The 53,100-nt window shown below is 71.3% G+C and carries 63 protein-coding genes; 32 read left to right on the top strand and 31 right to left on the bottom strand.

Features of this window, described 5'->3' with window-relative positions; genetic code table 11:
- The first annotated feature begins 127 nt into the window (after positions 1-127).
- The 5 genes from AB0L89_RS22610 to AB0L89_RS22590 all read left to right on the top strand — a co-directional run bounded on the left by AB0L89_RS22610 (position 128) and on the right by AB0L89_RS22590 (position 2,552).
- On the top strand, positions 128-388 hold the full coding sequence (locus AB0L89_RS22610; protein ID WP_365143559.1) for a hypothetical protein: 261 nt from the start codon (positions 128-130) through the stop codon (positions 386-388).
- 326 nt (positions 389-714) lie between these two features.
- Entirely contained in the window at positions 715-966 is a 252-nt protein-coding gene (locus tag AB0L89_RS22605; protein ID WP_365143556.1) for a hypothetical protein, read from the top strand.
- A 220-nt stretch (positions 967-1,186) separates the two neighbouring features.
- Positions 1,187-1,837, top strand: a complete 651-nt coding sequence (locus tag AB0L89_RS22600; protein WP_365143553.1) for a hypothetical protein — start codon at positions 1,187-1,189, stop codon at positions 1,835-1,837.
- A gap of 71 nt (positions 1,838-1,908) precedes the next feature.
- Positions 1,909-2,187: a hypothetical protein gene (locus AB0L89_RS22595; RefSeq protein ID WP_365143550.1), complete on the top strand. Its 279-nt coding sequence runs from the start codon at positions 1,909-1,911 to the stop codon at positions 2,185-2,187.
- A 101-nt stretch (positions 2,188-2,288) separates the two neighbouring features.
- Positions 2,289-2,552 carry a chaplin gene (locus AB0L89_RS22590; protein WP_365143547.1) on the top strand — a complete coding sequence of 88 codons (264 nt, stop codon included), beginning with the start codon at positions 2,289-2,291 and terminating at the stop codon, positions 2,550-2,552.
- Positions 2,553-2,654: 102 nt separating this feature from the next.
- Here AB0L89_RS22590 and AB0L89_RS22585 read toward each other — a convergent pair whose 3' ends face one another.
- The 9 genes from AB0L89_RS22585 to AB0L89_RS22545 all read right to left on the bottom strand — a co-directional run bounded on the left by AB0L89_RS22585 (position 2,655) and on the right by AB0L89_RS22545 (position 8,384).
- Complete coding sequence (locus AB0L89_RS22585) at positions 2,655-3,527, bottom strand: tyrosinase family protein (protein ID WP_365143544.1); 873 nt, start codon at positions 3,525-3,527, stop codon at positions 2,655-2,657.
- A 35-nt stretch (positions 3,528-3,562) separates the two neighbouring features.
- On the bottom strand, positions 3,563-4,027 hold the full coding sequence (locus AB0L89_RS22580; protein ID WP_365143541.1) for a tyrosinase family oxidase copper chaperone: 465 nt from the start codon (positions 4,025-4,027) through the stop codon (positions 3,563-3,565).
- A gap of 11 nt (positions 4,028-4,038) precedes the next feature.
- Positions 4,039-4,545, bottom strand: coding sequence for a hypothetical protein (locus tag AB0L89_RS22575; protein ID WP_365143538.1), 507 nt, complete (start codon positions 4,543-4,545; stop codon positions 4,039-4,041).
- 148 nt (positions 4,546-4,693) lie between these two features.
- Positions 4,694-5,365, bottom strand: coding sequence for a vitamin K epoxide reductase family protein (locus tag AB0L89_RS22570; RefSeq protein ID WP_365143535.1), 672 nt, complete (start codon positions 5,363-5,365; stop codon positions 4,694-4,696).
- On the bottom strand, positions 5,365-5,868 hold the full coding sequence (locus AB0L89_RS22565; protein ID WP_365143532.1) for a DUF5949 family protein: 504 nt from the start codon (positions 5,866-5,868) through the stop codon (positions 5,365-5,367). Before AB0L89_RS22565 ends, AB0L89_RS22570 begins: the two co-directional genes overlap by 1 nt.
- Before the next feature lie 240 nt (positions 5,869-6,108).
- The gene (locus AB0L89_RS22560) at positions 6,109-6,360 is read right to left on the bottom strand and encodes a chaplin (RefSeq protein WP_365143529.1); all 252 of its coding nucleotides are present in this window, start codon (positions 6,358-6,360) and stop codon (positions 6,109-6,111) included.
- 132 nt (positions 6,361-6,492) lie between these two features.
- On the bottom strand, positions 6,493-6,771 hold the full coding sequence (locus AB0L89_RS22555; protein WP_365144260.1) for a hypothetical protein: 279 nt from the start codon (positions 6,769-6,771) through the stop codon (positions 6,493-6,495).
- 285 nt (positions 6,772-7,056) lie between these two features.
- A complete protein-coding gene (locus tag AB0L89_RS22550) occupies positions 7,057-7,869 on the bottom strand; it encodes a hypothetical protein (protein WP_365143526.1) in 813 nt (270 codons plus the stop codon).
- A gap of 275 nt (positions 7,870-8,144) precedes the next feature.
- Positions 8,145-8,384, bottom strand: a complete 240-nt coding sequence (locus AB0L89_RS22545) for a chaplin (protein ID WP_365143523.1) — start codon at positions 8,382-8,384, stop codon at positions 8,145-8,147.
- A 577-nt stretch (positions 8,385-8,961) separates the two neighbouring features.
- On the opposite strand from AB0L89_RS22545, the gene AB0L89_RS22540 reads away from it, so the two are divergent.
- From AB0L89_RS22540 to AB0L89_RS22505, 8 genes are all read left to right on the top strand, one after another.
- Complete coding sequence (locus AB0L89_RS22540) at positions 8,962-10,092, top strand: glycosyltransferase (protein ID WP_365144257.1); 1,131 nt, start codon at positions 8,962-8,964, stop codon at positions 10,090-10,092.
- Positions 10,089-11,576 (top strand): sugar transferase, encoded by a 1,488-nt coding sequence (locus AB0L89_RS22535; protein WP_365143520.1) that lies wholly within the window; start codon positions 10,089-10,091, stop codon positions 11,574-11,576. The genes AB0L89_RS22540 and AB0L89_RS22535 overlap by 4 nt, the downstream gene beginning before the upstream one ends.
- Positions 11,577-11,647: 71 nt before the next feature.
- A complete protein-coding gene (locus AB0L89_RS22530; RefSeq protein ID WP_365144254.1) occupies positions 11,648-12,955 on the top strand; it encodes an O-antigen ligase family protein in 1,308 nt (435 codons plus the stop codon).
- Positions 12,952-14,697 carry a lipid II flippase MurJ gene (locus AB0L89_RS22525; RefSeq protein WP_365143517.1) on the top strand — a complete coding sequence of 582 codons (1,746 nt, stop codon included), beginning with the start codon at positions 12,952-12,954 and terminating at the stop codon, positions 14,695-14,697. Before AB0L89_RS22530 ends, AB0L89_RS22525 begins: the two co-directional genes overlap by 4 nt.
- Before the next feature lie 76 nt (positions 14,698-14,773).
- Positions 14,774-15,475: a polysaccharide deacetylase family protein gene (locus AB0L89_RS22520; RefSeq protein WP_365144251.1), complete on the top strand. Its 702-nt coding sequence runs from the start codon at positions 14,774-14,776 to the stop codon at positions 15,473-15,475.
- On the top strand, positions 15,472-16,638 hold the full coding sequence (locus AB0L89_RS22515; RefSeq protein ID WP_365143514.1) for a glycosyltransferase: 1,167 nt from the start codon (positions 15,472-15,474) through the stop codon (positions 16,636-16,638). The genes AB0L89_RS22520 and AB0L89_RS22515 overlap by 4 nt, the downstream gene beginning before the upstream one ends.
- On the top strand, positions 16,635-17,288 hold the full coding sequence (locus tag AB0L89_RS22510; RefSeq protein ID WP_365143511.1) for a lipopolysaccharide biosynthesis protein: 654 nt from the start codon (positions 16,635-16,637) through the stop codon (positions 17,286-17,288). The genes AB0L89_RS22515 and AB0L89_RS22510 overlap by 4 nt, the downstream gene beginning before the upstream one ends.
- The gene (locus tag AB0L89_RS22505) at positions 17,285-18,403 is read left to right on the top strand and encodes a GNAT family N-acetyltransferase (RefSeq protein ID WP_365143508.1); all 1,119 of its coding nucleotides are present in this window, start codon (positions 17,285-17,287) and stop codon (positions 18,401-18,403) included. The genes AB0L89_RS22510 and AB0L89_RS22505 overlap by 4 nt, the downstream gene beginning before the upstream one ends.
- A gap of 30 nt (positions 18,404-18,433) precedes the next feature.
- Here the strand turns inward: AB0L89_RS22505 and AB0L89_RS22500 are convergent, their stop codons facing one another.
- Positions 18,434-19,762 carry a glycosyl hydrolase gene (locus AB0L89_RS22500; RefSeq protein ID WP_365143505.1) on the bottom strand — a complete coding sequence of 443 codons (1,329 nt, stop codon included), beginning with the start codon at positions 19,760-19,762 and terminating at the stop codon, positions 18,434-18,436.
- Between the two features lie 129 nt (positions 19,763-19,891).
- On the opposite strand from AB0L89_RS22500, the gene AB0L89_RS22495 reads away from it, so the two are divergent.
- Positions 19,892-21,214 carry an ATP-grasp domain-containing protein gene (locus AB0L89_RS22495; protein ID WP_365143502.1) on the top strand — a complete coding sequence of 441 codons (1,323 nt, stop codon included), beginning with the start codon at positions 19,892-19,894 and terminating at the stop codon, positions 21,212-21,214.
- Positions 21,215-21,622: 408 nt separating this feature from the next.
- Here the strand turns inward: AB0L89_RS22495 and AB0L89_RS22490 are convergent, their stop codons facing one another.
- From AB0L89_RS22490 to AB0L89_RS22480, 3 genes are all read right to left on the bottom strand, one after another.
- Complete coding sequence (locus AB0L89_RS22490; protein ID WP_365143499.1) at positions 21,623-22,426, bottom strand: chaplin; 804 nt, start codon at positions 22,424-22,426, stop codon at positions 21,623-21,625.
- 86 nt (positions 22,427-22,512) lie between these two features.
- Positions 22,513-22,770, bottom strand: coding sequence for a chaplin (locus tag AB0L89_RS22485; protein WP_365143496.1), 258 nt, complete (start codon positions 22,768-22,770; stop codon positions 22,513-22,515).
- A 242-nt stretch (positions 22,771-23,012) separates the two neighbouring features.
- Complete coding sequence (locus AB0L89_RS22480; protein ID WP_365143493.1) at positions 23,013-23,420, bottom strand: rodlin; 408 nt, start codon at positions 23,418-23,420, stop codon at positions 23,013-23,015.
- A gap of 206 nt (positions 23,421-23,626) precedes the next feature.
- Here AB0L89_RS22480 and AB0L89_RS22475 point away from each other — a divergent pair, with 206 nt between their 5' ends.
- The 6 genes from AB0L89_RS22475 to AB0L89_RS22450 all read left to right on the top strand — a co-directional run bounded on the left by AB0L89_RS22475 (position 23,627) and on the right by AB0L89_RS22450 (position 27,631).
- Positions 23,627-24,052 carry a hypothetical protein gene (locus AB0L89_RS22475; protein WP_365143490.1) on the top strand — a complete coding sequence of 142 codons (426 nt, stop codon included), beginning with the start codon at positions 23,627-23,629 and terminating at the stop codon, positions 24,050-24,052.
- A 77-nt stretch (positions 24,053-24,129) separates the two neighbouring features.
- A complete protein-coding gene (locus AB0L89_RS22470; RefSeq protein ID WP_365143487.1) occupies positions 24,130-24,540 on the top strand; it encodes a rodlin in 411 nt (136 codons plus the stop codon).
- Between the two features lie 478 nt (positions 24,541-25,018).
- Positions 25,019-26,113 (top strand): LCP family protein, encoded by a 1,095-nt coding sequence (locus AB0L89_RS22465; RefSeq protein WP_365143484.1) that lies wholly within the window; start codon positions 25,019-25,021, stop codon positions 26,111-26,113.
- Between the two features lie 120 nt (positions 26,114-26,233).
- Positions 26,234-26,641, top strand: coding sequence for a rodlin (locus tag AB0L89_RS22460; protein WP_365143481.1), 408 nt, complete (start codon positions 26,234-26,236; stop codon positions 26,639-26,641).
- 198 nt (positions 26,642-26,839) lie between these two features.
- Positions 26,840-27,073, top strand: a complete 234-nt coding sequence (locus AB0L89_RS22455; RefSeq protein ID WP_365143478.1) for a hypothetical protein — start codon at positions 26,840-26,842, stop codon at positions 27,071-27,073.
- Between the two features lie 147 nt (positions 27,074-27,220).
- Entirely contained in the window at positions 27,221-27,631 is a 411-nt protein-coding gene (locus AB0L89_RS22450) for an ATP-binding protein (RefSeq protein ID WP_365143475.1), read from the top strand.
- Positions 27,632-27,656: 25 nt separating this feature from the next.
- Here the strand turns inward: AB0L89_RS22450 and mqnE are convergent, their stop codons facing one another.
- Both mqnE and AB0L89_RS22440 read right to left on the bottom strand, forming a co-directional pair.
- Complete coding sequence (mqnE, locus tag AB0L89_RS22445) at positions 27,657-28,820, bottom strand: aminofutalosine synthase MqnE (RefSeq protein WP_365143472.1); 1,164 nt, start codon at positions 28,818-28,820, stop codon at positions 27,657-27,659.
- A gap of 74 nt (positions 28,821-28,894) precedes the next feature.
- Positions 28,895-29,350 (bottom strand): Lrp/AsnC family transcriptional regulator, encoded by a 456-nt coding sequence (locus AB0L89_RS22440; RefSeq protein ID WP_055549590.1) that lies wholly within the window; start codon positions 29,348-29,350, stop codon positions 28,895-28,897.
- Between the two features lie 133 nt (positions 29,351-29,483).
- Here AB0L89_RS22440 and AB0L89_RS22435 point away from each other — a divergent pair, with 133 nt between their 5' ends.
- Complete coding sequence (locus AB0L89_RS22435; RefSeq protein WP_365143469.1) at positions 29,484-29,615, top strand: hypothetical protein; 132 nt, start codon at positions 29,484-29,486, stop codon at positions 29,613-29,615.
- On the opposite strand, the gene AB0L89_RS22430 is transcribed toward AB0L89_RS22435, so the two are convergent.
- Genes AB0L89_RS22430 through AB0L89_RS22420 form a run of 3 tightly spaced genes read right to left on the bottom strand, consistent with a single transcriptional unit; the run spans position 29,612 to position 32,694 of the window.
- Complete coding sequence (locus AB0L89_RS22430; protein ID WP_365143467.1) at positions 29,612-30,313, bottom strand: UbiX family flavin prenyltransferase; 702 nt, start codon at positions 30,311-30,313, stop codon at positions 29,612-29,614. The genes AB0L89_RS22435 and AB0L89_RS22430 overlap by 4 nt on opposite strands.
- Before the next feature lie 24 nt (positions 30,314-30,337).
- A complete protein-coding gene (gene mqnP, locus AB0L89_RS22425; protein WP_365143464.1) occupies positions 30,338-31,240 on the bottom strand; it encodes a menaquinone biosynthesis prenyltransferase MqnP in 903 nt (300 codons plus the stop codon).
- Positions 31,237-32,694, bottom strand: a complete 1,458-nt coding sequence (locus AB0L89_RS22420; protein WP_365143461.1) for a menaquinone biosynthesis decarboxylase — start codon at positions 32,692-32,694, stop codon at positions 31,237-31,239. Before AB0L89_RS22420 ends, mqnP begins: the two co-directional genes overlap by 4 nt.
- Positions 32,695-32,783: 89 nt before the next feature.
- Between AB0L89_RS22420 and AB0L89_RS22415 the strand changes: the two genes are divergently transcribed.
- A complete protein-coding gene (locus tag AB0L89_RS22415; RefSeq protein ID WP_365143458.1) occupies positions 32,784-33,107 on the top strand; it encodes a PLD nuclease N-terminal domain-containing protein in 324 nt (107 codons plus the stop codon).
- Positions 33,108-33,124: 17 nt separating this feature from the next.
- Positions 33,125-34,027 (top strand): LysR family transcriptional regulator, encoded by a 903-nt coding sequence (locus AB0L89_RS22410; RefSeq protein WP_365143455.1) that lies wholly within the window; start codon positions 33,125-33,127, stop codon positions 34,025-34,027.
- Here AB0L89_RS22410 and AB0L89_RS22405 read toward each other — a convergent pair.
- Positions 33,918-34,865: a DMT family transporter gene (locus AB0L89_RS22405; protein ID WP_365143452.1), complete on the bottom strand. Its 948-nt coding sequence runs from the start codon at positions 34,863-34,865 to the stop codon at positions 33,918-33,920. The genes AB0L89_RS22410 and AB0L89_RS22405 overlap by 110 nt on opposite strands.
- A gap of 122 nt (positions 34,866-34,987) precedes the next feature.
- On the opposite strand from AB0L89_RS22405, the gene AB0L89_RS22400 reads away from it, so the two are divergent.
- Positions 34,988-35,932 (top strand): 2-oxoglutarate and iron-dependent oxygenase domain-containing protein, encoded by a 945-nt coding sequence (locus AB0L89_RS22400; RefSeq protein WP_365143444.1) that lies wholly within the window; start codon positions 34,988-34,990, stop codon positions 35,930-35,932.
- Entirely contained in the window at positions 35,925-36,377 is a 453-nt protein-coding gene (locus AB0L89_RS22395; protein ID WP_365143442.1) for a nucleoside deaminase, read from the top strand. The genes AB0L89_RS22400 and AB0L89_RS22395 overlap by 8 nt, the downstream gene beginning before the upstream one ends.
- Before the next feature lie 21 nt (positions 36,378-36,398).
- Here the strand turns inward: AB0L89_RS22395 and AB0L89_RS22390 are convergent, their stop codons facing one another.
- The gene (locus AB0L89_RS22390) at positions 36,399-36,716 is read right to left on the bottom strand and encodes a transcriptional regulator (RefSeq protein ID WP_365143440.1); all 318 of its coding nucleotides are present in this window, start codon (positions 36,714-36,716) and stop codon (positions 36,399-36,401) included.
- Positions 36,717-36,878: 162 nt separating this feature from the next.
- Here AB0L89_RS22390 and AB0L89_RS22385 point away from each other — a divergent pair, with 162 nt between their 5' ends.
- Entirely contained in the window at positions 36,879-37,868 is a 990-nt protein-coding gene (locus tag AB0L89_RS22385) for a zinc-binding dehydrogenase (RefSeq protein ID WP_365143438.1), read from the top strand.
- On the opposite strand, the gene AB0L89_RS22380 is transcribed toward AB0L89_RS22385, so the two are convergent.
- From AB0L89_RS22380 to hemL, 8 genes are all read right to left on the bottom strand, one after another.
- On the bottom strand, positions 37,858-38,361 hold the full coding sequence (locus AB0L89_RS22380) for an SRPBCC domain-containing protein (RefSeq protein ID WP_365143436.1): 504 nt from the start codon (positions 38,359-38,361) through the stop codon (positions 37,858-37,860). The two genes, AB0L89_RS22385 and AB0L89_RS22380, sit on opposite strands and share 11 nt — an antisense overlap.
- 118 nt (positions 38,362-38,479) lie before the next feature.
- Positions 38,480-39,577 (bottom strand): c-type cytochrome biogenesis protein CcsB, encoded by a 1,098-nt coding sequence (gene ccsB / locus AB0L89_RS22375; protein ID WP_365143434.1) that lies wholly within the window; start codon positions 39,575-39,577, stop codon positions 38,480-38,482.
- Entirely contained in the window at positions 39,574-41,328 is a 1,755-nt protein-coding gene (locus AB0L89_RS22370; protein ID WP_365143432.1) for a cytochrome c biogenesis protein ResB, read from the bottom strand. Before AB0L89_RS22370 ends, ccsB begins: the two co-directional genes overlap by 4 nt.
- 3 nt (positions 41,329-41,331) lie before the next feature.
- Positions 41,332-42,096: a cytochrome c biogenesis protein CcdA gene (locus AB0L89_RS22365; RefSeq protein ID WP_055697747.1), complete on the bottom strand. Its 765-nt coding sequence runs from the start codon at positions 42,094-42,096 to the stop codon at positions 41,332-41,334.
- The gene (locus AB0L89_RS22360) at positions 42,096-42,746 is read right to left on the bottom strand and encodes a TlpA disulfide reductase family protein (protein WP_365143430.1); all 651 of its coding nucleotides are present in this window, start codon (positions 42,744-42,746) and stop codon (positions 42,096-42,098) included. Before AB0L89_RS22360 ends, AB0L89_RS22365 begins: the two co-directional genes overlap by 1 nt.
- 66 nt (positions 42,747-42,812) lie before the next feature.
- Positions 42,813-44,042 (bottom strand): hypothetical protein, encoded by a 1,230-nt coding sequence (locus AB0L89_RS22355; RefSeq protein WP_365143428.1) that lies wholly within the window; start codon positions 44,040-44,042, stop codon positions 42,813-42,815.
- Positions 44,043-44,237: 195 nt separating this feature from the next.
- A complete protein-coding gene (locus AB0L89_RS22350) occupies positions 44,238-44,930 on the bottom strand; it encodes a histidine phosphatase family protein (protein WP_365143426.1) in 693 nt (230 codons plus the stop codon).
- A complete protein-coding gene (gene hemL, locus AB0L89_RS22345) occupies positions 44,927-46,252 on the bottom strand; it encodes a glutamate-1-semialdehyde 2,1-aminomutase (RefSeq protein ID WP_365143424.1) in 1,326 nt (441 codons plus the stop codon). Before hemL ends, AB0L89_RS22350 begins: the two co-directional genes overlap by 4 nt.
- A 335-nt stretch (positions 46,253-46,587) precedes the next feature.
- Here hemL and AB0L89_RS22340 point away from each other — a divergent pair, with 335 nt between their 5' ends.
- Positions 46,588-47,025, top strand: coding sequence for a hypothetical protein (locus AB0L89_RS22340; protein ID WP_016640275.1), 438 nt, complete (start codon positions 46,588-46,590; stop codon positions 47,023-47,025).
- 86 nt (positions 47,026-47,111) lie between these two features.
- On the opposite strand, the gene AB0L89_RS22335 is transcribed toward AB0L89_RS22340, so the two are convergent.
- Positions 47,112-47,726, bottom strand: a complete 615-nt coding sequence (locus AB0L89_RS22335) for an FMN reductase (RefSeq protein WP_365143422.1) — start codon at positions 47,724-47,726, stop codon at positions 47,112-47,114.
- Positions 47,723-48,847 carry an LLM class flavin-dependent oxidoreductase gene (locus tag AB0L89_RS22330; protein ID WP_365143420.1) on the bottom strand — a complete coding sequence of 375 codons (1,125 nt, stop codon included), beginning with the start codon at positions 48,845-48,847 and terminating at the stop codon, positions 47,723-47,725. The genes AB0L89_RS22335 and AB0L89_RS22330 overlap by 4 nt, the downstream gene beginning before the upstream one ends.
- Before the next feature lie 151 nt (positions 48,848-48,998).
- Here AB0L89_RS22330 and AB0L89_RS22325 point away from each other — a divergent pair, with 151 nt between their 5' ends.
- On the top strand, positions 48,999-49,538 hold the full coding sequence (locus AB0L89_RS22325; RefSeq protein WP_365143419.1) for a GNAT family N-acetyltransferase: 540 nt from the start codon (positions 48,999-49,001) through the stop codon (positions 49,536-49,538).
- 475 nt (positions 49,539-50,013) lie between these two features.
- On the opposite strand, the gene AB0L89_RS22320 is transcribed toward AB0L89_RS22325, so the two are convergent.
- Positions 50,014-50,511 carry a hypothetical protein gene (locus AB0L89_RS22320; RefSeq protein WP_365143417.1) on the bottom strand — a complete coding sequence of 166 codons (498 nt, stop codon included), beginning with the start codon at positions 50,509-50,511 and terminating at the stop codon, positions 50,014-50,016.
- Between the two features lie 111 nt (positions 50,512-50,622).
- Here AB0L89_RS22320 and AB0L89_RS22315 point away from each other — a divergent pair, with 111 nt between their 5' ends.
- The 4 genes from AB0L89_RS22315 to AB0L89_RS22300 all read left to right on the top strand — a co-directional run bounded on the left by AB0L89_RS22315 (position 50,623) and on the right by AB0L89_RS22300 (position 53,014).
- Positions 50,623-50,958, top strand: a complete 336-nt coding sequence (locus AB0L89_RS22315; protein ID WP_365144248.1) for a YnfA family protein — start codon at positions 50,623-50,625, stop codon at positions 50,956-50,958.
- Positions 50,959-51,012: 54 nt separating this feature from the next.
- Positions 51,013-51,777, top strand: coding sequence for an SDR family NAD(P)-dependent oxidoreductase (locus tag AB0L89_RS22310; protein WP_365143415.1), 765 nt, complete (start codon positions 51,013-51,015; stop codon positions 51,775-51,777).
- Between the two features lie 2 nt (positions 51,778-51,779).
- On the top strand, positions 51,780-51,989 hold the full coding sequence (locus AB0L89_RS22305) for a hypothetical protein (RefSeq protein ID WP_365144245.1): 210 nt from the start codon (positions 51,780-51,782) through the stop codon (positions 51,987-51,989).
- A 179-nt stretch (positions 51,990-52,168) separates the two neighbouring features.
- Positions 52,169-53,014 (top strand): hypothetical protein, encoded by an 846-nt coding sequence (locus tag AB0L89_RS22300; RefSeq protein ID WP_365143414.1) that lies wholly within the window; start codon positions 52,169-52,171, stop codon positions 53,012-53,014.
- The last annotated feature ends 86 nt before the right edge of the window (positions 53,015-53,100 follow it).

Genomic DNA, 53,100 nt, shown 5'->3' with positions numbered 1-53,100 from the left:
GTCGTTCACACGTGCGGTCGCGGGATGGACTTGCCGCCCGCGCGCGGATGTCGCCGTCGCCGTCCAGTTTGAGCATGCGCGCGGCACACCCCGTGCCGCCGCGCTCTGCCTCCGGAAGGAATCAGCAATGCGTGGCTTCGTCAGAACCGCAGCACTCGGCGCCCTCGTCGCTCCCCTCGTCCTGGGCGGCGCGGGTCTCGCCTCCGCGTCCTCGGGCGGCGACGGACCCGCGTACGAGAAGGCCCAGAAGGCCGCGAACGCAAACGGCGGCTCCTGCACCATGACGGTCAGCGGCTTCACCCCGGACGGCAAGGCCTACTTCCGTACGGTCACGCGCCAGGCCGGACCGACGGGCGCGTCGGAAAGCTCGACGGGTTCGCATTCCTGACCCCGGGCCGGCCTTCCTGACCCCGGATCAGACCCCGTCTGTCAGTGCCATGTCACCCTATTAGTGCATGCGCCAAGAATTCCGCGCAACGGTGTGCTGACGGAACGTCACCGCAGGTCAACGGCGCGCGGTGCGGGGAACCCGGCCACCCCGCCGTACCCCTCCGGCCGTTCTCGACAGGCGCTTCCGTGCGGATCTGCTCACGGTGTTCACGGCAGGGCCGAGCGAGCGGGCCCTGGCCGCGGCCGTCGGGATCCCTCCCGAACCGCCCTCCTCGGGCACGGCCGCTCTGATGCTCGTACCGCACATCGAAAGGAATGCGTCTCATGCGCAAGTTTGCCAAGGCGATCGCCGTCGGAGCCGTTGTCGTCCCGGTCGTCCTCGGGGGTGCCACCGTCGCCTCCGCCCACGACGGCCCGGGCTACGCGAAGTCCGACAACTCGGCGACCGTCGACGGTGGCATGTCGTCCAAGACCGAGAGCGGCTTCTCCGAGGACGGGACTGCGTACTTCATGAAGTCCTCCAAGACGGCGAACTCCACCGGCGCCACCGGTAACTCGACCGGTTCGCATTCCTGACCCAAGGGATTGGCTCCCTTGGAGCCACCGGGCACAAAGGCCCCGAGGGAACACCCCCTCGGGGCCTGTCGCTTTCCGGGCCGCCCACCGCCCGGCTCCGCAGGAATACCCGTACAAGCCGCATGGCATATCTAACGATGTCTCACGACAAGAACGGCATGCAATTCCCGTCGCGGCGCCCCCGCGGCAGACATCCTCAATTCCCCGAGAAGGAGCTCCGATGCGTGACTCGATCAGAACACTGGGCACCACGATCCTGGCCGGCACATTCCTCGCCGTCGCGGCCGTCCCCACCGCCACCGCCCTCGCCGAACGGGACACCCCGGCCGCCGCCTCCCCCGCCTCCCCCGCTTCCTCTTCCGACACCACCCTCACCGCATCCGCCATCACCGAACTGACGGCCGAGAAAGTGAGCACGGGTTCGTCGGCGCGTGTACGCGTCAGCGGCCGCCTGGTGGAGGGCTCCACCCTCACCTTTCCGCTGGCCCGCCTTCCGCTCACCGTCCAGGTGGCCGACTCGGCCTCCGTCACCCCCGCGCGCTGCCACGCGCGGACGACCGACCGGGGCGCCTTCAGCTGTTCGGTCGAGGTGTCGCCCGGGGCCTCGAACACGATGCGGGCCGACTTCGCGGGCAACGAGTTGTTCGCCCCGTGCAGCGCCACCACCAGCATCGGAACCGCGGGCACCACGCCCCTGCTCACCGAACCGGCGCGTCCTGACACCACCGCCACCACACCGTCCACGACGGCGACCCCCACCCCCGCCGCCTCGACGCCGGCCCTCTCGACCCCGGCCACCGTCCCCACCTCCCCGGCGCTGCCGACCGCCCCGGAACTCCCGACCGCCCCGGCGGCCACACCGTTGAGCTGATCGGGTCGGATGACTGCGTTCCGCGTTCCTCCGCGGCCCGGATGTCGCCTCGGCTTGCAGAATGAGGCCCCATGAAGGCACGTCATATTCTTTTGTCCGCGGCGGCATCCACGCTGCTCACCGTGGCGGGCGCGTCGGTCGCCCAGGCCGCGCCGCCGCCCACCGACTGGAACTCCGAGGCCCCCGCGCCCGAATGGTCGAAGGATTCGCTCTCACTGGGCGCGGACACGATCAAACACCGCAGCACCGCTTCAGGTTTCCTCCCCGATGGAACCGCCTACTTCTCCACGGAGGAGCTCGGGCTCTCACCGGACGGAATCGGCTTCACCGAGACCTCTTCGCATTCCTGAACATGAGAGCACAAGATGCGTGACCTCACCGTGACGGCAGGCGTTAGAAAATATGCGGTTGCACGTAGGCGGCCGCTCTTTCCAAGTCAAAGGAGAACGTGATGTCCCGCATCGCGAAGGTGGCCGCTGTCACCCTCGGCACCGGCGCCGTCGTCCTCGGTGGTGCCGGCATGGCCCTGGCGGACGCCGGCGCGCACGGCGAAGCCGTCGGCTCCCCCGGTGTGCTCTCGGGCAACCTGCTCCAGGTCCCGATCCACGTCCCGGTGAACGTCTGCGGCAACACCGTCAACGGCATCGGCGCCCTGAACCCCGCCTTCGGCAACCAGTGCGCCAACGTCGACGGTGGCTCCGGCTACGGCGGCTGAAGAAACTGAAGACCTGCCCCGAGCAGGTGGTGAAGCCCCCGGTGAGCGTTCCGCCCGGGGGCTTCTCCCTGTGTGCGGCCCGACTCCCGTGGGCCGCGCGGGCTAACTCCCATACGTATAGAGCCTCTTGTGCTCTGCCATCTCGTCCGGCGTGACCCGCCACGGCGGCATCGGCTCGTTCCGCGCGACGATGCGCTGGTACTGGGAGTCGCCGAGGCCCGGCGGCTTCTCCGGCAGATAGGGCGCCGAGCGCGGGTGGCGGCGCTGCCAGCGGCTCCACAGCAGGTCCACGAAGGCGTGGTTCAGCCAGAAGACCGGGTCGTTGACCGAGGCGCCGCCCAGCATGTGCCCGCCGACCCAGCGGTGCACCCGGTTGTGGTTGCGCCACCGGTCCTTGCCCCGCGCCGACGTCCAGCCCTCCAGCTTGTTGCGGAAGCCCTCGGCCGCCGTGGAGTTCCACGGCGGCACGTCGTAGCGGGGATCGTCCATGGCCCAGGCCACGTCCTGCGGCGTGGGCAGCTCGATGGGGTCCTGCGGGCGCCCGAAGTCACGGGTGAGGAACTCCCCGTCGGTGACGCCCTCCTTGATCGGCCAGTGCCCGCTCCCGTAGGCGAACGGCCCGGTCATGACCTGCCGGTCGCCGCGCCGCCCGTTGCCGCCCATCAGGTCGTCGCCCCACAGCGACGCGACCGGGCTGCGGTCCTTGGTCCAGTCCCAGTAGGGGACGGCGACCGCCGGGTCGATCCGCTGCAACGCCCGCTCGAAGTCGAGCAGGAAGCGGCGGTGCCAGGGAAAGAAGGAAGGGGCCATGTGCGCGACCCGGAGTCCGCGGTCGCCGTCCGCCACATAGAACTCGACGTGCATCCGGACGTAGTCGTCGTACTCCCCGCTGCGCTTGAGCTTCAGCAGCGCGTCGACGAAGCGCCGCCGCTCCGCACGGGTGAGGCTGCTCTGGTTCTTGCGCACATGGGCCATGTCCATTCCCTCCGCGATCAGGGCTCGTGTCCGGCTCAGTGATGACGGCCGCTCAGCACCTCGTGGGGGCCGAGCTCGTCGACGGCGCCTCGCGCCGCGGCGAGCGGCGTCGCGTACGACTGGTAATGGTCCACCATGCTCAGGTACGTGCCGTCGGCCCGTCGCATGAGCCCGAGGAGCCGTCCGTCGATGGTGACCCGCCACTCGCCGGAAACGCCCCTGTCAACGCCCCGGGACGCCATCGGCTCACCCTGGATGCGCCGGCCTTGGTACATCTGGTCGAAGGGTGGATCGTCCGGCGGGACCTCCGTGACCGGTTCGGGTGGTTCCGGTACGGCGCGGAAGAGGCCGGCGGCGGCCAGGACCACCGAGGCCGCCGCGCCCAGGAGATGACGGCGCGTCACACGGTCGATGAGCCGCCGGCTTCCGGGGGCCGTCGCCGGTACGGCGTGCGGTGCGGTGTGGGCCCGGCTCGGGACCGGGCCCACACGGTTCAGCACGGGTGCCACGGTCAGACGAGCCCGAGGTCGGTGGCGGGCTGCGCGCTCAGCGACGGCGCCTCGACCCCGGCGCCGGGCAGCTTCGGCGCGGGGAGCCCCCAGAGGTCCGCCTGCGGGGCGGTCAGCGGAAGGTCCAGGTCGGCGCCGGGCGTGACGGCGCTGACGTCCGAGGCGTGCGCCTCGGCGGTGACCGAGTCGATGGTGTCCTCGCCGAGCACGTCGGACAGGGGCGCCTTCACCCGGGCCGACGGAAGGCTGTTGTCGACGGGGATGCCCGGGACGGCCCGCTCGGGCAGCAGCCGGCCCTCGGCGTAGCGGGGGCCGTCCGTGCCGCCGCTGGGCAGCGGCACCGGCACACCGGCGCTGACCTCGGGGGCCTGCATGTCCAGGGCGTACTCCACCCCGTTCAGCGGGACGGTGACCTCCGGCTGCTCTGCCGCCACGGCCGACGAGGCGCCGCCGACGGCCGCTGCACAGGCCATCAGGGCGGCGAAGGCACCCTTGGTTGACTTCTTCATCTTGCTGGACTCGTCCTTTCGCTGTGCGACCACAAGGCCCCGTTACCGGATCAACGATGCCGAGTCGGCATCAGCACAAACTTCGCCCGACTGCACCAATTCCCCCGCCGGACCACGCCTTTGTACGGGTGTACGGCGACGCGTCGGTTCAGCTGGTCCAGAAGCTCCACCAGCGCGTCAGAATCAGCATTCCGACAACTCCCATGTGGAGAACGGGAAGGACCCAGGTGAAATCTTCCATGAAGATACGCAGGCCCCTGGGCGCGGGCAGAAAGCCACTCCGCACGTTGTGCGAGGTCACGTACCAGAACATGAGAATGGTGGCGGCCCAGGCCAGACAGCACCAGAGGCAGAGGGAATTGATGCGGTAGAGGGACTGGAACTGAAGCCAGGAGCAGAAGGCGACACCGAAGAGCGTGCCCGCGTTGAGGGTCAGCCAGTACCAGCGGGGAAAGCGCGCCGCCGCGATCAGACTCGCGCCGACACAGACCACCATGGCGTAGGCGACGAGACCGAGCATCGGATTGGGGAATCCGAAGGCCGACGCCTGGTCGCTCTTCATGATGTTTCCGCACGCGACCACCGGGTTGATGCTGCAACCGGGCGTGAAATCCGGGTCCTTCAGGAGCTTGAACTTGTCGAGGGTGATGACCCAGGCCGCCAGCAGCCCCGCCGCCCCGGTGACCACCAGGAGCAGGCCGAGCGGCCGGCCGGCCCGCTGCTCGCGCGCGGTGGCCGCGGCGAGCACGGGGGTGGCCGCCGCACCGGCTCCGCCGACGGCCTGGAGCGGTACCCGGTGCGGCAGTTCGGTGGAGCGCATCAGCCGCGCAGGCTACGCGCGGGCAGCAGACAGTGGGCGGCGTTGAGCATCGTCTCCTCGGCGCCGGCGAACTCGCTGAGGATCTCCTCCGTGACGGGCTCGCCCGGCTTGCCGTCCGGCCACGCGCGCGTGGTGGCCATGAAGTAGGCGTGTCCGCGCTGCTGGACGGCGGCCAGCCACTCCGGCGGCGTCGCGCACTGCGCGTTGAGGTGGGGCATGGTCACGACGGCCTGGTCGGCCTCGACGAGGAGGCTCACCGGGAGGGACGGGTTGCGCGCGCCGTCGACGACGGGACCGCCGATGGGCAGGCCCGCGTTCTGGAGCAGGGTGCGCATCGCCTCCGCGGTGGCCTCGGGGCCGCCTTCGGTGTCGCCGAGGGAGTAGGCCAGCAGGAAGGGCATGTCCTTCTGGTCCTCGGGGTGTTCGCCACTCCAGGCGAGAACGGCCAGTGTTCCCAGATCAGTTGCTTGGAAGGGGCGCTGTTCGCTGGATGTTGAGGTCATGGGGGAACGGTATAGACGCCGGAGGGCCGGTCCGGCTCCGTTGTCACTCATGTGGCCGATCGGGGGGCCGCCATCACACGATGGGGTCACCCGGCCGTGGTGGCGATGACGGTCAACGGGTCGAACTGGTCTTCCCCACGGGGCAGTTCCGGTCACGGACAGGACGAAGGGCCGGTCCGTGGAAGAGGTGACCGGCCCTGGTGTGCCTCCGCGGGAGGCGTGTGTCGTCCCGAGGGAGCGTCAGTCGTTGACGGCCTCGTTGCCGAAGGCCGGGTTGAGGCCACCGATGAGCGTGCCGGTGTTGCCCGAGGCGTTGACCGGAACGTGGACGGGGAGCTGGCCGACGTTGCCGGAGGCGACACCGGGGGACTTGACGGCCGCACCCTGGGCGCTGGCACCGTCGCCGTCACCGGCGAAGGCGCTGCCGGAGGCGGCACCGGCGGCGATACCGGCGGCGGCGAGAACGAGGGCAGCCTTCTTGGCAGTCTTCATAATCAAACCTTCCCTAGGGGGTTCACTTCAGACTATGGAGCCGATTGCGAGAAACTCGGCAATAACACGCCCGCGTTTCCCCTGTACCCTTCCGGGTCAAGGCGTCCAACACGGAACGGGAATTGAGGGCTCTTACTTGGCGAGCGGGAGGCCGCCGAGGAGCTCCTGGGGACCGCCGGAGGAGTTGAGGCCGTCCGCGGTGTTCTTGACCGTGTTGACGACGGAGTCCTTGTTCTCGGTGTCGAGCATGTTCGTGCTCACCGGCTGCGTGTCGAGCAGGGGCTGGCTCGTAATGGTCTCGAGGCCACCGTTCAGGCTGGTGGGCGTCAGGTCGGCGGCGAACGCGGGCGCGGCGGAGCCGGCGATGGCGATCGAACCGGCAAGGACAGCGGCAGCCTTCAGGGACTTCATCATGTTCCTTTCTTTGGCAACTCGCGTCGCCTTTGGGAGTACCGTTCAGGCAACTTCTGCCTGTCGTCTCTCTTCAGTAAGACCAACGAGCGCGGACCGTTCGGGAAACCCCTGGGTCTAAAACTTCCGCGAACCCACCCGAATGAAGTCGGCATCTCATCCTCATATCAACTGGCCGATTCCGAAGGTTCGTTGACGCCCGAAAACACGGAACCCGCCGTGCCGGGTGGACCGGCACGGCGGGTTCCAGGGCGATCGGCCGCCCGGCGCTGTCGCGCCGGAGGGTCAGAGCGCGGGGGCCTTCGGCAGAGCGGGCGTCTGCGGAAGCTCGGGCGTCTTCGGCAGGGCCCCGGTCGGCAGCTCGGGGGTCTTCGGGAGCTCGGGGGTCTTCGGCAGACCGTCAGTGGGCAGCTTGGGCAGGGCGGGCAGGCCCGGCAGGCTGGGCGCGGGCAGGCCGCCGCTCAGCAGGGTGGCGACGGCGACGTTGACGAGGTTGGTGAGGACCACCGGGGCGGCGGCCAGGACGGCCGCGGGGTCACCGGCCGTGGCGGCCTTGACCAGGTCGTCGACCGCCTTCTGCAGCGCGGCCACGGCGTCCGCCTTGACGTCCATCGGCGCCTTGGCGTCGCGCGGCGCGCCCCCGGTGGGGAGCTTCGGGACGGCGGGGGTCTGCGGCAGCGCGCCGGTCGGGTCCTTGGGCAGGGCGCCCGTCGGGTCCTTGGGCAGGGCGCCCGTCGGGTCCTTGGGCAGCGCGCCGGTCGGGTCGGCGGGCACCGCCGGCGGTTTGGCGGCCGCGTCGAGCGCCGCCTTCACCGCGTCCGCGTGCTTCTTCGCGTCTTCGGCGGAGAGCTTGTTGTCCTTGGCCTGGAGCACCGCGGTGAGCAGGTCGGTGACGGGGGTCAGGACCCCACCGAGGCTGTTCAGCTGCTGGGCCTGGCCCAGCAGGGCGCCGGCGTCCGGGACCGGGGCGCGCGGGGCGGTCCGGGTCTCGTCGCGAGAGCTGTCGCCGTGGGCGGCGAAGGCGGGGCCTGCCGTGCCGAGAAGCAGCGTCGCGCACAGGGTGGTGGTCGCGATACGCCGTACGGGCAGAGCGCGCATAGGTGATTCCCTTTCGGTGATGCGTCGGATCTTGTGATCACCGTGAAAGCGGCGAACGCCGAACGCAACCGAGCGACTGCGGAACGTAGCGCCCATTTGTTCGACACGAGGGCATCCGTGCAGGTGGGAAAGTAGATGTGGCGGTCACTCAATATCGCCCGACAGGCCCCCCATTCGGGGTATGGCCGCGCGGGGCCCGGTGGGCGGACACCCGGCGCCCACAACGCGGAACGGCCGTGCCCCGAGGGGCACGGCCGTTCCGGTGGGACGGTGCGTCAGTCGTTGGCGCACTGGTTGCCGAAGGCCGGGTTCAGCAGGCCGATGACGTTGACGCTGTTGCCGCACACGTTGACGGGAACGTGGATGGGCGCCTGCACGGCGTTGCCCGAGATCACGCCGGGCGAGTTGGTGGCGGCGCCCTGCGCGCCGCTGTCGGCGGCGGCCACACCGGCGCTTCCGGCCATGGCGGCGGCGGCGACGGCGGACAGGGCGAGAGCCTTGGTGGTACGCGACATGGAGTACTGCTCCTCGTAATGGGCGATCTGCGGGCGGTGTGCCCGTATACGAGGCTCAACTCCTGACACCGAGGGTGAGTTGTGCCCCCAGATGGGTGATCCGTCGCGATGATGGCGACACGCCGCGCGGCATCGGGGGAGGCTCTCCTCTGCCCAGGACCACCGCACCTCATGCGGATGATCGCTAATCCGCCACTTCCTTCACCATTCCGACACACGGTCGAGGTTGACGGAGCGACTCTCCACAGCCGCTACAGTTGCGCTTCCCCCTAGGGCATTCCACTCATAAGCGTTCGAATAACTACATTCTTTGCGAATACCCCATCTCTGTTGTGGTTCAGAGCTCTTCACCCTTCGGAAGGCCAACGCCGTCATGCGTCACTCCCTGGGTCTGCGCCGCGTATACGTCATCCCGCCCGCGCCCGCCGCACATCGCGCGGCGCACGAGAACGGCTCCGCCGCCCCGGCCGCCGTCGACGTGAAGCGATAGCGCGCGGTGCTCCGCACTGACTCGCTCCGCACCGACTCGGGAGAGCCGCGCAGGCCGCCGCCCCCGACGTCCGCCCCGCCACGCGTCCTGCACGTCAGCCAGCCCGTGGACGGCGGGGTGGCACGCGTCGTCATCGACCTGGCCACCGCGCAGGCCGCGGCCGGTCTCGACGTCCACGTCGCCTGCCCGCCGGAGGGCTTCCTGCCCCGGGCACTGACCGCGCCCGGCACCGGCGTCCACGTCCTGCCCTGGACGGCCACCCGCTCCCCCGGCCCCGGCCTGCGCGCCGAGACGCGGGAGCTGAAGCGCCTCGTCGAGGCCGCCGGGCCCGCGCTCGTCCACGCGCACAGCGCCAAGGCCGGACTCGCCGCACGCCTCGCGCTGCGCGGCCGCGTCCCCACCGTCTTCCAGCCGCACGCCTGGTCCTTCGAGGCGGTCGGCGGCACCACCGCGCTCCTGGCGCGGCTCTGGGAGCGCCGCGCGGCGCGGTGGGCTGCACGCATCGTCTGCGTCAGCGAGGCCGAGTGGGCCACCGGCCTGCGCGCCGGCGTCACCGGCGCCTGCTCGGTGATCCCCAACGGCATCGACACCTCCCGGTTCGCGCCCGGCCCCCCGTCCGGCCCGCCCTTACTCCCGGAGCCCGGCGCCCCGCCGCGTGCGCCGCTGGTGGTGTGCGTCGGCCGGCTCTGCCGCCAGAAGGGCCAGGACGTCCTGCTGCGCGCCTGGCGCTCGGTGTCCGCACAGGTGCCCGAGGCCCGCCTGGTGCTGGTGGGCGACGGGCCGGACGACGCGGCGCTGCGCGCCGAGGCCGGCGCGACGGTCGAGTTCGCGGGGGCCACGGCCGATGTCGCCCCCTGGTACCGGGCCGCCGACGTGGTCGTCCTGCCCTCCCGGTGGGAGGGCATGGCGCTGGCGCCCCTGGAGGCCATGGCCTGCGGCCGCCCGGTCGTGCTCTCCGACGTGAACGGGGCCCGGGAGAGCCTCCCGTCGGCCGACCGCGCGCACGCCCTCGTACCTCCGGAGGACCCCGCCGCGCTGGCCCGCGCCCTGGTCGCCCTGTTGCGGGACCGGGACCTGCGGGACGCGCTGGGGCGGCGGGCCCGCCGGCACGTCCTCGAACACCACGACGCACGGCGCACCGCCGCCGCGGTCGACGTGGTGTACCGCGAGCTTCTGGGCACGGCGCCCACCAAGTACAGGGAGGGCACCACCACGTGAGTGCGGAACGAACCGTCGCCTCCTCATCGGGCCAGCCACGGCAGGGCGGCTCCGGCTCGCCGAGCGGCCTCGTCATCGCGCCGCGCGAGGCGATGGGCCCACGCGGCGAAGCGGCGCTGCGGCGCCCCTCGCGCAGACGGCGCTCGGCCGCCGCGCTGGTCGCCGTCGACTGCGTCGCGGCCCTGCTCTGTCTGCTGCTGCTCGACGACCCGCGTCAACAGGCCCTGCTGGCACCCCTGTTGGTGGCCGGGGTACTGGCGCTGAACGCGCAGGGCGGTCTCTACGCGTACGCCGCGCTGCCCGCCACCCTCGACGAGGTGCCCTCGCTCGCGGGGCGGGTCGCGCTCGGCTGGTCCGCCACCGCGGTCCTCGCGTCGGCCCCGCCGGCCTCGGTCCAGCTGCCCCTGACCACCCTCGCCACCCTGGGCGCGGTGCAGTGCCTGCTCAGTGCCGGCGGGCGCGCGCTGGTGCACTGGCAGCGACGCGCGGGTGCCGCGCGCAGGCCGCGGCCGGTCCTGGTGCTGGGGCCGGGCCGGCAGGCGCGCCGGGTGGCGGCGGCGCTGCTGCGGCGGCCGGGCTGCGGCATGCGGCCGGTCGGCATCGTGAGCGAGCCGGGGAGCGCCCCGCCCGACCAGGAGAGCGACCCCGAGCCGGGGCCGGAGCTGCCCGTGCTCGGCACGGAGGACGAACTCCACCGGGCCGTGATCCAGAACGACGTACGGACCGTGCTCCTGCTCGCCGACCGCGGCCCCGCGGCCACGGGCTGGCCCGCGACGCTGAGCGGCCTGGGCTGCGACCTGTGGGAGCTCGACCCGCGCGGCCCGGAGCTGGTCCCCGCGCAGGGCGGGACCCGGCAGTACGTGGCCGGCTTCGCCTGCAGCCCCCTGGCGCCGGCCCGCAGCCGCCGCACCAGCGTCGGCAAGCGGCTCCTCGACATCGCGGTGTCGGGCGTCCTGCTGCTGGCGGTCTCGCCGGTGCTCCTCGTCTGCGCGCTGGTGCTGCGGGCCGTGGAGGGGCGCGGCGTGATCTTCCGGCAGGAGCGGGTCGGCAAGGACGGGCGGCTGTTCACGCTGCTGAAGTTCCGTACCCACCGGCCCGTGGACCAGCAGGAGGCCGCCACGCGGTGGAGCGTCGCCGACGAGCAGCGGATGAGCGCGTTCTGCCGGTTCCTGCGGGCCACCTCGCTGGACGAGCTGCCCCAGCTGTGGAACGTGCTGCGCGGTGACATAAGTCTGGTCGGGCCGCGCCCCGAACGGCCCTTCTTCGTCAAGCAGTTCAGCCAGACGTACCCCCACTACGCCCAGCGGCACCGGATGCCCACCGGCATCACCGGCCTGGCCCAGATCCACGGCCTGCGCGGGGACACCTCCATCGAGGACCGGTGCCGCTTCGACAACGCGTACATCGACAGCTGGTCGCTCTGGCAGGACCTGTGCATTCTGCTGCGGACGCTCGGCTGTCTCGTGCGCCGCACCGGGAGCTGACGACGGTGACCTCTCCTTCCTCCCCCGTCCCGGCCGCGGCCGGGACCGGGCGGGCCCCGCTCGACGCGGTCCTGCCCTGGCTGCGCGCCCACGCCACGGTCCTGCCCGTGCTCTTCGTGATCGCCCTGCTCGCGCTGCCCGTCCCCGGCGACAGCACCTCGTCGGGCGGAAAGCTCGCCGACGCGGTGTCCGCCCTGGTCGTCGGGTACGCCGTCGTGCTGAGCGTGCGGTCCCGGCGGCGGCCCCTGACCCGTACCGCCGCGGTGATCCTGGGACTTCCGGTCATCGGCATCACCGTGGCCGCCTTCGGCGCCTCCTCCTCCGCGACCGGTGTGGCCGGTGCCGCGCGCTACCTCCAGATCTTCGTGCTGGTGCCGGCCGCGGTCCTCGTCCTGATCCGCGACGCGCGCCAGTTCCGGCTGGTGGCCTGGGCGTTCGTCGCGCTCGCGCTGTGGCAGGGCGTCATCGGGGTGCACCAGAACCTCACCGGGACCGGCGCCTCGTACATGGGCGAGGACATCCGGGCCGTGGGCACCTTCGGTTCCACGGACGTCATGGGAATGGCCACGGTCGTCTCCTACGGACTGGTGTGCGCCCTGGCGCTGGCCTTCCGCCCGCACGCGCCGCGTCAGCGGACCGCGGCGGCGGTGTGCGCGGCGCTGCTGACCGTGCCGCTGGCGCTGTCGTTCAGCCGCGGGGCGTGGATCGCCACCGTGGCCGCCTGCGTCACGGTGCTGCTCCTGGCCGGGCTGCGCCGGGCGGGCCGGATCCTGCTGGCCGGGGGCGCGGTCGCCGTGGTCCTGGTGGCGGGGCTCGGCGTGGGCTCCGCGATGCTCCAGGAGCGGCTCAGCAGCATCACCCAGGTCACGGACGCGCCCGACCAGTCGGTCACCGACCGCTACACGATGTGGGCGGCCTCGGTCGACATGTGGCGTGAGCGACCGGTGGCCGGAGTGGGCCTCAAGGGCTTCCCCGAGTACCGCGACAGCCACGCCTCGCTCGCCCTGTCCTCCGGCAGCGACACCGCCGGGGCCGGCCACGGCTTCGTGCGCCAGCCGCTGCTCTCCCCGCACAACATGTACCTGCTCGTGCTCGGCGAACAGGGCCTGCTCGGCCTGACCGCGCTGGCCGGCGGCTGGGCCGCCCTGCTGGTGTGCGCGGTGCGCCGCAGATACCGCGCCCGCGCGCGGCGCGGCCGGGCCGGGGACCCGCAGCTGGACTGCGCGCTGCTGGCCTGCGGACTGCTCATCTGGCAGCTGATCGACTTCGTCTACGCCGACATCGGCGGCCCCTCCACCGTCCTGATGGCGATCGCCTTCGGCACGGCGGCCTGGTGGGCGGTCGGCTCCCACCAGCGGGGAGAGGCAGGCGCACGATGACGACGGTGCCACCGGGGGTGGCGTCGGACGGGGACGCACCGACCGGAGCGTCCCCGAAGACGGGTGGAGGACCGGGGGCGGTCGCGGAGGGGGATGCGTTGCCGGGGGCGCTGCCGGGGACGGTCCCGGAGAGGGACGCCCCGTCGCCCCCGCCCCCCGCCGAGGCCGCCGAGGCCGCGGAGTCGACCGGTGGTTCCTTCCTCGCCAAGGCCGCGCTCGTCACCGCCGCGCTGTCCATCGCCGGGTCGCTGCTGGGGCTCGTGCGGGACCAGGCGCTCGCCCACTTCTTCGGCGCCGGGCCCGACACCGACGCCTTCCTGGTGGCGTGGACCCTGCCCGAGCTGGCCGCGACGCTGCTCATCGAGGACGGGCTCGCCTTCTTCCTCGTACCCGCGTTCAGCCTGGCCCTGGCGCGCCGCGCGGACGGTCCGGCCAGGGACCCGGTGCGCGACCTGGTGCGGGCGTCGCTGCCGCGCATGGCGCTGTGGTTCGCGGTCGCGGCCCTGGCGCTGGTCGCGGCGGCGCCGTACGTGGTCGCGGTGCTGGCCCCCGGACTGCCCGACCCGCAGCCGGCCGTGGACTGCACGCGGCTGACCGCCACCTGCGCGTTCACCTTCGGCCTCACCGGCTACTGCAGCGCGGCCCTGCGCGCCCACCGCCGCTTCGTCCCGCCCGCGACGGTCTACGTCGCGTACAACATCGCCATCATCACCGCCCTGTTCGTCCTCGCGGTGCCGTTCGGCGTACGGGCCGCGGCACTGGGCGTGGCCGTGGGCGGCGCCCTCATGGTGCTGGTGCAGGCGCCGTCCCTGTGGGGGCAGTTGCGCCACCGCTACCGGCCGGGCCCGGACGCCGTGCTCACCGAGGAGCCCGCGCCGGCCCGGACCCTTCAGACGGCGATCATCTGGACGGTCCTGCTGTTCGCGCTGTGCCGCCAGTCGCAGGTCCTCATCGAGCGGTTCCTGGCCTCCTCGCTGCCCGCCGGGGCCATCTCGCACCTGAACTACGCGCAGAAGGTCGCGCAGATGCCGATGGTCCTCTCGCTCATGCTGTGCACCGTCACCTTCCCCGTGGTCGCCCAGGCCCTGGCCCGCGGCGAGGTCGAGCGCGCCCGGGACCGCGTCGAGCGCGACCTCGTCCTGGCCGGCTGCATCGTGCTCCTGGGCACGGCGGCCGTCATCGCCAGCGCGCCCCCGCTCATCGAACTCCTCTTCCAGCGCGGCGCCTTCGACGCCACGGACACCGCCGCCACCGCGTCGGTCATGCGCGTGTACGCGCTGGGCCTGCTCGGACACACGATGGTCGGCGCGCTGGCCCGCGCGCACTTCTCCGTCGCACAGACCACCTGGGTCCCCCTCTTCGCGATGTTCATCGGTGTCGTCACCACCGCGGGCATCGGCTTCCTGACCGTCGGCACCTGGGGCGTGTACGGCATCGCCGGGGCGAACGCGGTCGGCATCTGCGCCACCGCCCTGCTCCTGCTGCGCGGTCTCGGCCCGCGCACCGTGCCGGTCAGGACGCGGGCCGTCGTGGGGCAGCTGTCCCGGCTGGCGCTGGCCGCCGGCCTCTCCGCGGTGCTGGGCGCCGTGTGCGTACGACGGGTGGCCGAGCCCCTCCTGGCCGTACCGGCGAGCTTCCTGGTGGTGACCGTCTCCTACGTGCTCCTGGGCTTGCTCCTGGGCGCGCAGCCATGGGTCTGTGCCCTTCGCTCCGTCACCAGAAAGCTGCGTCATGCCAGTTGATGTCTCCCCGCCCGCCCCGTCCGACACGGACGCGTTCCTGCGCCCGCGGCCGCCCCGCAGCCCGGCCTGGGTGGCGATGTACCACTCCGTCGCGGACCCCTCCGACGATCCGTACGAGATCACCGTCGCGCCCGACCGGCTGGCCGCGCAGCTGCGGTGGATGCGGCGCAGGGGCCTGCGCGGCGTCTCGATGGAGGAGCTGCTGGAGGCCTGCGCTCGGGGTCAGGAGCACAACCTGGTGGGGCTCACCTTCGACGACGGGTACCGCGACTTCGTCGACCACGCGCTGCCGCTGCTCCAGCAGCACGACTGCACCGCCACCGTGTTCGTCCTGCCGGGCCGCCTCGACGGGGAGAACGCCTGGGACCCGCTCGGCCCGCGCAAGCCGCTGCTGGACGCCGAGGGGATCCGGCACGCGGTCGAGTGCGGCATGGAGGTCGCCTCGCACGGGCTGACCCACGTCGACCTGACCACGGCCGACGACCGCCTGCTGCACCGGGAGATCAGCGGCAGCCGGGCGGCGCTGAGCGATCTGACGGGCTGCGAGGTGCGGGGGTTCTGCTACCCCTACGGCCACGTGGACGAGCGCGTGGCCTCCGCGGTGCGCGAGACGGGGTACCGCTACGCGTGCGCGATCTGGCCGGGGCCGGTCGCCGGACCGTACGCCCTGCCGCGCGTGCACATCGGCCAGGGGGACACCGCCCTGCGCCTGCGGGTGAAGATGAGCGCGAACCGGCTCAGGCGCCGCACCCTGGCCCGCTCGGCGGTGACCCGGTGAAGGTGCTGCACGTCATCACCGGGCTCGGCGTGGGCGGGGCCGAACAGCAGCTCCGGGTGCTGCTGCGGCACCTGCCGACGGCGTGCGACGTGGTCACGCTGACCAACGCGGGCGCCGTGGCGGAGGGCATCAGGGCCGACGGCACCCGGGTGACCGACCTGGGGATGGCGGGCAACCGCGACCTGGCGGCGCTCCCGCGGCTGACCCGGCTCATCCGGGCGGGCCGCTACGACGTGGTGCACACCCACCTCTATCGCGCCTGCCTGTACGGGCGCCTCGCGGCCCGGCTGGCGGGGGTGCGCGCGGTGGTGGCCACCGAACACTCCCTGGGCGACTCGCAGATGGAGGGCAGGCCGCTGACCGCGGGGGTGCGCGGGCTGTATCTGGCCGGGGAGCGGCTGGGGCGGATGACCGTCGCGGTCTCCCCCGCCGTCGGCGCCCGGCTGCACCGGTGGGGCGTGCCACGGCAGCGGATCCGGGTGGTGCCGAACGGCATCGAGGCCGACCGCTTCCGCTTCGACCCGGACGCCCGTGCCCGTACGCGCGCGCAACTGGGCCTGGCCGACGAGGCGTTCGTCGTCGGGGGCGTGGGCCGGCTCGTCGCGGGCAAGCGCTTCGACGTCCTGCTGCGGGCGGCGGCCCAGCTGCCCCGGGACGTCGTCGTGCTGCTGGTGGGCAGCGGCCCGGAGGAACCGGAGCTGCGGCGCCTCGCCCAGCGGCTCGGCCTCGGCGACCGGGTGCGGTTCGTCGGCGAGTCCACGCACGACGAGGGCAGGTCCGCGCACGAGGAGGACGGCGCGCCGAAGAACGCGCCGGACCTGCCCTCGCTGCTGTCCGCCATGGACGTCCTGGGCTCCCCCTCCCCCGAGGAGGCCTTCGGTCTGGCGCTCGTGGAGGGCCTGGCCAGCGGGCTCCGCGTGCTGTACGCGTCCTGCCCCGCCATCGAGGGCCTCGGCGCCGACCTGAGGACCAACGCCTCGTACTGCTCCAGCGATCCGGACTCCTTCGCGCAGGTCCTCTACGACCTGCGCGGCGATCTCCCGCCGCACCGCTCGGCGCCGGCCTCGGTGCGGCACTACAGCATCACCCGCAGCGCCGAGCAACTGATGGGCGTCTACGCCTCGGTTGTCTCCGGCCCGACCCTGGAGGTGACCCCTCGATGAGCGACACCAAGCACCACCCGCGCACCCGCCCCCTGCGCGCCCGCCTCGCACGGCTGCCCCGCTGGTGGCCCCTGCCCGCCTGCGCGGCCCTCGGCGCCCTGGCCGGTGCCGGATACGGCGTGCTCCAGACACCGCAGTACACGGCGACGAGTTACGTCGTCGCCGTCCCGCAGGAGAAGGCCGACCCGGCGACCGCGCTGGGGTTCGCCCAGGCGTACGGCCGGGTGGCCACGCAGCTCGCCGTGCTGGGCGACGCGCAGGTGGCGGCCGGCATGTCGGCGACGGAGCTGCAGGACCACGTGCAGGTGGCCACCTCCCCCGACGCGCCGATGATCGCGGTCTCGGCGTCCACCGACACGCCCTCGTCGGCGGCCATCACCGCCAACGCGGTGGCGCGTTCGCTGGCCACGAGCGCCAACCACTCCAAGGACAGCACCCAGATCAAGCTGCTGCCGTTCTCCCGCGCGCTGAAGCCCACCTCGCCGTCCTCGCTCTCCACCGGGGTGACGGTCCTGGTCGGCGGGTGCGCCGGCGGTCTGCTCGGCGGTCTCGCGCTGCTGGTCCGCCCGCGCGGGCGGACGGAGGAGGAGCCCGCGCCGGGGGCGTCCGTGCCCGGGCCCGCGTCCGCCCTGGTGGGGAGCGCCCCGTGACGGCGGCGCCGGGCCCCCTCAGAACCGAGGTCTGCACGGACGAGGACGAGTTCGACGCCCTGGCGGAGCAGTGGGGCAGGCTCTACCGGGCGTGCGAGGCGGCCACTCCCTTCCAGAGCCACGCGTGGCTCTCCTCCTGGTGGCGGTCGTACGGCCGCCGCGGCGGGCTGCGGGTGGTGCTGGTCCGCGACGGCGGGCGGCTGATCGCCGCGGCGCCGCTGATGCGGGTCAACGGTCCGCTTCCGGCGCTGAAGCCGCTGGGCGGCGCGATCTCCGACTTCACGGACGTGCTCCTGGACGGATCCGCCCGCGAGGCCGGGACGGAGGCGCTCCTCGCGGGGCTGTACGGGCTGGCCCGGACCGCGCTGATCGACCTCGGGGAGGTACGGCCGGGCGCGTGCGTGGAGAGCCTGTACGCACGGTGGCCGGGGCCGAAGCGGAGGCTGGCGGACTCGGACTGCCTGGAGCTTCCCGCACTGCCGATGGAGGCGCTGCTCAAGCGCCTGCCGACACCGCGCGCCCAGCGCACGCGGGCCAAGATGCGCAAGCTCAGCGCGCTGGGCGTGGAGAGCCGGATCGTGCCCGTCGACGAGGTCGAGGCGTCGGTGCGGACGCTGCTGCACCTGCACCAGTTGCAGTGGCAGGGGCGCAAGGTGACCGAGGAGCATCTTCGGCCCCGCTTCCGCGAGCACCTGCTGCGGTCGATGCGGCCGATGGTGGCGGCGGGCGAGGCGGTGGTGACCGAGTTCCGCCTGGACGGCGAGGTGATGGCCGCGGACCTGACCCTGCTGTCGGGCACGCTGGCGGGCGGCTACCTCTACGGCGCCCATCCCGGGCTCAGGGAGCGCAAGGTCGACGTGGCCACGATGCTGCTCGACGCGTGCACCCGGCACACCGGGGGCGAGCACCCGCGGGCGCTGAGCCTGTTGCGCGGCACCGAGCCGTACAAGCACCACTGGCGCCCCGAGCCGGTCGCCAACCAGCGCTTCCTGCTGGCCCGCAGGCGTACGGCCCCGCTGGTGTCCGCGGCGGTCCTGGAGGCCTCGGGCCGCCGGTGGGCGAAGGAGCAGCTCCGCCGCCGCGCCGAGCGCCGCGGCGGCGGAGCCTCCCCGTGAGGGCTTCCGCCGCCGCGGACCGGCGGGCGCTCAGGAGCGGCGCTCCCCCTTCCACCAGTCGAACCGCAGGCAGAGCTTGCCGCCCAGCCAGTACTCGACCCAGTCGCCGAGGTTCAGCGGCGAGCAGGTGGGAGGCGTCACGGGCTCGTTCGGGGTCTCGTCGCGGCCGGAGAGCAGCTCACGGTAGACCGCGGCGGCGTCGGGGTTGTCCTTGCACTGCCACACCCCGTGCGGGCAGTAGTCGGTGACCGTGTTGTACAGCGGCTTCTTGTCGTCCATCCACTTCAGCATCCGGCGCATGTACTCCTCGTTGTCGCCGTTGCGGAAGAGACCCCATTCCGGGTACGAGATGGGCTTCTTGTGGGCCGCCGCGAAATCCACGTGCTCCTGGAGTCCGTACGGCTCGTCGATCTGTTCGTCGAACGAGATTCCGCGCGGCTGGTCGTACGAATCCATGCCGACGATGTCGACGACCTCGTCGCCCGGATAGCACTGGGTCCAAGGAATGGCGTCACGCCCCCTGCTGGGCGTGAAGTCGAACCGGAACTTCTGTCCCGTTACGGAGCGCATCGTGGTGACGATCCTGTTCCAGTACTTCTTCCAGGACTCCGGGTCGGGGGCGCAGCGATGGGTGTAGGTCGTGCCGTTCATCTCCCAGCCGAGCACGATCACGGTGTCGGGCACGCCGAGGTCGACGAGGCGCTGGGCGAGGGTGCGGAAGTGCTCGTCGAAGTCGCCCGCGGCGCCCTGCCGCAGCAGCCGGCCCACTTCGAAGTCGCCGACGCCCTCCTCGTTGCGCTCCAGCATCGGCACGTTGAGGACGAAGAGCCTGTCGTCCTTCTCCTTGCGCCAGTCCGCCCAGTCCTCCAGGAAGTCCGGGGAGCCCTCGATGTTCGTCCAGCGGTCGCCGGGGAGGTAGGTGTGGCCGACCCGCAGCTCGGTGCCCCCGAGCCACCTGCTCAGTTCGCTGATCCGCTTGACCCCGCGCGGTCCGTAGTCGAGATACGCGCCGAAGGCGGGGGCCTTCTCCGCGGCCGTGGCGCTGGCCGAGGGCGAGGGCTCGGCGGCGGGCGGGCTCTCCGTCCCCGTCGGTGCCGGCGTCTGGGTCGGGGTCGGCACCGGGGTCGGGTCCGCGGTCCCCTGGGGCCAGGGCGGCACCACCGGATCCGGCACCAGGGGCGCGGTGGGCGCTGACGGGGTGGCGGTCGCGGTGGGTGCCGCGGGAACGGCACCCGGCGGCTCGCCGTCGCGCACGATGCCCACCGTGTGACCCGGCGCGGAAGCCAGGGCCACCGACGACGCGATTCCGGCAGCGATGATGGCGAGACGTTTGCTGCGTTGACGACGCTGGGGGGCCATGGCTGCTCCTCTTTTTCCGACCGCACCTCACTGACACTTCGTCATATTTATTTCTATTGCGCCAATCGAGTTTCTAATCCTGCATGCCACCACATCGCCCGCATGGGCGATCGACAAAAGAGGGTCACTTTGCAGCCTCTGGATACACGTATTCCCGCCGTCCTCCTGCGGATCGACAAGAATCCCTTCCACCACGGAACGCTGGGGGCCGTGCGCTCCCTGGGGCGCGCGGGGGTGGAGGTCCACCTGGTCTCCGACGACCTGGAGAGCCCCGTGCGCCGGTCCCGGTATCTGCACCAGATGCACCCCCCACCCGCGCCGGGCGCGCCGCCCCGCGAGGTGGCCGCCGTGCTGCGGCGGATCGCGCGCGACGTCCGGGGCCCGGCCGTGCTGATCCCGCTGGACGACGCCGGCGCCCTCGCGATCAGTGCCGCGTACGAGGAGCTGAGCGTCCGGTACCTGCTGCCCCGGATGGCGGACGACGTGGCCGGGCGCGTGGCGGACAAGGCGACGCTGGCCGAGGTGTGCGCGGAGGCCGGCGTGGCGCACCCGGAGACCCTGGCGCCCGCGTCCGCCGCCGAGGCCGCCGACGCCGTGGAGCACCTCGGCTCCCCGGCCGTGGCGAAGTGGAGCCGCCCCTGGGCGCTGCCCCAGGGCGTCGGCCTGCGCAGCACCACCGTGCTCCGCTCCCCCGACGAGGCCGCCGCGCTGTTCGGGCGCCGGGCCGAGGCGGGCAGCAGCCTCCTGCTCCAGGCCTTCGTGCCCGGGGCCCGTGACGCGGACTGGTTCGTCCACGGGTGCGTCGGCGGGGACGGGGCGGTGCGCGGCGGCGGGACGGGCCGCAAGCACCTGTCGTGGCCGCGCGCCGCCGGACTGACGGTGAGCGGCGAGTGGACGGCGAACCCCACGCTGTGGGAGGCGGCCACGCGGCTGGTGTCGGCCCTGGGCTACCGCGGGATCTTCGACCTGGACTTCCGCAGGGACGCCGCGACGGGCGACTTCCACCTCATCGACTTCAACCCGCGCCCCGGGGCCCAGTTCCGCCTGTTCGCCGACGGCGCGGACACCGACGTGGTGCGCGCGCTGCACCTCGGCCTGACGGGCCGTCCGGTGCCCGCCCCGGTGCCGCTGGCCGGGCGCACCTTCGTGGTGGAGAACTACGCGCCGCTGACCGCGCTGCGCCGCCTTCCCCGCCCGGGGCCCCGCAGGCCGTCGCCGCCCGGCGAGCTCGCCTGGCACGCGGCCGACGACCCCGCGCCCGGAGCGGCCATGCGCCGCCTGTGGAGCCGCCGCCTGGTGCAGCGGCTGCGCCCCGCCGCGGACCACCGCCCCGCCCCGGCCGCACCCCGGCCGCCGGTCCCGGCACAGGACACCTCGGCCCCGGCCCAGGAACGGTCCCCCGCCGTGCTCCCCCGCCAGACGGACGGGGAGCGGACGACAACCGAGGCGTGAATCACGGGAGTTGGGGCGCCGGGGCGCCGACCGCTCTTATGAGTGACGCGGCGGGCGAACGGGTGAACCGCACTTCCCGCACCGGCGCCCGGATGATGCACTGAAGACGCTTCATGGGACAGGCCGGGCCGCTTCCCGCCAGCCGTCGGCACATGCATCTGCCGTGGGTGAGCGGCGTCTCTCCAACGGGCTGTTCTCTACCTCCCTGGCTCTGGTGGGGAAGCAACCGCATCAAGGCTTCCCCGCCAGAGCGTTGAGGCGTTCGCCGACGCCGTTCCGCCCGGCCGTCGCCGCCTCTCCCCCACTCCCTCCCCCTTCCCGCGCCCCCGTCGCCGGAGCCCGGTCGTGCCGCGGTCCGCGCACCCGGCAGGCAGGGCACGCGGACCGTGGTCGCGAGGGGCTTGCGGGCTAGCGCCGGGACGCGGCGGTCCCTCGCCGGTACAGGACGGCTCCGCCGAGCAGCAGGGCCACGCTCGCGCCCGCGGCGCCCAGCAGGGTGCCGTCCGCTCCCGTCTCGGCCAGGTGGTCGCGGGGCGGGGCCTCGTGGACCGGCCGGGGCGCACGGACCTGCTGGGGCCGCTCGTGCGGCGCCGTGGGCTTGGCGGCCACCGGCGGGTGCGCGGCCGGCGCGCGCGGCGTGGCGGGCTTGGCCGGCGGGATCGGGGCCGAGGCCACGGGCACGTCGACGCCGGGCGTCTGCACCGGCGTCGGCGGGGTCTGCGGCTGCGGTGCCTCTTCGCAGGTGTTGCCGTACGCCCCCGAGGCGACGGCCACTCCACCCACGCTGTCACCGCAGACCTCGACCGGAGCCTCGACCGGGGCCTGCACGCTGTTGCCCGACAGCAGACCGGGCGACTGGGCCGTCTGCGCGTCGGAGCCGTAACCCGTGCTGTCCTCGTCCCCCTGCGGCTTCGCCGGGGTGACGTGTGACTCGTGCGCGTCGGAGCCGTAGCCGTCCTCGACGGGTGCCGAGGAGGACGCGCAGTCGTTGCCCGAGGCGGGATTGGCGAGGGCGGCGGCATTCACGGTGTTGCCGCAGAGGTTCACCGGTACTTCCAGCGGTGCCTGCACGCTGTTGCCCGACAGGAGGCCGGGCGAGTCCAGTGCCTGCGCGTTCGCATCGGTGGCGGCGAACGCGGAGGTGCCGGACAGGGACAGGATGCTCGTGGCCGCGGCGGCGGAGAGCATTCCTTTGCTGAGGGCCTGTCGCAATTCGAGTGGTCCTTCTTGTGCGAGGGGGAGCCGGCCCCGGGCACCTGGGGCGCCCGGGGCCGGCAAGACGCAGCTGGGCCGCTACGTCAGTCGTTGACGCACTCGTTGCCGAACGCCGGGTTCAGCAGAGCGATGACGTTGACGCTGTTGCCGCACACGTTGACCGGAACGTGCACGGGAACCTGAACGACGTTGCCGGAAAGAACGCCCGGGGAGCCGACAGCGGCGCCGCCGGCCTCAGAGTCGGCGAACGCCGGGGCGCCCAGGCTCAGAGCCATGACGGCACCAGCGATGATCGTTGCGCTCTTCTTGAGCTTCACAGCTTTTCCCTTCTTTCGGGTCACGTCCAAATACCGGCCGGGGCCGATCGGGCAGTTCGTGTTCCCGCATCGTGACCTGAGCCCTACTTAACGAGCGATAGGACCGGAGGAAACCAGGGAGTTGACCCGCTCAGAAGATTCACTCGAATGCAACCGGCAAGCGAAAGGACATGAAAGCAGCGGGAGTTGCGGGCACAGGAAAGCTCGGGCCGCACCGGGCCTCGAAAGAGGCCGGGCGACCCGAGCAGTCCGTGCGGAGCGACGGATCAGCCGTTGCCGGCACCGTTGCCCGACAGGACCGGGATGTCGTCCAGGATGTGCGACAGCGGCTCGTCGCCCTTGGCCTGGGTGGAGTTCTCGGTGCACTGCTGGTTCTGCGGGGCGGAGAGGACGGGGATGTCCTGGACCGCGACCGGCACGAGGCCGACGAGGGCACCGGCGTTGCCCTTGACGGGCAGGCCGACGCAGGGCTTGTTCAGCGAGCCCTGCACGAGGGACAGCTGCGGGCTCATGTCGCCCTTGGTCTCGGAGTTGCCGAACACCTGCTTGGCGTCGTTGCCGCTCAGCGACGTGGTGCCGCCGTCGTCACCGATGGCCATCGCGGGGGAAGCCGCGGCAGAGATACCGACGACGGAGGCGGCGACTGCGGCCGCCGCCATTGCCTTCTTAAGCATTTGATGTTCCTTTTCTGGGCAGACGCTCAGGTCACTGCGTGCTGCTCAACTCTCCCTGCCGCGTTTAGTTCTGGTCATTCACTCCATCGGTTCTTTCACCCATCACTGCACCGTCGGAGCGGTATGCCGCGCGTCTCGCACTGTTCGACATGAAGGTCGGATTATCCTCACATCACGTGCACTCCCGCAGGCTCCGGAAGGAATTCATGAAACGCGTGAGATGTGAGACCTCCCCACCGCGCGCCGACGCCTCGTCGCAGTGGAGCGAACGGGAACTGCGCCTGGTGGAGCGGCTGGCGACGGTGCACCACGAACTCGGGCGGCTGCGTCGGGAGCGCACGGCCCTCGTCTCGTACGTCTGGCGGCTGCACGGCGGGAGCGTCGGCCTGCCCGGCCCGGACGGCGGGCGGATGGTCCACGTCGACACCGCGGCCGGCAGCCTGTCCTGGCACGTCGACGCCGAGGACACCGACCTGCTGTACGAGTCGGGCCGCCGGACCCCGAGCTCCGCCGGCGAGACGGCCGAGACCCTGACGCGGCTGTCCTTCCTGCACCTGCACCGCCGGCCGAACCTGCCCACCCGGAGCAAGCGGGCCGCGGCCGCCGCCGTGGGCGATAGGCCATCGGAGTGAACACGAGCAACCCCTCATCCCTCCGGGTAGTTGCTCAGGGTGCTCCTTGGACGGGGCTCACTCAGAAGGGAAATCCTGTGCTCAAGAAGGTTATGGCCGCCGCAGCGGTCACGGCTTCCGTCGTCGGCATGTCGGCTGCTGCCGCTCCCACGGCGCTCGCCATCGGCAACGACGGCGGCACCAACACCATGAGCGGCAACAACGCCATGCAGGAGTTCGGCAACTCCGCCACGTACGGCAACATGAGCCCGCAGATGGCGCTCATCCAGGGCTCGCTGAACAAGCCCTGTATCGGTCTGCCGGCCAAGGCCAACGTCGGCTCCGTGGTGGGCCTGGTGCCGGTCGCGGTCCAGGACATCCCGATCCTGTCGGCGCCGCAGAACCAGCAGTGCACCGAGAACTCCACCCAGGCCAAGGGCGACGAGCCGCTGTCGCACGTCCTGGACGACATCCCGGTCCTGTCGGGCAACGGCGCGGGCAACAACTGACGCAGGCCGAAACCCAGCGGGCCGCCATTTCTCTCCTTGGCGGCCCGCTGTTTTCTTGCCCGCGCCGGTTCCGCGAAGGCGTACCCGTTCCCCGAAGGGCCGTCAGTTCCGCGGCCAGGGGTCCTGCTGGACCAGGCTGTTCCATTCGGGATCGGGACGCCCGGGGAGGGTTCTTCCCTGCTCCCGCCACCTTCTGAGCAGGGATTCGTAGATGGGATCCGCGCGGTGTTCCGGGGGCTGCCTGCTCACCGGAATGACGCCTTGCCGTTTCCATGATCCTGCACGGTCAGCCATATTTCCTCGTTGCGAGTGGGGGCTTCTTCGGTTTCGTTCCTGTCGAAGTCGGAAATGAAACCGACCCGTTGGGGCGAAAGAGTTGTTCACGGGCGCCACACTCCATCTGCAACAGAATGACGGGCCGACCGGTTTACGGTTCCAGGGTTCCTCCTCCCCCTCTTCTGATTGCGGAGAACAGCACATGAGGACGGTCCCGCGTACGCCTGCCCGCAAACGGGCCGGAAAGCGTCTCGGCGTCATCACCACGGGGATCGCGCTTGCCGCCGCCCTCACCGGAATCGCCGCGACGGCCGCACCGCACCCTGCCCAACGCATCGATGTCTTCGGCGGCATCAAGAATCGTCCGAATGAAGGACCCGGCACGAATATTCTTTTGCTCGGCACGGACAGCAGAGCAGGAATCACGAAGTCCGAGAAACGGGAGTTCTCCACCGGCAGCCTGGGCTGCAACTGCTCCGACACGATGATGCTCATCCACGTGTCGAGGAAGAACGACCGGGTGAGCGTCGTGAGCCTGCCCCGGGACTCCCGCGCCGTCATCCCCGCCCACCGGAACCGCAGCACGGGCACCGTACGGGCCGCCCACCCCTCGAAGATCAACGCGGCCTACGCCGAGGGCGGCGCCAAGCTCGCCGTACGGACGGTCGAGCAGATGACGAAGGTCAGGATCGACCGCTACCTGCAGATCGACTTCCGGCGGTTCATCGACAGCGTGAACGAGGCGGGGTCCGTGCGCGTCTGCACCCCCCGCCCCCTGCAGGACTTCGCGACCAGGATGGACATGCCGCCGGGCACCCACGACCTGAACGGCGGCCAGGCGCTGCAGTACGTCCGGTCCCGACACGTCGACACCGCCGCCGACTTGGGCCGCATCCAGCGCCAACAGCGCTTCCTGGTCGGCGTGTTGCGCACGCTCGCCGTGGACGAGTCGTTCGGCGACCGGCTCAGGACCGCCGCCCTCGCCAAGACCGTGCTCGGCTCCGCCCGGGTGGACCAGGGGTTCACCCTCGACCAGCTCGTCTCGCTCGTCTCCCGGCTGCGGAACCTGCCGCCGGAGGCCACCGAGTTCACCACGGTCCCCATCCGCGGGTTCAACGCGCCGGAGGCGGGCATCGGCTCGACCCTCGCATGGGACCGGCCCAAGGCCGACAAGGTGTTCGCCGCCCTGAACCGGGACCGCGCCCTGACCGGCGCCAAGTCCTCGGCGGTGCCCGCCGACCCGCCCCGGCTGTCCGTGCAGACGGCCTTCCGCGGCGACAAGGTCATCTGCCCCTGAGATTCAGCACATTAATCCGCTGAATGGGGCAACTGTCGCAACTGCTGCCGCGCCACTCAGTTGACCACTACGCGCGCTCCGCTGCGGAGCCGCACTTCCTTCGAAGGGAAACCCATCACCATGAAGAAGCTGTTTGCAACGGCCGCGATCGCCGCTTCCGTCGCCGGCGTGTCCGCCGCCACGGCCCCCCAGGCCCTGGCCATCGGTGACGACTCGGGCACCACGTCGGTCAGCGGCAACGGCGCCTCGCAGACGTTCGGCAACTCCGCCACGCACGGCGACATGAGCCCGCAGATGTCCCTGGTCCAGGGCTCGCTGAACAAGCCCTGCATCGGCCTGCCGGCCAAGGCCAACCTCGGTTCGCTCGTCGGCGTCGTGCCGGTCGCGGTCCAGGACATCAACGTCCTCTCCGCCCCGCAGAACCAGCAGTGCACCGAGAACTCCACCCAGGCCAAGGGCGACGAGCCGCTGTCGCACATCCTGGACAACATCCCGGTCCTCTCGGGCAACGGCGTGGCCAACCACTGATCCGAGGGCGTCCGCGTGCCGCACCGCGGACGCGACCCCGCCCCTCCCGCCTCCGGGCGGGAGGGGGCAGGTCACCCGGGGCCCGTCACTCGTCCAGCCGCGTTCGGCGAGCAGGCCCCCGCACCACCCTTCAGCGTGAGGGGAGTTCGCGCTCGCAGCTCCGATGCGTGCGCATGTCCCCACTGAAGGGTCCGAAGTATGAAGCGCATAGCCCGCGCCCTGTCCGTGGCCGGTCTCACGGCGGCGGCACTGGCCGCCCCGGCCGCCGGCATCGCCGCCGCGGCGCCCGCCTCCGCCGCTGCCGCTCCGGTGGTCCAGCAGACCGAGAGCCGGGACTGGGACGACTGGCCGCACCACCACGGCTGGGACCACCACCACTACTACCACCACCACGGTGTGGGCCTGGGCCTCGGCCTGGGGGTCGGTCTCTGACCCTTCAGCAGGCTCCTCCGGGCTCCTGCGGGTGGTGCCTCGCGCACGGCCCGAATGCCCGGACAGACGCGGTGGCCGCCACTGATCCCGGGGCGGCCACCGCGCCGTTCCGCCACCGCACCTCGGCCCCGAGCGGGAGTACGCGCCGTGACCTTCGACAGCACGCAGGACACGGGCGTCCTCACCGGCCCCGAGAGCCCCGGCGCCGCCCGGAACACCGTGCGCGCGCTGCTGGGCCAGGGACATCCCCGCGCCAGTGACACCGCCATCGCCGACGCGGTCCTGGTGACGTCGGAACTGGTCACCAACGCGATCCGGCACGGGGGCGGCCTGCGCGGATTCCTGTGCCGCGTGCACTCGGGCTTCGCCGAGATCGCCGTGGACGACGCCAGCGACGAGGTCCCCGTCACCCGCACCCGGCACAGCCTGCTCACGAGCGGCGGGCACGGCTGGCCCTCGGTGTGCCACCTGGCCAGCGACGTGACCGTGCGCCACCTCCCCCAGGGCGGCAAGCGCATCACCGCCCGGATCCCGCTCGCCTCGCCGGCGCACCCCTGAGGGCGGCCGGCGAGACCGCCGGGAGTCAGACCCGCATCGCCTGCGGCGTCTCGCGCAGCAGCGGGTCGGGGCCCTCGTACTCACGGATCGCCTCGTAGCGCGTGTTCCGCTCGACCGGGCGGAAGCCGGCCTCGCGGATCAGGTCGAGCAGGTCCTCGCGGGTCAGCTTGTTCGGCGTACCGAAGTTGTCCGCATCGTGCGTGATCTTGTACTCGACGACCGAGCCGTCCATGTCGTCGGCGCCGTGCTGGAGCGCGAGCTGCGTGGTGTGCAGGCCGTGCATGACCCAGAAGACCTTGACGTGCGGGACGTTGTCGAAGAGGAGGCGCGAGACCGCGAAGGTCTTCAGGGCCTCGGCGCCGGACGCCATGGTCGTGCGCGCCTGGAGCTTGTTGCGGACCTTGCCGTCCTTCATGTCGACGAAGTCGTGCTGGTAGCGCAGCGGGATGAAGACCTGGAAGCCGTTGGTCTCGTCCTGGAGCTCACGCAGGCGAAGGACGTGGTCGACGCGGTGGCGGGGCTCCTCGATGTGGCCGTACAGCATCGTGCACGGGGTCTTCAGACCCTTCTCGTGCGCGAGGCGGTGGATGCGCGACCAGTCCTCCCAGTGGGTGCGGTGGTCGACGATGTGCTGCCGGACCTCCCAGTCGAAGATCTCCGCACCGCCGCCGGTCAGCGACTCCAGGCCGGCCTCGATCAGCTCGTCGAGGATCTCGGAGGCGGACAGCCCGGAGATCGTCTCGAAGTGGTGGATCTCGGTGGCGGTGAACGCCTTGAGGGAGACGTTCGGCAGGGCCTTCTTCAGCTCGCTGAGCGAGCGCGGGTAGTACCGCCACGGCAGGTTGGGGTGCAGGCCGTTGACGATGTGCAGCTCGGTGAGGTTCTCGCCCTCCATCGCCTTGGCGAGGCGGACGGCCTCCTCGATGCGCATGGTGTACGCGTCCTTCTCGCCCGGCTTGCGCTGGAACGAGCAGTAGGCGCACGAGGCGGTGCACACGTTCGTCATGTTGAGGTGGCGGTTGACGTTGAAGTGCACGACGTCGCCGTTCTTGCGCGTGCGCACCTCGTGGGCGAGGCCGCCGAGCCAGGCCAGGTCGTCCGACTCGTAGAGCGCGATGCCGTCCTCGCGGGACAGCCGCTCGCCGTCCCGGACCTTCTGCTCAAGATCGCGCTTGAGACCTGCGTCCATGCCCTGGCCCTTACCTCTCCCGACGACAAACTCCGCCAACCGTACTCCTCCGCCCCAGCGACGAAGGGCGCGCCCTAGACCTCTTCGGGGAGCTCGCCGACGCGGTTCTCCCACTTGGTGGAGAGCACGATCGTGGTCCGGGTGCGCGAGACCCCGCGCGTGCCGCTGAGCCTGCGGATCGTCTTCTCCAGGCCGTCCACGTCGCTGGCCCTGACCTTGAGCATGTACGAGTCGTCGCCCGCGATGAACCAGCAGTCCTCGATCTCGTGGAGGTCCTTCAGGCGGCGCGCCACGTCCTCGTGGTCGGCGGCGTCGGAGAGGGAGATGCCGATGAGCGCGATGACGCCGAGGCCGAGCGAGGCGGAGTCCACGGTCGCGCGGTAACCGGTGATGACACCGGCCGCTTCGAGGCGGTTGATCCGGTCCGTGACGCTGGGCCCGGAGAGGCCCACGAGCCGCCCGAGTTCGGCGTACGAGGCGCGGCCGTTCTCCCGCAGGGCCTGGATGAGCTGCCTGTCCACGGCGTCCATAGGTGCGATGCCTTTCATTATTCAGCGATACCGCGAGTCTATGTGTAGAATCTAAGGCGCAACAGGGTTCACGCCCTGTGAATCTTTCTCAATCTCAGCCGATCAATGACGATCCTTCAGGAGTGAGTCACCCGTGTACTCGATCGAGATGGCCTACGCCCGCATGCGCGAGCTCCAGGACATGGCCAACCGCTCGCGTGCCCACAAGCCCACCCACGAGCCGAAGGCCGCGGCCCGCTGGAAGCGCGCCGCCAAGAAGCGCTAGTCCCCCCGGGAGCCAGAGCCACCTCCGGATCCGGAACCCAGCTCTCCCTCCCACCGGCGGTACAGGCTGTGCGGCACACCCGCCGCGTCCAGCACCCGCCCGGCGACGAAGTCCACCAGATCCTGGATGTGCGTCGCCCCCGCGTAGAACGCCGGAGAGGCGGGCAGCACGATCGCGCCCGCCTCGTCCAGGCCCACCAGGTGCTTCAACGTCTGCCCGTTCAGCGGTGTCTCGCGTACGCAGACCACAAGGCGTCGGCCTTCCTTGAGCGTCACGCTCGCCGACCGCTGCAGCAGGTCCTTCGAGAGACCGAGCGCCACGCCCGCCACGCACGCCGTGGACGCCGGCACGATCAGCATCCCCTTCGTCGCGTACGACCCCGAGGACGGCCCCGCCGCCAGGTCACCGGCGGCCCAGTACCGCACGTCCGCCAGGGACTCCTCCGGCACGTCGAACGTGCCCGGCTTGCCGTCCGCGCCGCGCGCCAGCCACTGCCGCAGGTCGTCGCGCCAGTGCGCGTCCCGGAAGGCGATCCCCGTCTCGTCCAGCAGCGTCAGGCGCGAGGCCCGCGACACGACGAGGTCCACGCTCTGACCGGCCTCGACGAGCGCGCGCAGCACGGCGGCGGCGTACGGGGTCCCCGAGGCGCCCGACACCCCCACGATCCAAGGCTTACGCTGCGTATCTCCTGGGTTCACTCTGTGAGCCTATCCGGCGGCCGTTCAGAGGGTGAGCCCGCGTACGAGCAGATCGAGCAGCGCGCAGACGAACAGGGCGATTCCGATGAAACCGTTCACCTGGAAGAACGCGCGGTTCAGGCGCGACAGGTCGTGCGGCTTCACGATCGAGTGCTCGTAGACGAAGGCGCCCGCGACGACGGCGAGTCCCAGCCAGAAGAACGCGCCCGCGTCGGTGATCGCCGCGTACCAGACGAACAGCGCCGTGGTCACCAGGTGGCAGCCGCGGGCGCCCCGGATCGCGGCCGGGATGCCGAACCGCGCGGGCACCGACATCACGCCGACCTCGCGGTCCGTCTCCACGTCCTGGCAGGCGTAGATCAGGTCGAAGCCGCCGATCCAGACGCCGACCGCGAGGCCGAGGATCACGGCCTGCCACGACCACTCGCCCGTGATCGCGATCCAGGCGCCGACCGGGCCCATCGCCTGGGCGAGGCCGAGGATCGCCTGCGGGAAGTTCGTGAACCGCTTGCCGTACGGGTAGACCACCATCGGGATCACCGCGATCGGCGCGAGCGCCAGGCACAGCGGGTTCAGCAGCGCGGCCGCGCCGAGGAAGACGACGAGCGCGATGAGCGCGCCCGTCCACGCGGACTTCACCGACACCGCGCCCGTGACCAGCTCGCGGTGCGCGGTGCGCGGGTTACGGGCGTCGATCTCGCGGTCGATGATGCGGTTCGCCGCCATCGCGAACGTCCGCAGGCCGACCATGCAGATCGTCACCAGGAGCAGGCGCCCCCAGTGGATGTTCTTGTCGAGCTGGAACATCGCGGTCAGCGAGGCGATGTAGGCGAAGGGCAGCGCGAAGACCGAGTGCTCGATCATGACGAGGCGCAGGAATGCTTTGGTGCGCCCCGGCTGCGGGATCGCGGCTGAGGCTGAGCTCACAGCCCGTACTCCTTCCAGCGGCGGTCGACCTTCGCCGCCGTCTCCGGGTCGGACTCGACCATGTTCGGCCAGCCCCCGTCCCGTACGTAGCCCTCCTCGGGCAGCTTCTTCGTGGCGTCGATGCCCGCCTTGCCGCCCCAGAACTGCTGGTAGGAGGCGTGGTCGAGGTGGTCGACCGGGCCCTCGACGACGGTGAGGTCGCGGGCGTAGTCGGTGTTGCCGAGCGCGCGCCAGGACACCTCGTGCAGATCGTGCACGTCGCAGTCCTTGTCCACCACGATGATCAGCTTCGTCAGGGACATCATGTGCGCGCCCCAGATGGCGTGCATCACCTTCTGCGCGTGCTTCGGGTACTTCTTGTCGATCGAGACGATCGCGCAGTTGTGGAAGCCGCCCGACTCCGGCAGGTGATAGTCCACGATGTCCGGGACGATCACCTTGAGGAGGGGCAGGAAGAAGCGCTCGGTGGCGCGGCCCAGCGGGCCGTCCTCCGTCGGCGGGCGGCCGACCACGATCGACTGGAGCAGCGGGCGCCGCCGCATGGTCACGCAGTCGATCTTCAGCGCCGGGAAGTCCTCCTGCGGCGTATAGAAGCCGGTGTGGTCGCCGAAGGGACCCTCCGGCAGCATCTCGCCCGGCTCGAGCCAGCCCTCGATGACGACCTCGGCGTGCGCCGGGACCTGGAGGGGGACCGTCTTGCAGTCGACCATCTCGACGCGCTTGCCCTGGATGAACCCGGCCAGCATGTACTCGTCCATGTCGCCGGGCAGCGGCGCCGTGGACGCGTACGTGACGGCCGGCGGGCAGCCGAAGGCGATCGCGACCGGCAGCTTCTCGCCCCTGCGGGCGGCCACCTGGTAGTGGTTGCGGCTGTCCTTGTGGATCTGCCAGTGCATGCCGATGGTGCGCTTGTCGTGGCGCTGGAGGCGGTACAGGCCGAGGTTGCGCACCCCGGTGTCCGGGTCCTTGGTGTGGGTCAGGCCGAGGTTGAAGAAGGAGCCGCCGTCCTCGGGCCAGGTGAACAGCGCGGGCAGCTGCTCCAGGTCGACGTCGTCGCCGGTGAGGACGACCTCCTGCACGGGCGCGCTCTCGGGCTTCACCTTCTTCGGCGGTACGTGCGTCATCGCGCCGAGCTTGCCGAACGCCTCGCGGATGCCGACGAAGCCGTGCGGCAGCTCCGGCTTGAGCAGTCCGCCGATCTTCTCGCTGATCTCGCCGTACGACTTCAGGCCGAGCGCCTTGAGCAGGCGGCGGTCCGTCCCGTACACGTTCATCGCCAGGGGCATCGCGGAGCCCTTGACGTTCTCGAAGAGGAGCGCGGGACCGCCGGCCTTCTGCACCCGGTCGGTGATCTCGCCGACCTCCAGGTAGGGATCGACCTCGGCCTTGATGCGCTTGAGATCGCCCTCGCGGTCCAGTGCCCGGAGCAGGGAGCGAAGATCGTCATAAGCCATGCGCTCCAGTATCCGGCACCGGCTACCCTGGCCCCGTCACCGGGGGCACGCACGCCTCCCGCCGCCACCGCTTGGGGGATCGCGCCACCATGCTCAGGTATCTGCCGTTCCTGCTGGTCCTGGCGGTGTGGATCTATGCCTTCATCGATGTCCTGAACACCCCGGAGAAGGAAGTCAGGCACTTCCCCAAGGTGGTGTGGGTCATCCTCGTGCTCCTCTTCGGCGAGGTGCTGCTCGGCCCGATCGCCTGGTTCGTCACGGGCAAGGTGCGCAAGGCACCCGGCGCGGGCGGCGGCGGCTTCGGGCGGGGCCGGACCCAGTGGGTGGCGCCCGACGACAATCCGGAGTTCCTGAAGTCCCTCAGGGACGAGGACCCGGACGAGAAGAAGAAGCGGGACAAGGACGAGGGCTGACGAGGGCTGAGGTCTCCGTGGAACTGCGGCTGCTCGTGACCTTCGAGAAGGTCGCCACCGTGCTGAGCTTCACCCGGGCCGCGACCGAGCTGAAGTACGCCCAGTCCAGCGTCACCGGCCAGATCCGCGCCCTGGAGTCCTCGCTCGGCACCGAGCTCTTCGACCGTCTCGGGAGCCGGATCCGGCTGACCGAGGCGGGCGAGCGGCTGCTGCCCTACGCCCGGCAGATCATCGAGCTCGCCGACGAGGCACGGGCCGCGGTGGTCGGCGCGGAGGAGCCGTCCGGCGCGATCGCGGTGGGCACGATGGAGTCGCTGACCTCCTACCGGCTGCCGCCGCTGCTCGAACTCTTCCACCACCGCTATCCGAAGGTGCGGCTCTCCCTGCGCCCCACGCTGGGCGACGAGACCCGGCGGGCGCTGCGGCAGGGGACGTACGACGTGGGGTTCCTGATGGAGCCGGAGACCGAGCACCAGGGCCTGGAGACCGAGGTCCTCGCGCGGGAGCCGCTGGTGCTGGTCTGTGCCCCGGGCCATCCGCTGGCCGCGCGCGGGGCGGACCCGCTCACCTCGGCCGATCTGGCCTCGGCGCGGCTCGTGGGCACCGAACCCGGCTGTCCGTACCGGGACCTCTTCGAGGACGAGCTGCGGACGCGGACCGGTACCCCGCCGCCGTTCATGGAGTTCGGCACGATCGAGGCGACGAAGCAGGGCGTGGCCGGCGGGCTCGGCGTCGCCCTGCTGCCCGCCGTGACCGTGGCGCGGGAGCTGGCGGAGGGCACGCTGGTGCGCCTCGCGTGGGAGCCGCCGTTCACGCTGTGGACGCAGCTCGCGTGGCGGTCGGGGAAGCGTCTTCCGCCGCAGGTGCGGCTGTTCGTGGAGCAGGCCGTGCGGCTCGTGCGGGAGCAAGTGTCACCTTGAGGCTCGCCAGGACGATCAGCGGGACGCCGAGGGCCTGGACGAGTCCGATGTGGTGGCCGTAGACCGCCCAGTCGGCGACCATCGCGACGGCCGGGTAGGTGAAGGCGAGCACCGCGATCTTGGCGGTGGGCAGCTTCGCGTACGCCGCGTACATCAGCACATACATCAGGCCGGTGTGGATCACGCCGAGGCCGGCGAGCCAGGCCCAGCCGGCGCCCGTGCCGCTCATCGCGCCGAAGTCGGTGAAGGGCAGCAACAGCGGTATGCCGACGAGGACTTGGACCAGGGCGATCAGGTGCGGGCGCACCCCGGTGACGCGCTTGGTGACCAGCGTGGACAGGGCGTAGAGGACGGCGGCGAGCAGCGCGAGGCCGATGCCCGCGAGCGATCCGGTGTCTCCGGGGCGCACCCCGGAGACCAGCACCAGTCCGGCGAACGCGGCGGCCAGCCAGCCCAGTTGGAAGCGGGTGAGGCGTTCGCGCAGCACGAGGGCGCTGAGCAGCACCAGGAAGAACGGCTGGGTGTGGTAGACGACGGTGGACAGGGAGATCGAGGTGGCCTCGTACGCCTTGAAGAGGAACACCCAGTTGAAGACGATGAACACGCCGCCGAGCGCGGCGAGTCCGAGCTTCTTGAGGGTGAGGCCGTGGTCGCGGAAGTAGCCGCGGGCGGTGGCGTACGCGCCGAGGGCGAGGGCGCCGAACAGGACGCGGAAGAAGACGACATCGAAGGCGCTCGCGCCGGACTCGACGACGAAGATGCCGAGGGTTCCGGAGAGCATCATCGCGGCGGTGAGCTGGGCGGTGCCCCGGCGTTCCGAAGAGGTGTTCGTTGTCATGCCGATGAAGCTACGAGCGCACGAAGGTGCTGGTCCACGCGCCAGTGGGGCGTCCTCCCGATGGGCCGATCGGCGCTGTCGATGAGGCCTGATCCGGGGGGTGCGGGGGCACGATGGGAGGCATGAGCAGCGCATCCCGCATCCCGACGGTCGACCTCGGGCCGTGGCTTTCCGGCGACCCCGACGCCCGCGCGCGGACGGCACGGACCGTCGACGAGGCCCTGCGCACCGCCGGGTTCCTCCTGGTGACCGGGCACGGCGTCGACCCCGCCCTGCGCGCCGCGATCAGGGCGTCGGCCCGCGGCTTCTTCCGGCTGCCCGCCGAGGCGAAGCGGCCGTACGCGGTGCGGGTCGGCGAGCGCGGCTGGCTGGGCCCGGGAGCCGAGGCCAACAGCTACGCGGAGGGCACGGCCGCTCCTCCGGACCTCAAGGAGTCGCTGTCCTTCGCGGCGGACGAGCCGACCGGGGACGCGGCGGTGGACGCCGAGTGGTTCGCGCCGAACACCTGGCCGGAGGAGACCCCCGAGCTGCGGGCCCTGGTGCGGACGTATCTGCGGGAGATGCGGTCGCTCTCGGACCGCCTCCTCGAACTGCTCGGTGTGGCGCTCGGCGCGGGCGAGGACTTCTTCACGCGCCATACGGGCCATCCGACCTGGGGTTTCAACATCAACTGGTATCCGGGGCGGGAGCGGGTGGGCGAGCCCGAGCCGGGCCAGTTCCGCATCGGCCCGCACACCGACTTCGGGACGGTGACGGTCCTGGACCGGCAGGCGGGCCGGGGCGGTCTCCAGGTGTTCACGGACGAGGGCGGCTGGGAGGACGCGCCGTTCGACGCGGACGCGTTCACGGTCAACATCGGCGATCTGATGGCGCGTTGGACCGACGGGCGCTGGCAGTCGGGCCGCCACCGCGTGCTGCCGCCGCCCGCGGAGGAGCCCGCCGAGGAGCTGATGTCGCTCGTGTACTTCTACGAGTGCGACCCGGGCACGGACGTCCGGGGCGTCGACTCGCACACGTATCTGCGGGGGCAGTTGGACGCGATCGCGGTGGAGGCACCCGGTGAGTGACGTGCGCACGTTCCGTACGTGGCTGGCGACGGCCGTCGAGGAGGCGCGGGCGGGCCTCGCCGAGGGCGGCATCCCGATCGGTGCCGCGCTCCACGGCGCCGACGGCACGCTGCTGGGGCGGGGGCACAACAGGCGGGTGCAGGACGGGGATCCGTCGGCGCACGCGGAGACGGCAGCGTTCCGCGCGGCGGGCCGGCAGCGCACCTACCGGGGCGCGACGATGGTGACGACGCTCTCGCCCTGCTGGTACTGCAGCGGTCTGGTGCGGCAGTTCGGGATCTCGCGGGTGGTCGTGGGCGAGGCGGAGACCTTCCACGGCGGGCACGACTGGCTGGCGGAGCACGGTGTGGAGATCGTGGTCCTCGACGACGCGGAGTGCGTGGCGATGATGCGCCGGTTCGTCGCGGAGCGGCCGCAGTTGTGGGGCGAGGACATCGGGGCGTAGCCCGGTGCGGGGCCGGGGTGGTCAGTCCTCGCGCAGGACCAGCGCGAGGAGCCCCGGGAAGCGGGCCTCGAACTCCGTGCGGCGCAGGCGGTTGACGCGGCGGGCGCCCGCGTCGCGCTGCTCGACGAGACCGGCCGCGCGCAGCGTCGCGAAGTGGTGGCTCAGCGCGGCCTTGCCGACGGTGACGTCGAAGCTGCCGCAGGCCCGGGTCCAGTCGCCGGACGCGGCCAACTCCCTTACCAGATAAAGGCGTACGGGGTCGGCGAGCGCGGCGAGCGCGGTCTGCACGGAGACGTCGTCGGGGTGCGTGTGCACGGGTGCCGCGCGGTGACCCACCATGCCTGCTCCGTTCCGTCGCGCCGAGGATTCGACCTCGCCGGGGACTCCGCCTTGCCGTGTGCCCGGCCTTGCCGAGTGTTCGATGGAAACCATACACTCCCGGCTGTTCGCTTTTGATTGAACACTCGACCCGTCGCGTACGCGAGGAGAGGTGGCGCAGCCATGCGCGCAGTCCGGATCAAGCAGCACGGCGGGCCCGAGGTGCTGGAGGTGGCCGACACCGATACGCCCGTTCCCGGGCCCGGCCAGGTGAGCGTCGACGTCGCCTGGGCCGGCGTGAACTTCGCCGACCTGAAGGCGCGTTCCGAGGGCTACCGCGTGCCCGCGCTGCCCTTCGTGCCGGGGCTTGAGGTCTCCGGCCGGATCCGCGCGGTCGGCGCGGGCGTGCGCGGCCTGCGCCCCGGCCAGGAGGTCGCCGCGCTCACGGCGGGCGGCGCCTACGCGGACGTCGCCCTCGCCGAGGCGGCCACCGTCTTCGCGGTCCCCGACGGCGTCGACCTGCGCACCGCCGCCACGCTGCCCACCGTGGTGCCGACGGCGCATGCCCTGCTCCACGAGGTGGGCCGCGTCGCCGCCGGGGAGAGCGTGCTGGTGCAGGGCGCGGCGGGCGGCGTCGGCACCGTCGCCGGACAGCTGGCGAAGGCGGCGGGCGCCACGGTGTACGGCGTCGTCTCGGGCGCGGCCAAGGCGGAGTACGCCGTGCGGTACGGCTACGACGAGGTGTTCGTGGACGACGGCTCCGGGGGCGGCGGCTTCGCGGACGACGTGCGCCGGGCGACCGGGGGCCGCGGTGTCGACCTCGCGCTCGACCCGGTGGGCGGCGACACGTTCCGGCGCTCGCTCGACGCCCTCGCGGTCTTCGGCCGCCTGGTCTCCTTCGGCAACGCGAGCGCCGCCGAGCCGTGGCGGGTGGGCCAGCCGGAGCTGTTCCCCGGGGCGCGCACGGTCTCGGCCTTCTCGATCCTCACGCTGGCGCAGACCGATCCGGCGGCGCTGCGCGCGGTCGCCGGGCGCGCGTTCCGCCTGGTCGCCGACGGCACGGTCACCCTGCCGGTGACGGCCGAGTTCCCGCTGGAGGAGGCGGCCGAGGCGCACCGCCTGATGGGCGGCCGCACGACGACGGGGAAGCTGCTGCTGCGGGTCACCCCGTAGCGGCGTACTCCGCGCGCAGCTCCCGCCAGCGGTCCAGGGACCACGTCGACCAGTCCTTGGGACGGCCCTCCAGCGCGTCCGCCAGGAACTCGAAGTGCTGGTGCCAGCCGGCGAGGCAGTCCAGGCGCAGCGCGTCGTCCCCGTCGAACTCGTTGGTGAAGCGCAGCGTGGTGGCCGCCGGGCCCGCCGCCTCCAGGTGGAAACGGCACCGGCCGTGCAGGTCGACGGTGTACTCGGCGACGACGTCCGGGTCCCAGGCCGTGACGTGCCCACAGTGGACGGCGTCGGGCTCGCCGTTGAGCCAGCGCAGCGTGACGGCGCCGCCGAGCCGGGGCTCCAGCACGTCGGCGGCGGCCAGCCACCCCGGCAGTCCGCCGGGGGTGGCCACCGCCGCCCAGACCTTGTCCACAGGCTGGGGAAGACGCAGTTCGTAGTGGAGGTGCCGGGTGGCGCCCCGGGTCCGGCTGGTGCCCTGTCCGATGGTGGCGGTCATGGCACCAGCCTCGCCCGGTACGCCCCGTTCCGCACCCTTGGGGGTGCTTACGGGCGCGAAAAGCCGGTTCCCGTGACCTGGGGGTCACGGGAACCGGCTCGCCCCGGAAGGGGATCGCTCAGACGCCGGCGTAGGAGTGCTTGCCGGTGACGAAGATGTTCACGCCGTAGTAGTTGAACAGCCAGCAGCCGAAGGCGATGAGCGCCAGGTAGGCGGCCTTGCGGCCCTTCCAGCCCGCCGTCGCGCGGGCGTGCAGGTAGCAGGCGTACGCGACCCAGGTGATGAAGGACCAGACCTCCTTGGGGTCCCAGCCCCAGTAGCGGCCCCAGGCGTCGCCCGCCCAGATCGCGCCCGCGATGATCGTGAACGTCCACAGCGGGAAGATCGCGGCGTTCAGGCGGTACGAGAACTTGTCGAGCGAGGCCGCCGACGGCAGGCGCTCCAGGACGGACGTGGCGAACCTGCCGGGCTGACCGCCGCTCTGCAGCTTGGCCTCGTAGCTGTCGCGGAAGAGGTAGAGCATCGTCGCGACGAAGCCGACGTAGAAGACCGCGCCGCAGAAGATGGCGGTGGAGACGTGGATCCACAGCCAGTACGAGTGCAGGGCGGGAACCAACTGGTCGCTGGCGGTGTACAAGACAGTGACGGCGAGACCGAGGTCCAGCAGGACCGTGGTGACCAGGGGGAGGCCGAGCCAGGCGATGTTCTTCTTCAGCGCGAGCAGCACCAGGTACACACCGACGGCGACGGTGGAGAAGGTGATGCTGAATTCGTACATGTTGCCCCACGGCGCCCGCTGCACCGACAGCGCGCGGGTGAGCACACCGCCGAACTCCAGCAGGAAGGCGAGCACCGTGAGGGACACGGCGATACGCCCGTAGAGGTCCCCCTTCTCGTCCCCCGCCGAGGCCCCGGGCCCGTCGGGCACGTCCCGCGCGCCGGTGACGGACCGCGTGACGACCTTCGGGCGCTCCAGGGTGGCGGTGCTGCCCTTGGCCTGGACGGCGACCTCGGGCGCCTTCGCACCGTCGGCCTTGCCCTGGTCGGTGAGCGCGGCGGCGGTGCGGGCGACCTTGCTGCGGCTGCCGAAGAGCCACTCCGCCATGTGCGCGAAGAAGGCCAGGAGGTAGACGGCCATCGCGGAGTAGATCAGCACGTTGCTGATGTGCGCGAGGCCTTCGTTGGGTTCGGCGGCCAGGGTGGTGGCGAGATTCACTTCTCAGCCCCTTCGGCAGGAACAACATCGGGGTCGGAGTCGGAGGAGGTGTCCGCGTGCGGATCCGCGTCCGGGTCTGGGTCGGGCGCGCTCGGCGCCTTCTCGTGCAGCTGGGCGGCGAGGTCGGCGAGCTCCTCGGGGAGTTTCGCGGACTCGCTGCGGCCGAGGCCCGCCATCTCCACGACGGTGACGCCGTCGGCGCCCCTGACCGCCCGCACCCACACGCGGCGGCGCTGGATGAACAGCGACCCGGCGAGACCGAAGATCGCGGCGACCGCGCCGACCAGCGCCCACAGGGAGCCGGGCTCCTGGGAGATCTGGAAGGTCGCCCACTCCTTCAGGTCCTTCTCGAAGGTGATCGAGCCCTCGCCGTTCGGCAGCTTCATGGTCTCGCCGGGCAGCAGCCGCTGCTTGAACAGCTCGCCCTTGGAGTCCTTGAACTTCGTCATCTTCCGGGTGTCCAGCTGGTACACGTTCTGCGGGACGCCGGAGTCCACGCCCAGGCTGCCGTGGTACGCGGACAGCGCGAGCACCGGGAAGTCGGGGGCGGGGAACTGCGAGAACATCTGGCCCTTGCCCTCGCCCGCGAAGGTCGGCACGAAGAAGGCGTTGAAGCCGAGCTGCTCCCGCTTGCCGCTCTTGTCCTTGTAGCCGTCCAGGACCTTGATGGCACCGGTCGCGGTGCCGTTCTGGTCGATGGGCAGCAGCGGCACGGACGCCGAGTAGACGACCTTGCCCTTGGAGTCGCGGACGGTGACCTTGGGGGCGTAGCCGTGGCCGATGAGGTAGACCTTCGAGCCGTCGATCTCCAGCGGCTTGTTGACCTCGATGGCCTTCTTCTTCTCCGGGCCGTCGACGCCCTCGGAGTAGGTGACCTTCGCCTGGTAGGTGCGGGGGGTGCCGCGGTTGGGGCCCGACTTCTGGTACGTGCCCTCGAAGTCGTCGAGCGTGAAGCTGAACGGCGCCAGCTCGTCGGTGTCGAAGAGGCTGCCGGACTTGAAGTCGTCGTACTGGCTGAGGGTGTTGGCGAAGCCGTCGCCCTCCATGACCAGCTTGCCGCCCTCGGACTTGAACAGCTGGCCCGCGGCGAACGCGATCAGCATCACGATCAGCGCGATGTGGAAGATCAGGTTGCCGGCCTCGCGCAGATAGCCCTTCTCACCGGCGACCGAATCGCCGCCGCCGGATCCGGAGCCGGCCGCGGAGCCCGCGACGTGCGCGCGGAAGCGGCGCTCCTTGAGGAGCGCGAGCGCCGCCTCGTGCACCTGCTCGGGCTCGGCCCCGGTGCGCCAGGTCGTGTACGCGGGAAGGCGCGTCAGCTTCCTGGGGGCGCCCGGCGGCCGGCCGCGCAGCTGGCCGACGAACTGCCAGGTGCGGGGCACGATGCAGCCGATGAGGGAGACGAACAGGAGGATGTAGATCGCGGAGAACCACACCGAGCTGTAGACGTCGAAGAGCTGGAGCTTGTCGTAGAGCGGACCGAGCGTGGTGTGCCGGTCCATGAAGTCCTGGACCTTGAGCTCGTCGACGTTGTTCTGCGGGATCAGCGAGCCGGGGATCGCGCCGAGCGAGAGCAGCAGGAGCAGGATCAGGGCGACCCGCATCGAGGTGAGCTGCCGCCAGAACCAGCGGACCCAGCCGATGACGCCGAGCGAGGGGAGGCTCGGGGCGTCCTCCTTGGGGGCGGTGGACAGCTGTGCGCCGGCCTCGCCGAGCTCACTCTGCTCTTCGGGGGTTTCGGTCTTGCTCATGGATCAGATCCCCACCGTGTAGCCGTTCGACCAGACCTGCATCTGCTGGATCATGCTGTCCCATACGCCGGTGACGAGGAGCAGGCCCGTCGCGATCATCATGACGCCGCCGACGCGCATCACCCACGCGTAGTGCCGCTTGATCCAGCCGAAGGCGCCGAGCGCCTTGCGGAAGGTGACGGCCGCGAGGATGAACGGGATGCCGAGCCCGAGGGAGTAGGCGACACCGAGTATGGCGCCGCGCTGCGGATTCGCGCCGTCGGCGGAGAGCGCGAGGACGGAGGCGAGCGTCGGGCCGATGCACGGCGTCCAGCCGACGGCGAAGAGCGCGCCCACGACCGGGGCGCCGAACAGTCCGACGGCGGGCCGCTTGTGGAAGCGGAACTCGCGCTGGGTCAGCCAGGGCATGAGCCCCATGAAGAAGAGCCCGAGCACGATCATCACGACGCCGAGCACCGTGTTGATGGTGCTCTGGTGCTCCTTGAGCGTGCGCCCGATCGCCCCGAAGAAGACGGTGGCGGAGACGAAGACGACGGTGAAGCCGGCCACGAAGAGCCCGGCGCCCGCGACCATCCGGCCGCGCCGGGCGTCGCCCAGGTCCTGGCCGCTGACCCCGGTGACGTACGACAGGTAGCCCGGCACGAGCGGCAGCACGCACGGGGAGAAGAAGGAGACGAGCCCGCCGAGCACCGCGATCGGGATCGCGAGGAGCAGCGCCCCGCTCATGACCGTCTGGTTCGGGCCGGTGATGGCCGCGAGAGTGGACATCACTTCTCCGCGAGCACGGGGTCGATCATCTTGCGCAGCTTCTCTTCGTTCAGCGGCTGCTGCGAGCGGGCGGCGATCTTGCCGTCACGGTCGACGACCAGCGTCGAGGGGATGAAGTTCGGGTTCATCGTGCCGTTGGGGAAGCGGAGCATCAGCTTGCCCGAGGGGTCGTGCAGGCTCGGGTACTCGACGTCGAACTGCTTCTCGAAGGCGACGGCCGGGCCGAGCTCGGGGTCCCGGGTGTTGATCCCGACGAACTCGACGCCCTTGGGCTTCGTCTCCTTGGCGACCTTCACGAAGATCGGCGCCTCGGCACGGCACGGCGCGCACCAGGAGCCCCAGACGTTGATCACGAGGATCTTGCCCTTGTAGGCCTTGGCGAGGTCGAGCTTCTTGCCTTCGAGGGTCTCGCCGTCCAGCTCGGGGAGCGGCTTGCGGTCGGCCTTCTTGGCGGTGGCGATGCCGTCGGAGCCGGCCACGAAGTTGGTGTTGCCCGAGCCGCCCGACGTACCGCCCGAACCGCAGGCCGTGAGGACCAGCGCACCGACCGCGGCCCCTGCGGCCAGCAGGGTCGCCCGTCCGCGACGGCCGGCGATGCGGCGGCTGCGGCTGCGGTTCGCGGACTGGGGGGCGCGGCAGGCGGCACTCATGTGAAAAGTTTCGCATGCCCGATTCGGGGATCTTCCGCACCCCCCGCGGTAGGGGAAAGTGCCTTTTCAGGCGGCCTTTCCGAGACCCTTCCAGCCACCGGCGGGCTGCTGGCCGACCTCAAGGCCCTGGAGGCTCGCGAGGACCTTCGGGTCCTGCACGTCGAGCCAGTCCACGAACTGCCGGAACGAGACGAGACGCACGTCCTTCTTGCCCGCGATGTGCTTCAGGGCCTCTTCCACGGCATCCATGTAGATGCCGCCGTTCCACTCCTCGAAGTGGTTGCCGACGAAGAACGGCGCGCGGTTGGACTCGTACGCACGCTTGAACCCGGCGATGTAGGACTCGGTGGCCTGCTTGCGCCAGCCCGGGTAGTTGGCCGGCGGCGCCTTCGTGGAGTTCTTCGACTGGTTGGCGAGGATGTTGTAGTCCATCGACAGGACCTCGAAGGAGTGCCCGGGGAAGGGCATGGCCTGCAGCGGCAGGTCCCAGACGCCCATCTTCTTCTCGGGCCAGCGCTGGCGGCCGCCGGGCGAGGACGCGTCGTAGCGCCAGCCGAGCTTCTTCGCCGTCGGCAGCAGGTTGTTCTGGCCGAGCAGACAGGGCGTGCGGCCGCCGACGAGTTCCTTGTCGTAGTCGAAGGGCAGCGACGGCAGATCGGTCCAGCCGGTGTTCGTGCGCCACTTCTTCACGAAGGACTTCGCCTGGTCGATCTCGTCCTGCCATTGCGCGGGCGTCCAGTTGGCGACGGAACCGGTGCCCGCGCAGAAGTGCCCGTTGAAGTGCGTGCCGATTTCATGGCCGTCGAGCCAGGCCTCACGGACGTACTTCAGCGTCTCCTTGATGTGACCGTCCGTGAGATAGCCGATGTCGGAGGCGCCGACCGCGTTGTTCGGCGGGCGGTACATGCGCTTCTTGGATTCCGGAAGCAGATAAAGCCCGGAGAGGAAGAACGTCATGTGCGCCTCGTGCTCCTTGGCGAGCTTCAGAAAGCGCGGGAACAGTCCGTTGCCGACCTCACCGGCACCGTCCCAGGAGAACACGACGAACTGCGGGGGCGTCTGCCCGGGCTCAAGCGGAACGGGCTTGGCCGGCTGGTGGGGCTGCTTTCCGGTGAAGGCGGTCGACCCGTCACCGATCGGCTTGGCCGGGTGCTCGGCACCGGGCTGCCCTTCCTTCGCCTTGTCCGCGGGCCCCGACGTGTCGCCGTCGCCCCCGGTGCCGCAGGCCGCCAGCCCGAAGGCGGCGGCCGCACCGGCTCCGAGTCCGAGCATTCCCCGGCGGCTGATGTCGCGCATTCCATCCCCATTCGTCGCGCCCTGGTTCCGCTCCTGCTGTATCTGCCATGCAAGACGGACAACCACTTAGAGGGCGCGACGAACACGGGGGTTCCGGCAAGTCGCACATATTTATGGCGTATTTGCCGAGAAGAGACCTAGCGTTGTCGAGTGATTACCCCACGTCGACAATTGGGGCCGCGGCGCACGGGATTATCAGGCCCCGAACGCCTTGTCCTTGCCCTTCACCGGCTTGGCACCCGCGAGAAGATGCGCGGGCACCAGATCCCGCGCCGGTTCCGTATATCCCACGGAAACGATCTTGTCGCCGCGATAGGTGAACGTCGTCAGCGAGGCGAGCGTGCACTGCCGCTTGCGCGGGTCGTGCCAGAGCCTGCGCTTCTCCACGAAGCTGCGCACGATCCAGATCGGCAGCTGGTGGCTGACACACACCGCCTCGTGCCCGCGGGCCGCGTCCTTCGCCGCGTCCAGGGCCCCCATCATCCGCACGACCTGCTCGATGTACGGCTCGCCCCAGGACGGCTTGAAGGGGTTGACGAGGTGCTTCCAGTTCTCCGGGTTCTTGAGCGCGCCGTCGCCCACGCCGAAGGTCTTGCCCTCGAAGACGTTGCCCGCCTCGATGAGGCGCCCGTCGGTGGCGAGCTCCAGACCGTGCACCTTGGCGATCGGCGTGGCCGTCTCCTGGGCGCGGTCCAGCGGCGAGGCGACGACGTGCGTGATGTCGCGCTGGGAGAGGTGCTCGGCGACGCGGTCGGCCATCTGCCGGCCCAGCTCCGAGAGGTGGTAGTCGGGCAGCCGCCCGTACAGGATCCCCTCGGGGTTGTGCACCTCGCCGTGGCGCATCAGATGGACGACGGTCAGCTCGTCGCCCGCCGGGGTGCCGGTCATGCGGTGGCCTCCGTGGCTTCCGCGGCCGCGCGCGCGGCACCCGGCAGGGCGGCGGCGATCCGCTCGATGGCCCGCTCGTCGTGAGCGGTGGACACGAACCAGGACTCGAAGGCCGAGGGCGGCAGGTACACGCCCTGCGACAGCATCGAGTGGAAGAACGCGGTGAAGCGGAAGGACTCCTGCGCCTTCGCGTCCTCGTAGTCGCGCACCTCGCGGTCGGTGAAGAAGACCGAGAACATGTTGGAGGCGTTCTGCAGCGTGTGCGCGACGCCCTCCTTGGTCAGCGCCTGCGTCACGAGCGAGCGGATCTGCTCGGAGACGGCGTCGACCTTCGCGTACGCCGCGTCGTCCAGGAGGCGCAGCTGCGCGAGGCCCGCGGCCGTCGCGACCGGGTTACCGGAGAGCGTGCCCGCCTGGTAGACCGGGCCCGCCGGGGCGAGGTGCGCCATGACGTCGGCGCGGCCGCCGAACGCCGCGGCGGGGAAGCCGCCGCCCATGACCTTGCCGAAGGTCATCAGGTCGGGGGCGACGCCGTCGACGCCGTACCAACCGGCCTTCGACGTACGGAAGCCGGTCATCACCTCGTCGGAGATGTACAGGGCGCCGTTCTTCGCGCAGGCGGCCTTGAGGCCCTCGTTGAAGCCGGGGCCGGGCGGCACCACGCCCATGTTGCCCGGCGACGCCTCCGTGATCACGCAGGCGATCTCTCCGGGGTACCGGTGGAAGGCCTCGTGCACCGCCTCGAGGTCGTTGTACGGGACGACGATCGTGTCGCCGGCCTGGGCGCCGGTGACGCCCGGGGTGTCGGGCAGCCCGAAGGTGGCCACGCCCGAACCCGCCGCGGCGAGCAGGGCGTCGACGTGTCCGTGGTAGCACCCGGCGAACTTGATGACCTTGGCGCGGCCGGTGAAGCCGCGCGCGAGCCGGATGGCGGACATGGTCGCCTCGGTGCCGCTGGAGACGAGCCGCACCTGCTCGACGGGCTCGATCCGGGCCACGATCTCCTCGGCGAGCGCGACCTCGCCCTCGCCGGGCGTGCCGAAGGAGGTGCCGCGCGCGACGGCCTCCTGCACGGCCGCGGTCACCTCGGGGTGGGAGTGCCCGAGGATCATCGGACCCCACGAGCACACGAGGTCGACGTACTCACGGCCGTCGGCGTCTGTCAGGTACGGACCGGCACCGGACACCATGAAACGGGGCGTACCACCCACAGCGCGGAACGCGCGCACGGGAGAGTTCACACCGCCGGGCGTCACGGCCGCCGCACGGTCGAAAAGAGTCTGCGAAACTGGGGCGCTATACGGGAAGCTCACACGAGCCATGGTGTCAGAGGGTCCGGACATCCTGCGGACAGGTGTTTCACTCCACGTTTTAGCGGGTGACCGTGGGGGAGGTCACTGACACGATGATCGGGTTGCGTGGCGGGGGCCGCGAGGCCTAGAAAAGACAGGGCCGTGCCGCCCTGGAAAAGCAGTCGGGTGGAGATATGCATCGCGGTGGCGGACTGGGCGAGGGGACCGACGGCCTGGGCCCCCGGCGTGCCCGGCGGGGCAAGCACCGACGCGACGCGGAAGCGGAACCGGCGCAGACGCCCGAGCAGGCACGCGGCGGATCCACCGAGTCCCGGCCGGACCGGGTGAGCAGCAGGAGTGGCGGGGTGGGGGTGACGTACAAGTACTTCGGCGCCCCGGACGGCGCGACCGCCGCCCGTGTGCCGATCTCTATGCGGCCCGAGGAGCTCGGCGGCGACGAGCTGGGCATGGGCGGCATGTTCACGAAGATCAAGCCGGAGACGATGGCCGCGATGGTCCTCACCGGCATCGAGGGCATACCCCTGCACAAGGTCCCCCCGCTGGAACTGGTCGTCCTCCACCCCGACTACGCCGTGGTGAAGCTCCCCATGACCGTCGTCGACCCGCTGCGCGGCATCGGCGAGGAGTCGGTGGGCGCCGCGGCCTTCATCTGGTCCACCGTCCCGGACCGCGGCGGCCCGCGCGACGCCTTCAACGTCTACCAACTCCTGCACGAATGGCAGGATTTCAGCCACCGGCTGCATGACGCGGGGCATCAGGCGTACTGCCTGGTCTGGCCCTGAAATCCGGGATCCCCGGGAATTGCGGGCACCCCGGAATTCCGGGACGTGATCCTTTCGGGATACGCCGGGTGCGGCACCCGGCGGTGCTACTCCCCTCGCAGCGCGGCGAGTTGCCGCTCGAAGGGGACGACGTCCTCCCCGAAGGGGACGACGGGCTCCGGAGCGCGACCGGAAGGCGCGGCCGTGGGCCGTACGATCCCGGCCAGTTCGGCACCCGCCCGGTCGATGCGCTCGGCGAGCCCTTCCGCGCCCCAGTCCTCCGAGGCCGCGTACACGCCGGTCGGTACGACGACGGCCCGCAGGTAGGCGAAGAGCGGGCGCAGCGCGTGGTCCAGGACCAGGGAGTGCCGGGCCGTGCCGCCCGTGGCCGCGATCAGGACCGGCGTGCCGACGAGCGCGTTCTTGTCGAAGCCGCCCACGGCGTCGAAGAAGGACTTGAACAGCCCGCTGTACGAGGCGGAGAAGACGGGCGTGACGGCGATCAGGCCGTCGGCACCGGCCACCGCGTCGATCGCGGCGCCCAGGGCGGGGCCGGGGAATCCGGTGGTGAGGGCGTGCGCGATCTCGACGGCGAGGTCGCGCAGCTCCACGACCTCCACGTCGGCGTCGGCGTGGCGGGCCACGGCGGACGCGAGCCGGTCGCCGAGCAGCCGGGTGGAGGAGGGCACGCTCAGCCCCGCGGAGACGACGACGATCTTCATGCGGACACCTCTGCTTCCTCTGCGGTCTGCCGGGCTTCCTCCGCGGTCCGCTGGGCCGCGGCCACGCGCGTGGCGTGCGTGGGGGCGTCCGGCACGTCGGCCGGACGGTTCTTCGCGAACTCCTCGCGCAGCACCGGCACGACCTCCTCGCCGAGGATGTCGAGCTGCTCCAGGACGGTCTTCAGGGGCAGCCCGGCGTGGTCCATCAGGAACAGCTGCCGCTGGTAGTCGCCCACGGTGTCGCGGAACGACAGGGTCCGCTCGATCACCTGCTGCGGGGAGCCCACGGTCAGCGGGGTCTGCTCGGTGAAGTCCTCCAGCGAGGGCCCGTGGCCGTAGACCGGGGCGTTGTCGAAGTAGGGCCTGAACTCCCGCACGGCGTCCTGGGAGTTCTTCCGCATGAACACCTGGCCGCCGAGCCCGACGATCGCCTGCTCGGCGGTGCCGTGCCCGTAGTGCGCGTACCGCGAGCGGTACAGGTCGACCATCCGCTTGGTGTGCTCGGCGGGCCAGAAGATGTTGTTGTGGAAGAAGCCGTCTCCGTAGTACGCGGCCTGCTCGGCGATCTCCGGCGACCTGATCGAGCCGTGCCAGACGAACGGCGCGACGCCGTCGAGCGGCCGGGGCGTCGAGGTGAACGACTGGAGCGGCGTACGGAACTTCCCCTCCCACGTCACCACGTCCTCGTCCCAGAGCCGGCGCAGCAGCGCGTAGTTCTCGACGGCGAGGTTGATGCCCTGGCGGATGTCCTTGCCGAACCACGGATAGACCGGGCCGGTGTTGCCGCGCCCCATCATCAGGTCGACGCGCCCGTCCGCGAGGTGCTGGAGCATCGCGAAGTCCTCGGCGATCTTCACCGGGTCGTTGGTGGTGATGAGGGTGGTGGAGGTGGAGAGGACGAGCCGCTCGGTGCGGGCGGCGATGTAGCCGAGCATCGTCGTCGGGGACGAGGGCACGAAGGGCGGGTTGTGGTGCTCGCCGGTCGCGAAGACGTCGAGTCCGACCTCCTCGGCCTTGAGCGCGATGGCGACCATCGCCTTGATCCGCTCACGCTCCGTCGGGGCGCGGCCGGTGGTCGGGTCGACGGTCACGTCACCGACGCTGAAGATCCCGAACTGCATGGCTGGCTCACTCTCTCCGTTTGGTTGACCATTCAACTATACCTGTGAACGGAGGGGCGCGGTCGCCTATTCCCGTACGGGTACGCGCCCGGGGCCCGGGCCGTTGCCAGCCCCTCCCCCTGTTGTCAGACCCTCCCCCTACTGTGCGGACATGGACCGAACCCAGGCACCGACGATCCGTCTGCACCCCTGGCCGGAGGACGGCCTCGACCTGCTCCTCCGGCTCAACACGCCGGAACTGACCGAGCACCTGGGCGGTCCCGAGACCCACGAGAAGGTCGTGGACCGCCACCGCCGCTATCTCGCCCTCGACCCCGTCGACGGCAAGGGCCAGATGTTCCGGATCACGCTGGACGGGCGGACGGCGGGCTCGATCGGGTACTGGGAGACGACCTGGCAGGGCGAGACGGTCTGGGAGACGGGGTGGGGCGTCCTGCCGGAGTGCCAGGGGCGGGGGGTCGCGGCGGGGGCGGCGCGGCTGGTGGTCGCGGAGGCGAGGGCGGCGGGGCGCCACGGGTATCTGCACGCCTTCCCCGCCACGGGGCACGGGGCGTCCAACGGGGTCTGCCGCAAGGCGGGGTTCCAGTTGCGGGGGGAGGCGATGACGGAGTACCCGAAGGGCAACTGGCACCCCTGCAACGACTGGCGTCTCGCCTTGGACCCCGCCACGTCCCCGGCTCCGCCTGGCTGACCGGCTGCACTGGGGCTGGGGCCACGGTCATCGCCGCCGGCCCCGTGTCCGTGCCCCGCCTGCGCCGGGGCGGGTGCCTCCTTCATCGCCACCCGGCACGGTCCGGCTGCGCCGGGCTGGAGCCACGGTCATCGCTGCCCGGCACCGTGGCTGCCCCGCCTGCACCGGGGCGAGTGCCTCCTTCATCGCCACCCGGCACCGGGGGCTGTGCCCACCCGTTCCGCCCTGCGGAACGCCTGCCCACAGCGGAGCGGCACGGTCCCGCCCACCGCAGCGCGGGCACAACGGCCCCCACCGGGCCGCACGCGCACGACCGGCCCGAGGGGACGTGGGGGTATGTGCGAACGGAGCACCGAGCACCCGCTGGCGTCTTTGTCCGTTGGGCGCGGCGCAGGGATGGCGAGTACGCACATACCCCCGCGGCCCCGCCCCCGAGACGGACCCAAGGCGCAGACGCCCGCCCGAGACGCCCCCGTCAGAAGTAGTACGCATCCCCCGTATCCAACGCCAGCACCGCAATGTCGTTGTTCCGCTGATTGCGGTCCACTGCGCCGCCGTTCCACGCCGTGGCGATCCGTACGCCCACCTCGCCCGGCCGCCCCGCCACCCGCACCGACACCTCCACCGGCTCCCCCACGCTGTCCGCCTCCAGCGCCCCCACCCGGCACAGCACGGCCCCCGGCTCCGACCGCAGGCAGCCGTCCGGCAGCCCCCGCACGTCCATGAGCGGCACGGACCAGCGCAACCGCACCGTGACGTCCGCGAGGTCTGCGGGCCCGTGGTTCCGCGGCACGAAGCGGACCTTCACCTTCCCCGCGTACAAGGACACGTCACCGTGGAAGGAGACGTCGGCCTCGGACGTGACCGGAGCCGCCCCGGCGACACCCCCGCCCCCGCCCGGCGCGACCACGACCGCACACGCGACGCCCAGCGCGCCCAGAGAACCCAGCGCACCCACACGAGGAATCCGCACAGCAACCTCCACCTACCCGCACACCACCGCAGCCGCCCTGGCTGTGCCCGGATGTATGCCACCGCGTCCCCCACCAGCCCCACCCGCCCCGCACATGCCACCCTGATGACCATGCTCATCGCCCGCTCCGCCGCCCTCTTCCTCCTCGCCGCGCTCTTCGAGATCGGCGGCGCCTGGCTCGTGTGGCAGGGCGTGCGCGAGCACAAGGGGTGGGCCTGGATCGGCGCCGGCGTCATCGCGCTCGGCATCTACGGCTTCGTCGCCACCCTCCAGCCGGACGCCGAGTTCGGCCGCATCCTCGCCGCGTACGGCGGCGTCTTCGTCGCGGGTTCGATCGCCTGGGGCATGGTCGCGGACGGCTACCGGCCCGACCGGTGGGACGTGCTCGGCGCCCTGATCTGCCTCGCCGGAATGGCCGTGATCATGTACGCCCCGCGAGGCCGCTGAACCGCACGCATATCCTGGCGTCGACCCCTCCCCCGAGGCCCCGAGGAGCGCACCATGACCGCCGCCGCCACCCGCATCGCGATCGTCACCGGCGCGAGCAGCGGCATCGGGGCCGCCACCGCGCACGGCCTCGCCGCCGCCGGCTACCGCGTCGTGCTCACCGCCCGCCGCAAGGACCGCATCGAGGCGCTGGCCGCCGAGCTGACCGCCGCCGGGCACGACGCGGTCGCGTACACGCTCGACGTCACCGACCGCGCGGCCGTCGACACCTTCGCGACGGCCTTCAAGAAGGTCGCCGTCCTGGTGAACAACGCGGGCGGCGCGCTCGGCGCGGACAGCGTCGCCACGGGCGACCCCGCCGACTGGCGCCGGATGTACGAGACGAACGTCATCGGCACCCTGAACGTGACGCAGGCCCTGCTGCCCGCGCTCACCGCGAGCGGCGACGGCACGGTGGTGGTCCTCTCCTCCACCGCCGGGCACGCCACGTACGAGGGAGGCGGCGGCTACGCGGCCGCCAAGCACGGCGAGCACGTCCTCGCCGAGACGCTCCGCCTGGAGATCGTCGGCACGCCGGTCCGTGTCATCGAGATCGCGCCCGGCATGGTCAAGACGGACGAGTTCGCGCTGACCCGCTTCGGCGGCGACACCGAGAAGGCGGCGAAGGTCTACGCGGGCGTCGCCGAGCCGCTCACCGCCGACGACGTGGCGGACACCATCACCTGGGCGGTCACCCGCCCGCCGCACGTCAACGTCGACCTCCTGGTGGTCCGCCCGCGCGCCCAGGCGTCCAACACCAAGGTCCACAGGGAGTCGTGACGATGGGCCTGCCCGGCGACGACCCCGGCACCCCCGCGTACTCCGCCGACTCCCCCGACCCCCTCGAACGCCTCACCCACGAACACGAGGCACGCCGCCTCACGGAGGAGAAGAAGAACGAACGCCTGGTGTGGTGGTACCTCGCGTACTTCCTCTTCGGCATCCACCTGGTGGCCTTCATCATGATCTACGCGATCAAGCACGCGGAGTAGGCGCTCACCCCGCGCACCCACAGACGCGAGTCACTCACACCGGTGAACGCGTCCTATCGCCATGCCAGTTGATGTTCGGCCTGCCTAGGCTCGGCACCGAGAACATCACATGAGACGGCCCCCGGCCGGGCGGCATCCCGGACCGAGGGCCTGACCAGAACGGAAGGAAAGGCTTCCGCATGGCTGAACCCGAGCCTAGCGCTCACCCCTTCATGGACCTCGAAGTCCCCGAATACGCCTACATGTTCGGCTTCTTGCAGGCCGACGGACACCTCCAGCAAGGAACAGGCCAGAAGGGCAAGCTGAGCGTCGAGATCAACGTGCGGGACATCGACATCCTGCGCGCGTTCCAGCGGCTGACCCCGTACAACAGCTCCATCACCGAGCGCACCCGCTCGACGAATTTCGCGGAGACGCACACGTCCGCCACCTGGACAGTCTGTGCCCTCGAAGCCAGGACCAGGCTCAACCAACTCGGCCTGCCCTACGGCCGCAAGTCCAAGACGGTCGCTCCGCCACGCATGGAGTTCTCGCGTCGCGATTACCTGCGCGGAGTCGTCGACGCCGACGGTTCGGTCGGCCACACGAGCCAAGGCTTCCCCTTCGTCTCGCTGGCGACGCTCAGCACGGCCGTGGGGGTCTACTTCGCCCGATACACACGTCAGCTCACCGGCGCGGCGCGGCTGATCAATCGCAATGCCCGAGACGGGATCTACAACATCCTCTATACGAAGGAGAACGCCCAAGCGCTGGCAGCGGATCTGTACTACCCGGGCTGCCTCGCACTGGCACGGAAGCTCACTGCCGCCGACTCACTCGCCACGTGGGTTCGCCCCGCCGACATGAAGGTGGCGCCGGAGCGGCGGCGCTGGAAGGACTGGGAGGATCGCGTCCTCCTGGAACGCAACGACCCCGCTTCTGCGGCAGCGGAATTGGGCCGGAGCGAGAACAGTTGCTCCCTCCGCCTCTGGCGCCTCAAGACAGGCCGGGTCCCCGTGCCCGGCCCTGAGCTTCAGGGCCTCTGACGGAAGTCGGGGGGGGGGGGGCCCGCGCCCCCCCCCCCCCGCGCCCGCTACCGACTATAAACAAAACCACCAAGAAGAAAAGAAAG

Origin of the sequence: Streptomyces sp. NPDC052114, from assembly GCF_040680155.1 — a bacterium.
In the GTDB taxonomy this organism is placed as follows: Bacteria; Actinomycetota; Actinomycetes; order Streptomycetales; family Streptomycetaceae; genus Streptomyces.
Note: the sequence above shows the minus strand (reverse complement) of the source record. Positions and strands in the feature narration are given on the sequence as shown.

Excerpts from the sequence above, each read along its gene's own strand:
- AB0L89_RS22500 (WP_365143505.1), bottom strand. The coding sequence starts at position 19,762 with ATGGCCCCCCAGCGTCGTCAACGCAGCAAACGTCTCGCCATCATCGCT.
- AB0L89_RS22595 (WP_365143550.1), top strand. The coding sequence starts at position 1,909 with ATGAAGGCACGTCATATTCTTTTGTCCGCGGCGGCATCCACGCTGCTC.
- AB0L89_RS22315 (WP_365144248.1), top strand. The coding sequence starts at position 50,623 with ATGCTCATCGCCCGCTCCGCCGCCCTCTTCCTCCTCGCCGCGCTCTTC.
- AB0L89_RS22335 (WP_365143422.1), bottom strand. The coding sequence starts at position 47,726 with ATGAAGATCGTCGTCGTCTCCGCGGGGCTGAGCGTGCCCTCCTCCACC.
- AB0L89_RS22465 (WP_365143484.1), top strand. The coding sequence starts at position 25,019 with ATGAGGACGGTCCCGCGTACGCCTGCCCGCAAACGGGCCGGAAAGCGT.
- AB0L89_RS22600 (WP_365143553.1), top strand. The coding sequence starts at position 1,187 with ATGCGTGACTCGATCAGAACACTGGGCACCACGATCCTGGCCGGCACA.
- AB0L89_RS22385 (WP_365143438.1), top strand. The coding sequence starts at position 36,879 with ATGCGCGCAGTCCGGATCAAGCAGCACGGCGGGCCCGAGGTGCTGGAG.
- AB0L89_RS22360 (WP_365143430.1), bottom strand. The coding sequence starts at position 42,746 with ATGAGTGCCGCCTGCCGCGCCCCCCAGTCCGCGAACCGCAGCCGCAGC.
- AB0L89_RS22590 (WP_365143547.1), top strand. The coding sequence starts at position 2,289 with ATGTCCCGCATCGCGAAGGTGGCCGCTGTCACCCTCGGCACCGGCGCC.
- AB0L89_RS22460 (WP_365143481.1), top strand. The coding sequence starts at position 26,234 with ATGAAGAAGCTGTTTGCAACGGCCGCGATCGCCGCTTCCGTCGCCGGC.
- AB0L89_RS22405 (WP_365143452.1), bottom strand. The coding sequence starts at position 34,865 with ATGACAACGAACACCTCTTCGGAACGCCGGGGCACCGCCCAGCTCACC.
- AB0L89_RS22480 (WP_365143493.1), bottom strand. The coding sequence starts at position 23,420 with ATGCTTAAGAAGGCAATGGCGGCGGCCGCAGTCGCCGCCTCCGTCGTC.
- AB0L89_RS22390 (WP_365143440.1), bottom strand. The coding sequence starts at position 36,716 with ATGGTGGGTCACCGCGCGGCACCCGTGCACACGCACCCCGACGACGTC.
- AB0L89_RS22370 (WP_365143432.1), bottom strand. The coding sequence starts at position 41,328 with ATGAGCAAGACCGAAACCCCCGAAGAGCAGAGTGAGCTCGGCGAGGCC.
- AB0L89_RS22560 (WP_365143529.1), bottom strand. The coding sequence starts at position 6,360 with ATGAAGACTGCCAAGAAGGCTGCCCTCGTTCTCGCCGCCGCCGGTATC.
- AB0L89_RS22565 (WP_365143532.1), bottom strand. The coding sequence starts at position 5,868 with ATGACCTCAACATCCAGCGAACAGCGCCCCTTCCAAGCAACTGATCTG.
- AB0L89_RS22510 (WP_365143511.1), top strand. The coding sequence starts at position 16,635 with ATGAGCGACACCAAGCACCACCCGCGCACCCGCCCCCTGCGCGCCCGC.
- AB0L89_RS22455 (WP_365143478.1), top strand. The coding sequence starts at position 26,840 with ATGAAGCGCATAGCCCGCGCCCTGTCCGTGGCCGGTCTCACGGCGGCG.
- AB0L89_RS22605 (WP_365143556.1), top strand. The coding sequence starts at position 715 with ATGCGCAAGTTTGCCAAGGCGATCGCCGTCGGAGCCGTTGTCGTCCCG.
- AB0L89_RS22555 (WP_365144260.1), bottom strand. The coding sequence starts at position 6,771 with ATGAAGTCCCTGAAGGCTGCCGCTGTCCTTGCCGGTTCGATCGCCATC.
- AB0L89_RS22525 (WP_365143517.1), top strand. The coding sequence starts at position 12,952 with ATGACGACGGTGCCACCGGGGGTGGCGTCGGACGGGGACGCACCGACC.
- AB0L89_RS22380 (WP_365143436.1), bottom strand. The coding sequence starts at position 38,361 with ATGACCGCCACCATCGGACAGGGCACCAGCCGGACCCGGGGCGCCACC.
- AB0L89_RS22355 (WP_365143428.1), bottom strand. The coding sequence starts at position 44,042 with ATGCGCGACATCAGCCGCCGGGGAATGCTCGGACTCGGAGCCGGTGCG.
- AB0L89_RS22325 (WP_365143419.1), top strand. The coding sequence starts at position 48,999 with ATGGACCGAACCCAGGCACCGACGATCCGTCTGCACCCCTGGCCGGAG.
- AB0L89_RS22350 (WP_365143426.1), bottom strand. The coding sequence starts at position 44,930 with ATGACCGGCACCCCGGCGGGCGACGAGCTGACCGTCGTCCATCTGATG.
- AB0L89_RS22545 (WP_365143523.1), bottom strand. The coding sequence starts at position 8,384 with ATGTCGCGTACCACCAAGGCTCTCGCCCTGTCCGCCGTCGCCGCCGCC.
- AB0L89_RS22520 (WP_365144251.1), top strand. The coding sequence starts at position 14,774 with ATGTACCACTCCGTCGCGGACCCCTCCGACGATCCGTACGAGATCACC.
- AB0L89_RS22300 (WP_365143414.1), top strand. The coding sequence starts at position 52,169 with ATGGCTGAACCCGAGCCTAGCGCTCACCCCTTCATGGACCTCGAAGTC.
- AB0L89_RS22475 (WP_365143490.1), top strand. The coding sequence starts at position 23,627 with ATGAAACGCGTGAGATGTGAGACCTCCCCACCGCGCGCCGACGCCTCG.
- AB0L89_RS22400 (WP_365143444.1), top strand. The coding sequence starts at position 34,988 with ATGAGCAGCGCATCCCGCATCCCGACGGTCGACCTCGGGCCGTGGCTT.
- AB0L89_RS22610 (WP_365143559.1), top strand. The coding sequence starts at position 128 with ATGCGTGGCTTCGTCAGAACCGCAGCACTCGGCGCCCTCGTCGCTCCC.
- AB0L89_RS22570 (WP_365143535.1), bottom strand. The coding sequence starts at position 5,365 with ATGCGCTCCACCGAACTGCCGCACCGGGTACCGCTCCAGGCCGTCGGC.
- AB0L89_RS22585 (WP_365143544.1), bottom strand. The coding sequence starts at position 3,527 with ATGGCCCATGTGCGCAAGAACCAGAGCAGCCTCACCCGTGCGGAGCGG.
- AB0L89_RS22420 (WP_365143461.1), bottom strand. The coding sequence starts at position 32,694 with ATGGCTTATGACGATCTTCGCTCCCTGCTCCGGGCACTGGACCGCGAG.
- AB0L89_RS22330 (WP_365143420.1), bottom strand. The coding sequence starts at position 48,847 with ATGCAGTTCGGGATCTTCAGCGTCGGTGACGTGACCGTCGACCCGACC.
- AB0L89_RS22575 (WP_365143538.1), bottom strand. The coding sequence starts at position 4,545 with ATGAAGAAGTCAACCAAGGGTGCCTTCGCCGCCCTGATGGCCTGTGCA.
- AB0L89_RS22365 (WP_055697747.1), bottom strand. The coding sequence starts at position 42,096 with ATGTCCACTCTCGCGGCCATCACCGGCCCGAACCAGACGGTCATGAGC.
- AB0L89_RS22550 (WP_365143526.1), bottom strand. The coding sequence starts at position 7,869 with ATGCGCGCTCTGCCCGTACGGCGTATCGCGACCACCACCCTGTGCGCG.
- hemL (WP_365143424.1), bottom strand. The coding sequence starts at position 46,252 with ATGGCTCGTGTGAGCTTCCCGTATAGCGCCCCAGTTTCGCAGACTCTT.
- mqnE (WP_365143472.1), bottom strand. The coding sequence starts at position 28,820 with ATGGACGCAGGTCTCAAGCGCGATCTTGAGCAGAAGGTCCGGGACGGC.
- AB0L89_RS22415 (WP_365143458.1), top strand. The coding sequence starts at position 32,784 with ATGCTCAGGTATCTGCCGTTCCTGCTGGTCCTGGCGGTGTGGATCTAT.
- AB0L89_RS22440 (WP_055549590.1), bottom strand. The coding sequence starts at position 29,350 with ATGGACGCCGTGGACAGGCAGCTCATCCAGGCCCTGCGGGAGAACGGC.
- AB0L89_RS22305 (WP_365144245.1), top strand. The coding sequence starts at position 51,780 with ATGGGCCTGCCCGGCGACGACCCCGGCACCCCCGCGTACTCCGCCGAC.
- AB0L89_RS22310 (WP_365143415.1), top strand. The coding sequence starts at position 51,013 with ATGACCGCCGCCGCCACCCGCATCGCGATCGTCACCGGCGCGAGCAGC.